Genomic DNA, 53,316 nt, shown 5'->3' on the forward strand with positions numbered 1-53,316 from the left:
TCACCCCGGCAGGCTCGCCACGTGAGCTTGCTGAACATTGTGGCTAATCAAGTCTGGTTTTGCTGACCTCGCTTGCCCAAACCGGCGTCGCGCAGCAGGCACCGGTTCTAACGGTACCCGCGAACTGATCGGGCCGGGAGGCTCGCTCGCAGCGTCGGTGAGCCGATGCCCCCGGCAGCCGGGCGAGGAGCCGTCGCCGACCGGTTCGTCAATACACCTCCGGCACGTGCTTCAGCGGCAGGTGGGGTTCGCGGTAGTCGCCGGGCTTCTGTCGTTTGGGCAGCGTGATTTTCGGCTGCTTGACGACCTCGTAGGGAATCGAGTTCAGGATGTGCCGGATGATGTTCAGGCGCACCCGCTTCTTGTCGTTCGAATTGGCGACGAACCACGGGGCCCACTCGGTGTCGGTTTCGCGCAACATGTCGTCGCGCGCGCGCGAGTAGTCGTACCAGCGCTTGTACGACTCGAGGTCCATCGGCGAGAGCTTCCACTGCTTGCGCGGGTCGGTAATCCGCTGTTCGAGGCGGCGCGTCTGCTCGTCCATGTCGACCTCGAGCCAGAACTTGAGCAGGATGATCTTGTTGTGCACCATCATCTTCTCGAACCAGGGAGCGATCCTGAGGAAGCCTTCAACCTGCTCTTCGGTCGCGAAGCCCATCACGCGTTCGACACCGGCTCGGTTGTACCAGCTGCGGTCGAAGATCACCACCTCGCCGGCAGCCGGGAAGTGGGGCAGGTAACGCTGGACGTACATCTGCGATTTTTCGCGGTCGGACGGAGCGGGCAGCGCGACGACACGGAAGACGCGCGGACTGACGCGCCCGGTGATCGCCTTGATCGTCCCGCCCTTGCCGGCCGCGTCACGACCTTCGAAGACGATGATCACCTTGAGCCCTTGCGCGATCACCCAGGACTGCAGGTGGACGATCTCGGCCTCGAGCTTCTCGAGTTCCTTGAGATAGTCGCGGCTGGACATCTTCTTCGGCGGCTTGGCCTCGACCTTGGCCGATGCCTCGGCGCTGCTCCCGGCTTCGCCCTCCTGGGGCTCCTCGACGGCGGTCGTTGCGAACGCCAGGTCGGGGTTGATGATCGCTTGCGCCTTTGCTTTCTTGCCTGCCTTGCCCTTCTTGGCCATGGTTCACTCCTTCATCAGATGTTACCGGTGCGCCGGCATTTCGCCCCGGCCGACGCGGGGGCTGGGTGCGCGTCTTCCCGCCGCGCTCGGCGGCAGATTCCCCGCGGTGAGCGTGCTTACTCGCCGCGGCTCGCGGTGGTCAATCGGTCGGCTTCGACGACCCAGCCGCCGCCGATCGCCTTGTACAGGTTGACCATCGCCTGGAACTGGATGCCCTGCGTCTGGGCGTATTGCAGCTGGGCGTTGAACAGGCTGCGCTCGGCGTCGAGCACTTCGATGAAGCTGGTGTAGCCGTTGTCGTAGCGCAGCCGTGCGGTCGCCGCGTACTCCTCGAGTGCGGTTACCTGGCGCTTCTGCGCGCGCAACTGCTCACGAGTCTGAGCCTGGTCGACGAGCGCGTCGTTGACCTCCCGGAAGCCCTGCTGGATCGCCTTCTGGTAGGCGAACAGCGCCTGCTGCTGGCCGGCTTCGGCGGCCTGGACCTGGCCGGCGATCGCCCCGCCGGTGAAGATCGGCATGGTGATCGGCGCGGCGTACTGCCAGACCTTCGACTGGCTGTCGAACAGGTTGCCCAGGCTCGTGCTGCTGAAGCCGAAAAGCCCGGTCAGCGAAATCGTCGGGAAATACTGCGCCTTGGCGGCGCCGATCAGCGCGTTGGCGGCGATCAGCTTCTGCTCCGCCTCGAGGATGTCCGGCCTCCGTTCGAGGAGATCCGACGGCAATCCTTGGGGGATTCCCGGGAGGATCAGCTCGTCGATCGTCTTGCCGCGCGGGATCGCTTCGGGATTGCGTCCGAGCAGCACCGACAGGCCGTTCTCCTGCTGGGCGATGGCCTTCTCCAGCGCCGGGATCGTCGCCAGCGCTTCCTCGTACTGCGACCGGTTCTGGCTCAGTTCGAGGAGCGAGATGATTCCGCCTTCGAAGCGCAGCTTGAAGATCTCGTACGATTCGCCGCGTGCCTTCGCCGTCGCCTGGGCGATTTCGAGCTGGCGGTCGAGGTCGCGCAGGTTGATGTACGCGCCGGAGACGCTGCCGACGAGGGTCAGGATCACTGCCCGGCGCGCCTCGTCGCTGCCCAGAAGTTGCGCGCGGGCGGCCTCGGTCTGCCGGCGAATCCGGCCCCAGAGGTCGATCTCCCAGCTCGCGTTGAGCACCGCCGTATAGCTGTTGTAGACCTTCGCAGCGCCGGCGCCGACGACCACCGCCGAGACGTCGCGCTGGCGGCTGGCATCGTAGCGGGCGCCGACCTGCGGGAAGAGATCCGAGCGCACGAAGCCGTAGCGCCCGGCGAACTCGTCGACCCGCGCGCTGGCGATCAGCAGGTCACGGTTCTCGCGCAAGGCGGTGCCGATCAGCTCGTTGAGCACCGGGTCGCCGAACTGCTCCCACCATGCGGTATTGGCGAGATCGCGAGCAGCCGGTTCGCTGAGCCGCCAGCCGGCCGGAGTGTCGACGGTCGGGCGCACGTAGTCCGGGCCGACCATGCAGCCACTGGCGAGCAGGGCGAGCAGGGCGATTGCGCTTGGCTTATGCATGGTCGTCTCCCTGCTTGCCGTCGCTCGATGCCTCGTCAGCCGCGTGCCTCTCTGAGACGTCGGTCCGGCCGCGGTGGCTGAGCCGCTCGACGACGTAGAAGGTCACCGGAATCAGGAAGATGGCCAAGCCGGTTGCGGCGAGCATGCCGCCGATGACGGCGCCACCCATCACCTGCCGGGAGATGGCGCCGGAACCGCTGGCGAGCGCCAATGGAACGCAGCCGAGGATGAAGGCGAACGAAGTCATCAGGATCGGCCGCAGGCGCAGCTGCGCCCCCTTGAGCGTCGCGTCCGCCAGGGACAGCTCGCCCTTTTCGTATTCCATCTTGGCGAATTCGACGATCAGGATGGCGTTCTTGGCGGCGAGGCCGATCAGCATCACCAGCCCGATCTGCGCGTAAACATTGAGTTCCTGCCCGCGCAAGAGCAGCGCCGCGAACGCGCCGGCGACGGCGATCGGAGTCCCGAGCAGCACCGAGAACGGCAGCGACCAGCTTTCGTACTGGGCGGCGAGGATCAGGAAGACGCAGAGCAGCGAGAAGGCGAAGATGGCGATCGGCGAGACGCCTTGAGCGGCTTTCTGCTCCTGGAAGGACATGCCCGAGTAGTCGAAGCCCATTTCACCGGGCATGGTCTCGTGGAAGACCTCTTCCAGCGCGCGCATGACCTGTGCCGAGCTGTAGCCGGGCGCTGCCGAGGCGTTGATCTGCGCGCTGCGATACAGGTTGAAGCGCATCGTGAACTCGGGCCCGGCGATGCTGCGGATCGACGTCAGCGCCGCCAGCGGGACCGGCTGGCCATCCTTGTTGCGGACATAGAACTGCCCGACATTGCCGATGTCGTTGCGGAACTCGCCCTCGGACTGGATGTAGACCTGCCACTGGCGGCCGAAGCGGTTGAAATAGTTGATGAAGCCGCTGCCGAGGAAGGACTGCAGTGTCTGGTAAACGTCCTTGATGTTGACCCCCTGCTTGAGCACCTTGTCGCGGTCGACGTCGATGAACAGCTGTGGCACCACCGGGCGGAATGTCGACGTCACGCTGGACAGTTCGGGACGCTTGCGCGCCGCTTCGAGGAACCTGGTCGTCTGTTCGGAGAGGAAAGCGATGTCCTTGCCGGCGCGGTCCTGCAGGATGAACGTGGCGCCGCCCGAGACACCGACCCCCTGGATGGCCGGTGGCGGAAAGGCGAAGCCGATGGCCCCGCTGATCCCGCCCAGCCGCTTCGAGAGTTCGGCCTTGATCGCCCCGTACTGTTCCTCCGGCTTCTTGCGCTTCGACCATTCCTCGAAGGTGATGAAGAAGAAGGCGCTATACGTGTTCTGCACCTGGCTCAGCATGCTGTAGCCGACGACCGTCGTCACGTACCTGACGCCCGGGACTTCCCTGATCAGGTCTTCGGCCTGGCGGGCGATCTCCGAGGTGCGTTGCAGCGACCCCGCATCCGGAAGCTGCACACCGGCGAAGACGTAGCCCTGGTCCTCGTCGGGCAGGAATCCGGCCGGCAGCGTCTTGCCGAACAGTCCGGCGAGGGCGGCGACGCCGACGAGGAAGATCAGGCTGAGGACGCTCTTGCGGATGGCCAGGCGGCAGACGCCGACATAACCGCCGGTGACCCGGCCGAAAACCTCGTTGAAGCGGTCGTAGAACTTCTGCAGGAGCCCGGTTCCCTTGACCTTGGGGCGGAGCAGGAGGGCGCACAGTGCCGGGCTCAGGGTCAGCGCATTGAACGCCGAGATGATCACGGAAATCGCGATGGTCACCGCGAACTGCTGGTAGAGCTGGCCGGTGATCCCGGGGATGAAGGCGGTCGGGACGAAGACGGCGGCAAGGATGATGGCGATGGCGATCACCGGGCCGGTCACCTCGCTCATCGCCTTGAGGGTCGCGTCCTTCGGCGACAGCCCGTGCTCGATGTGGTGCTCGACCGCCTCGACGACGACGATCGCGTCGTCGACGACGAGGCCGATCGCCAGGACCAGGCCGAACAACGACAGCGTGTTGATCGAGAAACCGAACAGCGGGAAGAGCATGAAGGTGCCGACCAGCGACACCGGCACGGCGAGCAGCGGGATCAGCGTCGCCCGCCAGCCCTGCAGGAAGATGAACACGACGATGATCACCAGCACCAGCGCCTCGAACAGCGTGTGCTCGATTTCCTTGATTCCCTCGGTGACCGAGAGGGTCGTGTCCAGTGCGATGACGTAGTCGAGGTCGGGCGGGAAGCCCTGCTTGATCTTCTCCATCAGCGCCTTGGCGCCGTTCGCGGCATCGAGGGCGTTGGCTCCGGGGATCTGGTAGAGGGCGATCAGTGCCGCCGGCTTGCCGTTCAGCCGCCCTTCCATGTTGTAGGTCTGGGCGCCGAGTTCGATCCGGGCGACGTCCGAAACGCGGACGATCGAGCCGTCCGGGTTGGCGCGCAGGACGACCTTTCCGAAGTCTTCCTCGGTGACCAGCCGGCCCTGCGCGCGCACCGCGTAGGTGAATTCCTGGCCGCGCGGCACCGGCTCGGCGCCGACCTGGCCCGCCGGGTTGACGGTGTTCTGGTTCTGGATGGCGTTGATGATCTCGGGAACCGTGATGTTCAGCTTGGCCAGCACGTCGGGCCGCACCCACAGGCGCATCGCGTATTGTCCGGCACCGAAGACGGTGACGCTGGCGATCCCCTTGACCCGCGTCATCTGGTCGTTGATGTTGATGTACGAGTAGTTGGCGAGAAAGATGTTGTCGTAGGTGCCGTTCGGCGAGTAGAGCGCGAACATGATCAGCGGCGACGAGGTCGACTTCTGGACCGTCACGCCGTAGTTGCGCACGTCCGAGGGCAGTTGTGACTCGGCCTGTCCCTCGCGCATCTGCGCGAGAAGCTGGTCGGTGTTGGCGTCGGTGCCCAGCGCGAAGTTGACGTACAGCGTCGATTGGCCGTTGTTGGCGTTGATCGAGTACATGTAGTCCATGTTATCGACGCCGGACATCTGCTGCTCGATCGGGGTGGCTACGGCCTGTTCGACAGTCAGGGCGTCGGCGCCGGTGTAGGTGCTGTTGACCTGGATCTGTGGCGGCACGATGTTCGGGAACTGCGCGATCGGCAGCCCGGACATCGCGACGAGGCCGACGATGGTCATCAGGATCGAGATGACCATGGCGACGATCGGCCGGTTGATGAAGAACCTGGACATGGCGGCCTATTCCTTCGCGGCGGGTGCGGCCGGTCCGGACGCGGGCTTGCCTGGGGTGCCCGCCGCCGGGGCAGCCAAGACGAACGGCTTCGTCTCGACGGTCATCCCCGGCCTGACTTTCTGCGTGCCCTCGGCGATCACCTTCTCGCCGGGCTTGAGGCCCTCGCTGATCAGCCAGTCGCTGCCGATCCGTTCTCCGGCAATGACCGTCCGGATGTCGACCTTGTTGTCGGGCCCGACGACGGCGACGAGATACTTGCCCTGCATTTCCGTCACTGCGCGCTGCGGGATGAGCAGCGCACCCCTGGCCACCGCCATCGTCGCACGCACCTTGCCGTACTGGCCCGGACGCAACAGGTTGTCGGGGTTCGGGAAAAGCGCCGCGATCTTGAACGTCCCGGTCATCGGATCGACCTGCCGGTTGAATACGGCGACCTTGCCCTGGTGTGGATAAACCGAGCCGTCGACAAGGATCAGTTCCAGCGGCACGTTGTCCGGCCTGTTGCCCGACACGGCCGCTTCGCCGGCCAGCTTGAGGTATTCGCGCTCGCTGAGGTTGAAGTACACCTTGATCGGGTCGACCGACGAGACTGTGGTCAGTTCGGTCGGCATGCTCGGACTGAGCAGGTCACCGATCTGCGCCTTGGCGATTCCAGCGATGCCGGTGATCGGAGAAGTGATCCTGGTGAAGCCGAGATTCAGCTTCGCCGTCTTGAGGTTTGCGTCGGCGGCCTCGAGTTCGGCCTTGGCCGACTGGTAGGCGCCGGTCGAATCGTCGAGGTCTTTCTGGCTGACCGCGTTCTTCGCCGCCAGCGGCTTGATCCGGGCCAGGTTGGCCGCGGTCGTCTCGAGCCGTGCGGCCTTTTGCGCACGCACTCCCTTGGCCTCGTCGAGCGCCGCCTCGAAGGTGCGCGGGTCGATCTCGAAGAGCAACTGACCCTTCTGGATCAGGTCACCCTCGCGGTAGTTCTGCTTGATCAGGTAGCCGGTCACCTGCGGACGGATCACCGCGTTGACGTTGCCGTCCATCGCGCCCACCCACTCCATGTAGATCGGCACGTCGCGCTGCGTCGCCTCGACGACCTCGACGACCGGTGTCGGCGGCGCCGCCGCCTTTTGCCGGTCGCAGGCAGCGGTCGATACGAGAGCGACAGCGGCCAGTACGACCGCTGTACGATGCAGGCTGCTTCGTGCAGCCAGGATTCGCGCGAACTTGGGGATCATGACGGGCTCCTGCTAGAGCTGGGGTCGGCGCAGGCTTCTGCGCAGCTTCTACCGGCTGCCTGCGCCAGCACGGACGTCGGAGACGACCCGCTTGCGCTGCGCCCGACGAAATGGACGTGCGGCACCGGCTCAGCCAACGGCTGTCCAGAGAAAAATGCGCGGATTATCGGTCAAAGCGATCGGTCGGTCCAGCGGCGAGACGCATCGCCGGCAGCCCGCCCGGTTCCGCGGCAGGCTGCCGGCCGGGGCTTCGCGGCAGGGGCCGATCACTTCTGGATGCGGGTGATCTTGTTGCCCTGGATGCCGAGGCCGGCCATCGCGCCGTGCTGGTCGAAGATGAACGCGTAGATCTGGTCCTGCATCGTCGTCGTAGTCACCGACCTGGCAAAACCCTCGTCGGCGACGACCACCGAAGGTCCGACACCGACTTCGAATCCGTCGCTGGCGTCGAGATAGCGCAGCGTTTCCTCGCTGAGGAAGAACAGCGCGTAGCCGTAATGCTGGGCGCCGGCCTGGAGGCCGAACGACGCGCCCGCGGTGTTGTAATAAGCGACGGCCTTGCCCGACCGGAAGAGAACACCTTCGCCGAACTGGCCACCGACGACGAGTCCGGCCTTGGTGATCGACGGGAAGACGAGGATCGCCACGGCCTGCTTCTGCAGCGCGCGGGCGCCGGGGGTCTTCGCGTAGAGACGCTGCAGTGCGGACTGGGCATCACGGCGAAGTTCCGCTGCACTGGCTGCCGAAGCGGCCTGCGGCAGTAGGCCAGCGGTGATCACGATGAGCGCAGCGACGGTGGCGAGGATGTGCCTGCGAAATTGACGGACGGCGACGGTCATCGGTATTCCTCCTGGAAAAGGGCATGTCACGGCTGTTCGCGCAAGCCTCGAATCGGCATTGTACGTCACCCGACACCGCGCCTCAGGGGATTCAGCGCTCCCCGCCGAAGCGGTCAGTCGTCCTTCAGCACTTGTCCGGCTCGTTCTGTTCGTCGCCAGAGACCGAGCAGCATCAATCCGGCACCGAGCAGGGCGAGCGTTTTCGGGACCGGAACCGGCCGTCCGTCACACACCGATGCGGGGTCGCGCAGGCAGACGTTGTCCAGGCGAGAGTCGTCGTTCGCGCTCTCGTCGCCCGTCTTCCAGTCGGCGTTGATCCAGATCCCGTCGACGTCGGCAAGGACGGTGCGGATGTACGTGTCCGAGGCACGGCCGAGGAAGGTGGTCAGCCAGCCTGCCGACGAGTCGAGCGCAAAGTCGTAGTGCGTGAAACCAGTCGTGTTCGGTGCCGTGGTCGGGATGAAGATCATGTCGCCACTTCGCGCCAGGATGGCGATGTTCGGGTACGGCATTCCCGGGTCGTTGGCGGCGTCACTCAGATCGTAGCTGATCGATCCGCCGAAGAATGCACTCCTGTTCCCGCCGTACGCGGGCGACGAGCGGAACGTGGTCCATGGGAAGACGTCGTAGGTCTGGATGAGTTGGCGGGCCGGGTCGTAATTGACCGGGCTGGCGACTGCCGGATCAATCGCAAACCACAGGCCCGTGCGCGTGATGCTGCCGGTGGTCCAGCCCTCGCCTCCGGTGTCGAAACGCGATTCGATCACCGCTGCAGAGGCCCCGGACATGGCGACGATCAGGCAGGCGCCGGGAAGCAACGCGCGAGCGGTCTGGTTCATGTGGTGGCTCCTTTCGCTCAAGGGTGCGCCTCGATAAGGCGCGAAGGCGAAGCCGGCCGGCTCGACCGACTGACGTCGACCGCGACATCACCGACCCGCGGACACCGCAGATGCGCACCCGTTTTCGGAAATGTAGAATGTTTTCATACGCCTGACAAGCGGGCCGTGAAGTGCCACCGGACGCGGTTCGCGGGCTGAGCCGATTGACGGCAGCCGCCGGCTTCGCGATACTCAGGCGTCCTGGCTGATTTAATGGTCGATTCGCGTTTTTGACGGGTTTCTCCACTGCAGCTTGCCGGCGGGTTGCCTGCCGTGATCCTGCAAGGCAGATGCTCATCGCTTCAGGAAGGCTGGAATGCGTGTTCTGCTCGTCGAGGACGATCCGATGATCGGCAAGGCCGTTCAGCAGGGTCTGCGCCAGGACGGTTACGCGGTCGACTGGCTGAGCGATGGCGACGCGGCCGGGACGGCTCTGGCGACGACTCCCTACGACCTGCTGCTGCTCGACATCGGCCTGCCGGGAAGATCGGGGCTCGATCTGCTCGCCGGCCTGCGCCGGTCGTCGAGTCGCCTGCCGGTTCTGCTGATCACCGCCCGCGACGCGGTCGCCGACCGGATCAGGGGGCTCGACGGCGGGGCCGACGACTACGTCGTCAAACCCTTCGACCTCGACGAACTCTCCGCGCGCATCCGCGCCGTGCTCAGGCGCCACTCCGGGCGCGCCGGCGGCGAGATCGTCGTCGGCGACCTGTGCATGAACCCGGCCACCCACGAGCTGACGCAGGACGGCCGGCCCGTCGCGCTGTCGGCGCGCGAGTTCGCCCTGTTGCGCGTGCTGCTCGAGAATCCCGGGAAGCCGCTCTCCCGTGCCAGGCTCGAGGAGAGTCTCTATGGGTGGGGAGAGGAGATCGAGAGCAACGCCGTCGAGGTGCATATCCATTCGCTGCGCCGCAAGCTGGGCGCCGAACGAATCCGCAACATCCGCGGCGTCGGTTATCTCGTCCCGGGCAGTCGATGAGATCGATCCGCCACCAGCTGCTGTTCGCCCTCCTCACGGCGATCACGCTGACCCTTCTGCTCGGCGGGCTGGTCACTTATCGTACGGCGCGCGACGAAGCCAACGAGATGTCCGACTATCACTTGCGGCAGCTCGCGCTGTCGCTGCGCGACCAGGCGATGAGCCAAATGCCGCGCAGGGAGTTCGGGATCGACGAGGACGTGCAGCATTTCTCGGTACAGATCTGGAGTCCCGATGGAACGCGGATCTACTTCTCTCATCCGCGTCAGGAACTGCCGCGCCAGGCCCCGATCGGTTTCGCGACGATCGACACCGGGCGCGGAAAATGGCGCGTCTTCGGGCTGCAGCAGGGGGGGCAGCTGATCCAGGTCGCGCAGCCGATGCAGCTTCGCGACCAGCTGGCGTTGGCCGCAGCCTGGCGGACCGTCGCGCCGTTCCTGATGATGTTGCCGGTACTCGGGGTGATGATCTGGATCATCGTCGGCCGTGGGTTGCGGCCACTCGCGTCGGTCACGCGGGCGGTCACCGCGCGCAGCGCGCTGGCGCTCGATCCTCTGCCGGAGACCGGAACTCCGCACGAGGTCAGGCCGCTGGTCCGCGCGCTCAACGACCTGCTTGCCCGGCTGCAGCGAGCGCTCGACGCGCAGCGGGAGTTCATCGCCGACGCGGCGCACGAGCTGCGCACGCCGCTCGCCGCGCTGACGCTGCAGGTGCAACTGGCCGAGCGTGCCGGCGACGAGGCGTCGCGGGCCGAGGGTTTCAGCGAACTGCGCGGTGGACTCGAACGCGTCACGCACTCGGTCGAGCAGCTCCTGACGCTGGCTCGCCAGGAGCCCGGCGGAGCCGATCTGCCGTTCGCTCCGGTCGACCTCGCCGAACTTGCCGGCGAGGTGATCAGCGAGTACCAGCAGCTGGCCGAGTCGCGCAGGATCGACCTCGGTGCGATTCCCGGCGCTGGGCAGACCGTCGTAGACGGTGATCGGGAAGCGCTGCGCGTCCTGCTCGGCAATCTGATCGGCAACGCCGTGCGCTACACGCCTCGCGGAGGACGCGTCGACGTCGCAACGGGCTCAGCGGCCGGCGGCCCGTTCGTCGAGGTCTGCGACTCGGGACCCGGGATTCCGGCCGAGGAACGCGAGCGCGTCTTCGACCGCTTCTATCGCCGTGCGCATGGGGAGACGACGGGCAGCGGTCTCGGCCTGGCAATCGTCAGGACGGTCGCCCGGCGTCATCGGGCAGAGGTCGTCCTCGGCGATTCGCCGCTCGGCGGGTTGCGGGTGCGAGTCGACTTCGCCGCCGGGCCCGGGTCTTAAGCATTTCTTAAGTCGACGTCCCCTATCCTTGGCGAATGGCCGGTGGGGTGCTTCCCGCTGGCGAATCGAACAGGAGATACCCATGCCAGGAACCACCCTCAAACGCAGTCTGCTTGCCGTTGCCCTGTTCACCGCCCTCGGTGCCGGCTACGCCAAGTACGGCGGCCAGCTTCCTGGCCCCGGCGAGGCGATCGCCGCGCCGCCGGCCAGTGCCGTGGCAGCGCCGGCGGCAACGGTACGGACCGTGGCACTGCCCGACTTCGCGGCGATCGTCGAGCACGCCGGGCCAGCCGTGGTCAACATCAGCGTTAGCGGAACCCGCAAGACGGCCGCGCGGATCGACGCGCCTGACCCGATGTTCGAGCTGTTCCGCCGTTTCGGCGTGCCGATGCCCCAGGAACGCGGACCGGTGCACGGCCTGGGCTCGGGCTTCATCGTCAGTTCCGACGGACTGATCCTGACCAACGCCCACGTCGTCGCCGAGGCCGACGAGGTCACCGTCAAGCTGACCGACAAGCGCGAGTTCAAGGCCGGCGTCGTCGGCATCGACCAGCTGACCGACGTTGCCGTGCTGCGCATCGACGCCCGCAATCTGCCGACCGTACGCCTCGGCGATCCGGCGCAGTCGCGGGTCGGCGACTGGGTCGTGGCGATCGGCTCACCGTTCGGTTTCGAGAACACGGTCACCGCCGGGATCATTTCGGCGAAATCGCGTTCGCTGGCCAGCGACAGCTACGTGCCGTTCATCCAGACCGACGTGGCGATCAATCCGGGCAACTCGGGCGGCCCGCTGCTCAACCTGGCCGGCGAGGTGATCGCCATCAATTCACAGATCTACAGCCGTAGCGGCGGTTACCAAGGGTTGGCCTTCGCCATCCCGATCGACGTCGTCATGAACATCCAGGAGCAACTGGTCAGGTACGGCAAGGTCAGTCACGGTCGCCTCGGCGTGACGATCCAGGAGGTGTCACAGTCGCTCGCCGAGTCTTTCGGCCTGAAGAGCACGGCCGGGGCCTTGATCAGCTCGGTCGAACCGGGTAGCCCGGCGGCTGCGGCCGGCCTCGAAGCCGGAGACATCATCCTGCGCGTCAATGGTACGGCGATCGACCGCTCGAGCGAACTGCCGCCGCTGATTGCCGCGACCAGGCCGGGGACGAGGGTCGCGCTCGGCGTCTGGCGCAAGGGTGCGAGCCGGGAGATCGCCGTCGCGGTTGGCGAGATTCCGACGGCCAAGATCGCTTCGGGCCGGAGCAGCGAGGCGGACGGGTCTCGTCTCGGCCTTGCGCTGCGGCCGCTGACCCCGGACGAGAAGCGCCAGGCCGGCAACGCGGAAGGGCTCGTCGTCGAGAACGTCAGCGGGCCAGCGGCACGCGCGGGGATTCGTCCCGGCGACATCGTGTTGTCGCTCAACGGGCAGTCGGTTCGCGATGTGCCACAACTGCGCAGTCTGCTCGAGCGGGCCGGCAAGACCGTCGCGCTGCTCATCGAGCGCGACAACGCGAAACTCTTCGTGCCGGTCGAACTCGGCTGATCATCGATCTGCTGCTCCGGTCGGCGAGCGGCTCGGCGTCGGCCGCTGGCCGGGCGCTGCCGCCGCCTGCACCTGGAGCACCGGCTGTGCGGACCACGGCCACGCAATCGGCGCGATCCTTGCCCGTACCAGTGGAGGGTTGCCGATGATCGACGCACTCTTCGATCTTCTTGGCACGTTCTATCGGAACGGTGACCTCGTCCTCGCGGAATGCCTGGCGCGCAGCATTCTCGCGGCGATTCCCGACGACCCCGTCTCGTTGCAACTGCTCGGGCTGGTTTACTACCGGACGCGTCGTCGGCGCCAGGCGGTCGAAGCCTTTGCCGCCGCCGACCTCGACGACCGGCTCTTCGGGCAGACCGTCGGTACCCCGGCGGGCGGCCTGCCGCAAGCCTCGTCGCAGTGTCTGGCGGCAGCCAGCACGCGCGGCTCGCCGCTGGCGGTCGCCTGGTACGACCTCGGACTGGTCCTCTTCCGTGAGCGCCGCTACACGCAGGCGCTCGCTTCGCTCCGCGCGGCGCTGGCCGCAGAGCCAGAGTGGAGCCGGGCACGCCGGGCGATCGCGCGCATCGAGCGTTTTTCGCGCAAGAGCCGTTCGCAGCAGCCTGCCGAGCGTCGGACGGTTGCGCCACGGTCGGCTGCGAGTTCAGGTGAGGTCTGAACGGGCGCGCTCCTCCCGGTTGCTTCGGTGGTCAGGCGCGTGTTTCAGGTACTGCCGCCAGCGTCCTCCTCGGCGCGCAGTCGGCTGCGCATCCGGTGGATGCCGAGGACCGACGCGCCAGCGATCAGCGGAATCGAGACCGCCGTGGTCAGTTCCGGTGATAGCCAGGGCAGGATCGTGCTCGCGCCCTTGGCAAGGTAGTGAACGAGCTGAGAGGCGTAGTAGGTGATGGCCACGACCGACAGTCCTTCGACGGTCTCCTGGAGGCGGAGCTGGAGTCGGGCACGGCGGTTCATCTGCGCGAGCTGCTCCTGATTCTGGCGCTCGAGCTCGACCTCGACGCGGGTCCTGAGCAGCTGACCGGTTCGCGCGAGGCGGCCGGAAAGCTCTTCCTGGCGGGCAGCCATGGCGATGCAGGTCTGCATCGCGGGTAGCAGACGGCGCTGCATGATCTCGTGGAAGGTCGGGCAGCCGGTCACGCGCTGCTCACGCAACTCGCCGATACGTTGCATGACCAGAGCGTGGTAGGCGCGCGCGGCGCCGAAGCGAAAGGTCGTCCGGGCGATCGAGTGTTCGACCTTTGCCGCCAGCCGGGTCAGCTCGGCGAGCACCTCGCGTTCGTCCGTCGGCGATTGTGCCTGGCCGATGCGGTCGACGAGTTCGGCCAGCTGCTCCTCGGCATGCCCGAGCCAGCCGCCGATTTCCCGGGCCACGGGCAGTGCGAGCAGCGCGAGCAGCCGGTAAGTTTCGATGTCGAGCAGCCGCTGAACGGTGCGTGCGGCCTGTCGCGGCGTCAGCGAGTCGTCGATGATCAGGAAATCCGAGAACGTGTCGTCAACGGTGAAATCGGTGAACACCCAGGCGGCGCGGTCGGCCACCCGGGCGCCGACCATCTGCCGGCCGGTCGGCGAGAGACCGGCGGTCACCGATTCGGGCGAGATCCGTTGGCTGGCCAGAAGCTTCACCCGCGTGGCGACGATCAGTTCGCCAGGCACGCCGGACAGCCAGGCGGGGAGCAGAGTCTGCGGCTTGTCCTGGCCGGTACAGGCGGCGACGTCGGCGGCGAGCGCGCGAAAGAGGGTGTAGCTCGAGAACTCGGTGTGCTTTTCCCAGCACAGGCGGCAGTCCGGGGACTCGACGATCAGGTGCGTTTCGGATTGCGCGATCACCTGCCCCGATCCGGCCTCGGCGAGTTTGCGCAACCTCTGCCGTTCGGCGGCGGCAGCACCGGCTTCCTGGATCAACGCAAAGTGGCTGACGACGACCGGGCTGCTCAGCGGCATCGCCGGCCGCGCGTGGAATTCCTCGTTCAGCCGATCGCGCAGCGGGTGCGTGCGAAGGTCCGGGAGCGGGGTTGCGCTGATCACGGGGACTGGAGCAAAAAAGGCCGCGACAGCCTTGCTCGGTGTCGCGGCTCGATGATGCGGGTCAGCGGACGGTCTGTTTGAGCTCGCCGCTGCTGTAACGTGCGGCCATCTTGTCGAGCGGAATCACCTTGATCCTGCTCGCCTGGCCGGCCGCGCCGAAGGACTCGTAGCGCGCCTTGCAGATCAACTTGGCGGCCTCGCGGGCTGGTTTGAGGTAATCCCGCGGATCGAACTTCGACGGATTCTCGGCGAAGTAACGGCGGATCGCCCCGGTCATCGCCAGGCGAATGTCGGTGTCGATATTCACCTTGCGCACGCCGTGCTTGATGCCGGTGACGATTTCTTCGACTGGTACGCCATAGGTCTCCTTCATGTCACCGCCGAACTGGCGGATTTCTTCGAGCAGTTCCTGCGGAACCGACGACGAGCCGTGCATGACCAGGTGACAGTTGGGAATTCGCTGGTGGATTTCCTTGATTCGGTCGATCGCCAGGATGTCTCCGGTCGGCTTCTTGGTGAACTTGTAGGCGCCGTGCGAGGTGCCAATGGCGATCGCCAGCGCGTCGCACTGGGTCTTGCCGACGAAATCGGCGGCCTGCTCGACGTCGGTCAGCAACTGTTCGCGGGTCATCGTCCCTTCCGCACCATGTCCGTCTTCCTTGTCGCCGCGCATCGTCTCGAGCGAGCCGAGCACGCCCAGTTCGCCTTCGACCGAGACGCCGATCGCGTGTGCGAACTCGACGACCTTGCTGGTCACCTCGACGTTGTATTCATAAGTGGCCACCGACTTGCCGTCGGCCATCAGCGAGCCGTCCATCATCACCGAAGAGAAGCCGGAACGGATCGCGGCCATGCACACCGCCGGCGACTGGCCGTGGTCCTGGTGCATGACGATCGGGATCTGCGGGTAGGCTTCGAGAGCGGCGAGAATCTGATGGCGCAGGAAGGGTTCGCCCGCATACTTGCGAGCACCCGCCGAGGCCTGCATGATCACCGGCGCGTCGACTTCGGCGGCGGCTTCCATGATCGCCCAGACCTGCTCCATGTTGTTGACGTTGAACGCAGGCAGACCGTAGCCGTTCTCGGCAGCGTGGTCCAGCAATTGACGCATCGATACGATTGGCATGATTGTGATCTCCAGTAATGACCCGGTTGCCCGGGCACAGAAACCGGCTGGTGCCGGCTCCGACGAAAAACCGCTACGCGGTCACGACCCGATGGCCGGCGCGTCTTGTTCCTTGCGCGGGAAGCAGCAACTCGCTTCTTCCTGCGTTGCAGCAGTTGCCGTGTTTGTGTCTCGAAGGGAACGGCATGCCCGTCGTCGATCGATCCGCTGTGCGACGCCCCAACCGCATCGCCGAGTCTGTTGTCTTTCCCTCAGACCTGATACGGCTGCTGGTCGCCGACGCGCACGATCTTCAGCGTATTCGTGCCCCCGCTGGTGCCCATCGGGTCGCCCGCGGTGAGGACGATGAAGTCCCCCTTCCTGACGATCCCGGCGTCGGTGAGCAACTGTTCGGCGTCCTTGAGCAGTTCGTCGCGGGTCGTCGGTCGCTGGCTCATGAACAGCGGAAATACCGCGCGGTAGAGGCTCATCTTGGTCAGCGCGTCGGGCTGCGGGGTCAGCGCGTAGACCGGAACCCCGCAGCTCAGCCGGCTCATCCATAGCGCCGTGGCTCCGGACTCGGTGAGTGCGGCGATCGCCTTGACCTTCAGGTGATACGCCGTCCAGATCGCAGCCAGCGAGATCGTCTGGTCGATGCGTGTGAACACCTGATCGAGGAACTCGCGGTCGAGGGTCACTTCGGCCGACTCCTCGGCAGCCTGACAGATCCGCGCCATCGCCTCGACGGTCTCGACCGGATATCGGCCGGAAGCGGTCTCTGCCGAGAGCATGACCGCGTCGGTGCCGTCGAGGACCGCGTTGGCGACGTCGGAAACCTCGGCGCGAGTCGGGGCAGGGGCGAGGATCATCGATTCCATCATCTGCGTCGCGGTGATCGCCAGCCTGTTCTTCTCGCGCGCCAGCCGGATCATGCGTTTCTGGAGCGCAGGGACCGCCGCGTCGCCGACCTCGACGGCGAGGTCGCCGCGGGCGACCATGATCCCGTCGGATGCGGCGATGATCTCTTCGAGTGCGGCCACGGCCTCGACCCGCTCGATCTTGGCGATCGTGTGCGCCTGTCCGCCGGCAGCGTGGATCAGCTGCTTGGCCATGTACATGTCGGCCGCGCTCTTCGGGAACGAGACGGCGACGAAATCGACACCCATGCCGGCGGCGGTGCGGATGTCCTCCATGTCCTTGGCGGTCAGAGCGGGGGCCGAGAGACCTCCCCCCTGACGGTTGATCCCCTTGTTGTCCGAGAGCTCGCCACCGTGCCGGACGATCGTGAAGATCTCCGATCCGACGACCCGCTCGACGTCGAGGACTATCCGGCCGTCGTCGAGCAGGAGCACGCTCCCCGCCGAAACGTCGCGGGTCAGAGCCTTGTAGTCGAGGCCGACGCGCTCACCGTTGCCGAGATCGCAGTTGGCGTCGAGGATGAAACGCTGGCCCTTCTCGAGCCAGATCCGCCCGTCGGCGAAGCGCCCGACGCGGATCTTCGGTCCCTGGAGGTCGGCGAGGATGCCGACCGGTCTGCCCACACGTGCAGCCACTTCGCGGACGAGCCGCCCGCGCGCGACGTGATCCTCGGGCTTGCCGTGTGAGAAATTGAGGCGCACGACATCGACGCCGGCGCGGATCATGCGCTCGAGCGTGTCCGCGTCGGATGAAGCCGGGCCGAGGGTGGCGACGATCTTGGTATCTCGTGACATGGAGCTCCTATTGTTCTTGGATGGGGTTCACGGAATGCACGGTTGCCAAGCTTGGGCAGGACGAAAGGAAAGGGCGCCCGAAGGCGCCCCTGTGCGATGTCTAGCGGGACATCACGCGGACCATTTCGAGAACCTTGCACGAGTAGCCCCACTCGTTGTCGTACCACGAGACGATCTTGACGAAGGTGTTGTCGAGCGCCATTCCGGCTTCGGCGTCGAACACCGACGTGCAGCTTTCGCCGCGGAAGTCGGTGGCCACGACCTTCTCGTTCGTGTAGCCGAGGATGCCCTTCATCGAGGTTTCCGAGGCGGCCTTCATCGCCGCGCAGATTTCCTCGTAGGTCGCCGGGCTGTTCAGTTCGCAGGTCAGGTCGACGACCGAGACGTCCGATGTCGGCACGCGGAAGGCCATGCCGGTGAGCTTCTTGTTCAGTTCGGGAATGACCTTGCCGACTGCCTTGGCCGCACCGGTCGAGGACGGGATGATGTTCTCGAGGATGCCGCGGCCGCCGCGCCAGTCCTTGTTCGACGGGCCATCGACGGTTTTCTGTGTGGCCGTCGCGGCATGCACCGTGGTCATCAGGCCGCGCTTGATTCCCCAGTTGTCGTTGAGCACCTTGGCCACCGGGGCGAGGCAGTTGGTCGTGCAGGATGCATTCGAGATGATCGTCTGGCCGGCGTAGGTCCGGTCATTGACGCCGAAAACGAACATCGGCGTGTCGTCCTTGCTCGGTGCGCTCTGGATGACCTTCCGGGCGCCGGCAGCGATGTGCTTCTGGCAGGTGTCCAGGGTCAGGAAGAGGCCCGTCGACTCGACGACGACGTCGGCACCGACCTCACCCCACTTCAGCTCGGCCGGATCCTTGATGGCCGTCAGACGGATTTGCTTGCCGTTGACCACCAGCGTGTTGCCCTCGACGGCGATATCGCCCTTGAAGCGCCCGTGGACCGAGTCGTACTTCAGCATGTAGGCCAGGTAGTCCGGCTCGAGCAGGTCGTTGATACCGACGATTTCGATGTCCGGAAAGTTCTTGACGGCGGCGCGAAAAACCATCCGCCCGATGCGGCCGAAGCCATTGATTCCCACTTTGATAGTCATGAACGCTCTCCTTGAGAAATTGCAGCAGGGATTTCTACAACAGCGATTTCACGGTCTGGACGACGTGCGCCACCGTGAAACCGAACAAGTCAAACAGGCGGCCAGCGGGAGCCGACTCGCCAAAACGATCGATGCCGACGACGGCACCGTCGAGTCCGACATGGCGATACCAGAAGCCACTCACCCCGGCCTCGATCGCCAGGCGCGGCACGCCGCGTGGCAGCACGGCTTCACGGTAGCTGCGGTCCTGGTTTTCGAAGACTTCCACACAGGGCATCGACACGACACGCGCAGCGATTCCCTGGTCAGCCAGCGCCTGCGCGGCGTCGAGCGCCAGCCGGACTTCCGATCCGGTGGCGATGAGCACGACCCGGGGCGCTGGCGCGTCGGCGAGCACGTAGCCGCCGCGGCGCATCAGCTCGGGCGCGATGCCGTTGGTCACCGTCGGCAGGTTCTGGCGCGACAGCGCGAGGATCGTCGGGCCGTCCCGACGCTCGATGCCCGCCACCCAGGCGACTGCCGTCTCCGTCGCATCGGCCGGGCGCCACAGTTCGACGTTGGGGATCAGGCGCAGGCAGGCCAGGTGTTCGATCGGCTGATGCGTCGGGCCATCCTCGCCAAGGCCGATCGAATCGTGCGTATAGACCATGATCTGCCGCTGCTTCATCAGCGCGGCCATGCGGATCGCGTTGCGCGCGTAGTCCGAGAACACCAGGAAAGTCGCCGTGTACGGAATCAGGCCGCCGTGCAGCGCCAGGCCGTTGGCGATCGCCGTCATGGCGAATTCGCGAACGCCGTAGTAGAGGTAGCTTCCGCCGCTCGTGCGCGTGACCGCCTTCGCTCCAGACCACAGGGTCAGGTTCGAACCGGCGAGGTCGGCCGAACCGCCGACGAGCTCGGGAAGGTGCGCAGCCAGCGCGGCGATCGCGTTCTGCGATGCCTTGCGCGTGGCGATGTTCTCGGCCCGCCCGGCGACGCCGGCCAGCGTTCCGGCGACAAACGTCGGCCAGTCAGCCGGGAGATCGCCGCGCATGCGGCGCTGGAACTCGGCGGCGAGCTCGGGATACGCGCCAGCGTAGGCGTCGAACCGCTGTTGCCAGTTGCTCTCGAAAAAGCGGCCGCGTGCCCGGCCGTCCCACTGGTCGTAGAGTTCGGCGGGAATCTCGAACGGCGCGTGCGGCCAGTCGATGTGCCGGCGCGTGGCGGCGACTTCGGCTGCGCCGAGGGGTGCACCGTGCACGTCGTGCGTTCCGGCCTTGTTCGGCGAGCCGAGACCGATCTGCGTTCGGCAGCAGACCAGCGTCGGCCGGCCATTCTCGCTGCGCGCTACGAGCAGGGCCCTGTCGATCGCCTCGCTGTCGTGCCCGTCGACATCGGCGATGACGTGCCAGCCATAGGCCGCGAAACGCGCGGGCGTGTCGTCGGTGAACCAGCCCTCGACGTGCCCGTCGATCGATATGCCGTTGTCGTCGTACAGGACGATCAGCTTGCCCAGACCGAGCGTTCCGGCCAGCGAGCAGGCCTCGTGTGAGACACCTTCCATCAGGCAGCCATCGCCGACGAAGACGTAGGTCGCGTGGTCGACGATCTCATGGCCGGGCCGGTTGAACTCGTCCGCGAGGATCTTCTCGGCGATGGCCATGCCGACGGCGTTGGCCAGGCCCTGGCCGAGCGGACCGGTGGTCGTCTCGACCCCCGGCGTGTGTCCGACTTCGGGATGCCCAGGGGTGAGAGAGCCGAGCTGCCGGAAGTTCTTCAGGTCGTCGATCGACAACGGATAGCCGCTGAGATGCAGCAGCGCGTAGAGGAGCATCGAGCCGTGTCCGTTCGACAGGACGAAACGGTCGCGGTCCGGCCACTGCGGATTGGCCGGATTGTGGCGCAGATGACGGCGCCAGAGAACTGCTGCGATTTCAGCCATGCCCATCGGCATGCCCGGGTGGCCTGAGTTGGCCTGCTGGACCGCGTCCATGGCGAGGGCGCGGATGACACTGGTCAGGGGAGCAAAAGCAGTGGCCACGATGGATCGCCGATCACCGAAACGAGACGCTCACGCGTAGTTGGATTATCCGCCAAAACAGAATCATTTGCCACTCCTCCGGCCAGCAGCTCGGGGCGGGCCGCGGCGCTCACCCTGAACGGCTCCCGATTACCCGCCGTGAAGCATAGCAGGCTCCTTTGGAAAACAAAAGCTAAATAAGACGAGCAGAAAGTTTAACTTTTAATAATGATTGGCAGGGCCTACACTGCAACGCATTCACACCCGAACCGCTGGAGGAAAGCATGGCCGTCAAGACCTACAACGCTGGCGTCAAAGAGTATCGCCAGACCTACTGGGAACCGAAGTACGCGGTCAAGGAGACCGACATCCTCGCCGTCTTCAAGATCACCCCGCAGCCCGGCGTAGATCGCGAGGAGGCGGCCGCCGCCGTTGCCGCCGAATCGTCGACCGGGACCTGGACGACCGTGTGGACCGACCTGCTGACCGACCTCGACTACTACAAGGGGCGAGCCTATCGGATCGAGGACGTTCCCGGCGACGACAGCTGCTTCTACGCGTTCATCGCCTACCCGATCGACCTTTTCGAGGAGGGGTCGGTGGTCAACGTGTTCACCTCGCTGGTGGGCAACGTCTTCGGCTTCAAGGCGGTGCGTGCGCTGCGTCTCGAGGACGTGCGTTTTCCGATCGCTTACGTGAAGACCTGCGGTGGCCCACCACACGGCATCCAGGTCGAGCGCGACATCATGAACAAATACGGTCGCCCGCTGCTCGGCTGCACGATCAAGCCGAAGCTGGGGCTGTCGGCGAAGAACTACGGTCGTGCGGTCTACGAGTGTCTGCGCGGCGGCCTCGACTTCACCAAGGACGACGAGAACGTCAACAGCCAGCCGTTCATGCGCTGGCGGCAGCGTTTCGACTTCGTGATGGAGGCGATCCACAAGGCCGAACGCGAGACCGGCGAGCGCAAGGGCCACTACCTGAACGTGACCGCGCCGACACCCGAGGAGATGTACCGGCGTGCCGAGTACGCGAAGGAGATCGGCGCCCCGATCATCATGCACGACTTCATCACCGGTGGTTTCTGCGCCAATACCGGGCTGGCCAACTGGTGTCGCAGCAACGGAATCCTGCTGCACATCCATCGGGCGATGCACGCGGTGTTCGACCGCAACCCGCACCATGGCATCCACTTCCGCGTGCTGACCAAGATTCTCCGCCTGTCGGGTGGTGACCACCTGCACACCGGAACGGTCGTCGGCAAGCTCGAAGGCGACCGCCAGTCGACGCTCGGCTGGATCGACCTGCTGCGCGAGCGCATCATCCGCGAAGACCGCAGTCGCGGGATCTTCTTCGACCAGGACTGGGGTTCGATGCCCGGCGCCTTCGCCGTCGCGTCGGGCGGGATCCACGTCTGGCACATGCCGGCGCTGGTCAATATCTTCGGTGACGACGCCGTGCTCCAGTTCGGCGGTGGAACGCTCGGCCACCCCTGGGGAAATGCCGCCGGAGCAGCGGCCAACCGGGTCGCCCTCGAAGCCTGCGTCGAAGCTCGCAACCAGGGCGTGCCGATCGAACGCGAAGGCAAGGAGGTGCTCACCCGCGCCGCGGCGCACAGCCCCGAACTGAAGATCGCCATGGAAACCTGGAAGGAGATCAAGTTCGAATTCGACACCGTCGACAAACTCGACGTCGCCCATCGCTGAGCGCGCCGCGCTGTCGGTTACCCCGCCGGCGCTGCGACGACGCCCGAATCATCCCACCGCATCGAAAGGAAAACCGCACGTGAGCATGCAGGATTACGCCTCCCGTCTCAGTGATCCGGCCAGCCGGAAGTTCGAGACCTTCTCCTATCTGCCGCCGATGGACACTGCCGGGATTCGCAAGCAGGTCGAGTACATCGTCAACAAGGGCTGGAACCCGGCGATCGAGCACACCGAGCCCGAATACCTGATGGACACCTACTGGTACATGTGGAAGCTGCCGATGTTCGGCGAGACCGATGTCGAGAAGATCCTCGCCGAGGCCGAGGCCTGTCACAAGGCCAATCCGGGCAACCACGTGCGCCTGGTCGGCTACGACAACTTCAAGCAGTCGCTGGGCGCCGCGATGGTCGTCTATCGCGGCAGGACCGTCTGACCGGACACCGGCCAGGCTGCCAAGCACTCGCGGCGGGCGGTGCCGCCTTTCCGGCGCTGCGGTCCGTCCGCTGCCCGATCCGCGCCAACCCTGGAGGATGGAGATGAACCCGATCGTCGACCAGTACCGGATCGCCCGCGAGCCGTATTACCGTCCTGTTGCCGACGAGGTCGAGCTGTTCGCCGCGGCGTATTCCACGCGCATGCCGATGATGCTCAAGGGGCCGACCGGCTGCGGCAAGACGCGCTTCGTCGAGTACATGGCCTTCCGGCTCGGCCGGCCGCTGATCACCGTCGCCTGCAACGAGGACATGACCGCCTCGGACCTCGTCGGGCGATTCCTGCTCTCGGCCTCCGGAACCGAGTGGCACGACGGTCCGCTGGCCATCGCTGCGCGCCACGGGGCGATCTGCTACCTCGACGAAATCGTCGAGGGGCGGCAGGACACGACCGTGGTCATCCACCCGCTGACCGACAGTCGCCGCGTTCTGCCGCTCGAGAAGAAGGGCGAACTGCTCCGGGCGCATCCCGACTTCCAGATCGTCATTTCCTACAACCCGGGCTACCAGAGCCTGATGAAGGACCTCAAGCAGTCGACCAAACAGCGCTTCGGCGGACTCGACTTCAGCTATCCGGAGCACGGCGTCGAAGCCGAGATCGTCGCCCACGAGTCGGGGGTCTCCCCAGATGTCGCCGGCCGGCTCGTGTCGATCGCCGAGCGCTCGCGCAACCTCAAGGGTCACGGTCTCGACGAGGGGTTATCGACGCGCATGCTGATCCACGCCGGCAGCCTGATCAGCCGCGGCGTCCGGCCGCTGGCCGCGTGCCGCGTGGCGCTCGTGCGGCCGATCACCGACGATCCGGACATGCGCGACGCGCTCGATGCGGCGGTCAGCACCTTCTTCCAGGCGCAGGCGGGAGCGGCCGGCGCCGACCCTTCTCGAACCCCCAGCGGGGTAGCCGATGTCGATCGATCTGGCTGACTATCGCCAACTGCTCGACGGCCTCTCGCTGGCGAGCCGGGCGGCGCTGCAGGCGCACTGGCACGAGGCGACGCGCGTCCTTTCGCCGCGGGGTCTCGACAACTATCTGAGAGCCGCGGCAGCGATCGGCGATCTCGGTCGCGGCGATTCGCTGGTCGACGCCTGGCTCGGCGAAGCGCCGGTCGTCGCCCGGGAAATCGGCGAGGACGTCGTCGGCGATCTGGCTGCCGCCGCACTGTCGCTCGCCTCGCGGACCTCGGGGGCGGTGATCGAGCTGCTGCTTGCCACCGCCGCCACCGCCGCTCGTCGTCTCGCCGACGCCGAACTCTTCCGGAACTACCTGCAGTTCATCAACCTGCTCGTCGCCCAGGCGCCGCGCGGCGTGCGGCCGATGCTCGACAAGCTCGAGGTGCTCTTCGCGCAGCTCACCCTCGGCGGGCTGCGCCGCTGGGCGCTCTGGGGGGCGCACGCGTACCGGACCGACTATCCGGAGCAGATCAGGTACTTCGGTCTCGATAGCCGCGAATCGCTGGCCGTCCTGCAGAACGAGCGCAAGGGGACGCTGCTCGTCGACGTCCAACGCAGGATCAACATGTACCTGCGCGCCCTCTGGGGCGCGACTTCTTCATGCGCCCGACTTCCGGAGACTTCGAGTCGCGTGAGGGCCATCGCCCGTACATCGCGGACTACCTGCTGCACCTGCCCGACGCGGTCGACGATGCTGCCGGCGTGCCCGGCCTCGAGATCTACCGGGCGATCGCCGCCCACTGTGCGGCGCACGTCGTCGAGACGCGCCGGCCGATCTGCGCCGACGCGCTCGACCCGCTGCAGGTCGCGCTCGTCTCGCTGATCGAGGACGCGCGCGTCGAGGCGCTGGCGATTCGCCGTTTCCCCGGGCTGCAGCTGTTGTGGAGCCGCTTGCACTTTGCGACGCCGCAGATGTCGACGAGCATCGGCGGCCATCTCGACCGCCTGGCGCGCTCGCTGCTCGACCCAGCGTATCGCGACGACGACCCGTGGATCGGCGAAGGCCGCGCGCTGTTCGGCGCCGCTGCCGAGCGGCTCGACGACAACCGGATCTCCCGGGAAATCGGTGTCGCGCTCGCCCAGCGCCTGGCGCAGAAGAAGATCCCGTTCGACCCGCGCTGCGACCTGCAGAGCGCCCCGTATCGCGACGACAACCGCTACTTCTGGCAATTTCGCGAGTTCGATCCGGTGCGCGCGGCTGCCGCCGGCTATGCAACGCTCAGGCAGGTGCGCCGCACCGTCAACGTGATGGAAATGGTCAACGAGGTCGACGTCGAGACCGCCGGCGACGACGCCCAGGAGGTCTGGGTCCTGGCCAGCGAGCTCTTCCCGTACGAAGACCGGGGCACGAGCTACAACGAACTCGAGGGCCAGGAGCCGCTCCCCGATCCGTACCACTATGCCGAGTGGGACTATCAGATCCAGCTCGAACGACCGCTGTGGACGACGGTCGTCGAGAAGCGCGCACGGCCTGGCGACCTGCAGGTCGTCGCCGACATCGCCGCGCGCTACCGCCGCGAAATTCAGCGCATGCGCTTCGTCCTCGACGCGCTGCAGCCGCAGGGGGTCCAGCGCATCCGCAAGCTCGAGGACGGCGACGAGATCGACCTCGACGCGTCGATCGCCGGTCTCACCGACATTCGCCTCGGCCATCAGCCCGACCCGCGGATCATGATGCGCAGCGTGCGCAGGACGCGCGACCTCTCGATCCTCGTCCTGCTCGACCTCTCCGAGTCGACGAACGAACGCGTGCATGCCCAGAAGTGCTCGGTGCTCGACCTGACCCGACGCGCCTGCGTGCTTCTCGCCGATGCGATCAACAAGGTCGGCGACCCGTTCGCGATCCACGGCTTCTGCTCCGACGGCCGGCACGAAGTCGCCTACTACCGCTTCAAGGACTTCGCCGAGAGCTGGGACGACCAGCCGAAAGCTCGGCTCGCGGGCATGATCGGGCAGCTGTCGACGCGCATGGGCGCGGCGATCCGCCATGCCGGCCATCACCTCGGCCGACAGCGTTCGGCGAAGCGGCTGCTGCTGGTGATCACCGACGGCGAGCCGGCCGACGTCGACGTCCGCGATCCGCAGTATCTGCGCCAGGACGCGAAGAAGGCGGTCGAGGAGGTTGCCCGGGCCGGAGTCACCGCCTTCTGCCTGAGCCTCGATCCGCGCGCCGACGCGTACGTGTCGAGGATTTTCGGGCAAAGGAACTACCTCGTCGTCGACCAGGTCGAGCGCCTGCCCGAACGGCTGCCGCAGCTCTACGCGGGGCTGACGCGATGAGAAGTCGGGCGAATGGCGAGATCCTCTCCGGCCGGGCTCGGATTGAAACGAGCGGCCCTCGCTTGGGCGTGGATCTCGCGAGGGATCTCCCGGCTGATCGGTGGTGTGAAGAGGATCGGAAAGCCGTGTGCGGAAAGAGCGAATGCACGGCTTGATGAGGGAGTGCGGGCGAAAGCCGGTCGTGTACTCTACCCCTTCTTGAGCGCTTTCTAGTCGGGGCCGGCGACGATTCCCTGGTCGTGCAGGCGGCCGACTTCGGCTTCGCTGAGGCCGAGGATGTCGAGGAGGATTTCGTCGGTGTGCTCGCCGAGCCGTGGTGCGGGCATGGCCGGCAGGCGGGCGCTGCGCGAGAAGTCGAGCGGCGTCGCAGGCATCAGGTACGAGCCGATCCCCGCCTGCTCGACGACGCGGAACATCGGATTGGCCGGCGAGCAGTCGGGATCGCCGGCAATCGTCTCGCGCACGCTGCGATACGGGCCCCAGGTCGCGCGATGGGCATCGAGCACCGCTGCCGCTTCGGCGAGCGTTCGGGCGTGGAACCACGGTTCGAGCAGGGCGGCGATCTGCTGGCGGGCGCGGTAGCGATTGCCCTCGTCGTCGAGGTCGAGGCCGAGGCGAGCGCCGAGTTCGGCCATTACCTGCCGCGACCCGGTGGCCCTGAGCAGCGTGTGCCACTGCCGGCGGGTCAGGCCGACGACCATCAGCCGTTTTCCGTCGAGTGTCGCGAAGTCACGACCGAAGGCACCGTACAGATAGTTGCCCTGGCGCGGGCGGTCGCTGTCGTTGACCATCACTTCGGCGAGCATGCCGAAGTGCCCGAGCATCGCCAGCGCGACGTCCTTGAGCGCCAGGCGGACGAATTGCCCTTCGCCGGTCAGCCGTCGGTGCCTTTCCGCGGCGAGCAGGCCGACGGCGATCATCTGGCCGGCGATGAAGTCCCACGCCGGGAAGACGTGGTTGACCATTTCCGGCGAAGTCGTCGGTCCGGTCATCATCGGCAGGCCGACCTGCGGGGTCAGCGTGTAGTCGACCTCCGAACTGCCGTCGCGGCGACCGGTCAGGTTGACCATCACCAGATCCGTACGGCGTTTGCGCAGGGCTTGATAGTCGAGCCAGCCGGTCGCCGGGAAGTTGGTGCTGAACAGGCCGGCGTGCTCGCCCGGCGCGCAGATCAGCGCGGTGAGCAACTCCTGTCCGCGGGGCACGCGGAAATCGACGGCGATCGACCGTTTCCCCTTGTTGAGACCAGCCCAGAAGAGGCTGTGCTTGCCGTCACGGGTGACTGGCCAGCGCTGGTGATCGAGGCCGCCGCCGATCGGGTCGAAACGGATCACTTCGGCGCCGAGTTGCGCGAGGGTCATTCCGCCCAGGGGAGCGGCGACGAAGGCCGATCCCTCGACCACCCGCAGACCCTTGAGAATTCCCTGCCCAGGGGCGCCGGATTGTGCTTCCCCGGCCGGCTTGACGTTGTCGGTCGCTGCGTTCTGGTCGTCGATCACTGTCGTCCTCCTGGCTGCCGGGCCACCGGCGTCCGGACGCTGCTGCGCGCGGCCCGTGCCGACGGCGCGGACCCGCCGCAGGCGTCTGCACGCCGTGGTGGCAAGTCGACAAAATGTCAACTATATTACTTTCCAGTGTTAGAGGAACGGTCAGCGTGCCGCGTCCGGAATCTGGGGGAACGATGAACACTGTGGCGAGACGGCGGAAGCCCGGTTGGCCAGCGACGGCGAGCCGGCCGTCGCTGGCCATCCCGCTGAAGGCGACGATCCGCGAGTCGCCCCCGTCGCTGCCTGCCGTCTCCGAGCTTTCCCGACTGCCCACGGCTTCTGTCGCCGGCAGTGTGTCGGGCGTCACCGAAGACCCGCGGCGCCCGATCGGTAGCCCAGCGCCCGGGCGCCCGTCTCCAGTCATGCACCATCGGTTCCCGCGCGTCGAACCTGCGCGAAGAGCGTTCCCGCGCCAATCACCCGTTCGTATCCGTAACCGCTTTCCGAGCAACATTGATGGAGGAAAGACATGAAGCTCACGTTGACCCCTGACGATCTGGCCGCCTGCTACAACGAACTCCACGAGGCCAATGCGGCGTTCAAGGAGCACTACCCGGGCGATTCTTCGGACCGGCAGCAGGTGCACACGGTCTATGGTGGTGCCAACCTGTTCAAGGCCGGCTTCGCCGCCAAGCTCGGCGAAGTCGCGCTCAGGACGCTCGAAACCTACGCTCCCAATTACCACGTCTTCGCGCGCGTGCTCGGCTTGCCCGGCGCCGAAACGCTGCCCACCAACCCGCTCGAGATCCTCAGCCTGACGCGGGCACTCGAGACCAATCCCGAACAGGTCCGGGAGGTGAAGCAGGCCGCCTGGCTGGCGTTCACGGTTTACAAGCGGGTGCTCAGGAAGCTCCAGTCCGAGCCGATCGAGGACAACCGCATCGACTTCGAGGACGGCTACGGCAACCGTCCGGACGACGAGGAAGACGGTCACGCCGTCGCGGCGGCCGACGAGGTCGCCAAGGGAATGCGCGATGGACTGCTCTCTCCGTTCATCGGCATCCGCGTCAAGACCTTCTCCGACGAATGCAAGGTGCGTTCGATCCGCACGCTGGACATTTTCCTGACCCGTCTGGCCGAGCAGACCGGCAGCAGACTGCCGGAGAACTTCGTCGTGACGCTGCCCAAGGTGACGACGCCGACCCAGGTGTCCACCTTCGTCAGGATCCTCGATACGCTCGAAGCGAGGCTGGGCTATCCGAAGGACTCGCTGAAGATGGAGATCATGATCGAGACCACCCAGTCGATCATCAATCACAAGGGCGAGAACACGGTGCCGTTGCTGGTCGCCGCCGCCGGTGGCCGCTGCCGCTCGGCGATCTTCGGGACCTACGATTACACGGCGTCGTGCAACATCACCGCGGCGTTCCAGAGCCACACCCATCCGGCCTGCGATTTCGCTCGCCACGTGCTGCAGGTCAGCCTCGCCGGCACCGGCATCACGATCAGCGACGGCGCGACGACGACCATGCCGATCGGGCCGCACAAGGCCGCTGCGGGCGGCGCGCTGACGCCGCAGCAGATGGATGAAAACCGCGCCGTGGTGCACGCCGCGTGGAAGCTGCACTACGACAACATCATGCATTCGCTGAGTCACGGCTACTACCAGGGATGGGATCTGAACCCTGGTCAGCTGCCGGTGCGCTATGCGGCGGTCGATACCTTCTTCCTCAGCGGCCTGCAGGACGCCTCGGCACGGCTCAACGCGTTCCTCAACAAGGCCGCCCAGGCGACGCTGGTCGGCAATACCTTCGACGATGCGGCGACCGGGCAGGGGCTGCTGAACTTCTTCCTGCGCGGGATGGCCTGCGGGGCGATCACTGAGCAGGAAGTCCTGGCCACCGGCATCACGCTCGACGAACTGCGTTCGCGCTCGTTCGTGCGCATCGTCAACAACCGCGCCAGGCTATAGGCCCGGGCGGCTCGCCAACACGGCCAGCGAAGAGTAGCGCCAACTCGCCAGAAGGAAAGGAACAAGTCATGACCGAGGTCAATCGCGGGATCCAGGAAGCGTGGCCGCATCTCGAATCTGCCGACGCAGCGATCAGGAAGTCGCTGCGCTGGCTCAAGCAGCAATGCACAGGTGCCAGGGGGGTGTCGAGCGAGAAGCTCGACGAGCATCAGATGACCAGTTTCGACCTGGCCTGGTGCGCGGCCGAATCGACCGCTGCCCGCTTTGCGGCGGAGTACGCCGCCAGGGTCGCGGCCGTCGGTAGGTCGGGCGGCGCGGGCGTGAGCATCGAGGAGCGAATGGCGCTCGCCTTCTGCGCCGAGGCCCTGCAGAACATCCACAACCGTCTGTGGGCGAGACCGCAAAGCTTCGGCCTCGACGAAGCCGACGTGGCGGCTCTCGCTTCGTCGGGTCTGAGTCATTTTTGCCAGGAGCAGCTCGACGCGCACCATCTCGAAGCGCTCGGCAAGGACGTGATCGCGCTCAACGGCACGAGCGGGGCGTACCTGCTGAGCGACGACGCGACGATGATGCAGGATTCGTTCCGCAAGCTGGCGACGAACGTGGTGATGCCTCTGGCCGAGGAGATCCATCGCCACGACCGGATCATCCCGCAGGAAATCCTCGAACCGCTGACCGAAATGGGTTGCTTCGGTCTGTCGATTCCCGAGCGCTACGGTGGTATCCAGAGCGATGCGCATGAAGACAACATGGGCATGATCGTGGTCACCGAGGAACTCTCGCGCGGCTCTCTTGGCGGTGCGGGCAGCCTGATCACCCGTCCCGAGATCCTCAGCCGGGCCTTGCTCAAGGGGGGCACCGAGGAACAGAGGGAGAAGTGGCTGCCGAGGGTCGCGATGGGCGATCCGCTGTGCGCGATCGCCGTGACCGAGCCGGACGCCGGCTCGGACGTCGCCGCGATGCGCCTCAAGGCGACGAAGTGCGACGGCGGCTGGATTCTCGACGGCGTCAAGACCTGGTGCACGATGGCCGGCAAGGCCGGCGTTCTGCTCGTCCTGGCGCGGAGCAACCCGGATCGCTCGCTCGGCCACCGGGGTCTGAGCATGTTCCTCGTCGAAAAGGACGCCTACGAAGGGCACGACTTCGAGTACCGGCAGGCGCAGGGCGGCATGATCACCGGTCGCGCGATCGCGACGATCGGCTATCGCGGGATGCATTCGTACGAGGTGTTCTTCGACCATGTCTTCGTTCCCGACGAGAACCTGGTCGGCGGCCCGGATGGCGAAGGCAAGGGTTTCTACATCGCGATGGCCGGCTTCGCCGGCGGCCGGATCCAGACCGCAGCGCGTGCGATCGGCGTCATGCAGGCGGCTTTCGAGCGGGCGGTTTCGTATTCGCAGGAGCGCAAGGCGTTCGGCAAGCCGATCGGCGAGTTCCAGCTGACGCGCGTCAAGCTCGCGCGGATGGCCACGCTGCTGACCGTTTCAAGGCAGTTTACCTACGCCGTCGGGCGGCTGATGGACCAGGGTCTCGGCCAGATGGAGGCGAGCATGGTCAAGCTGTTCACCTGCCGGACGGCCGAGTGGCTGACCCGCGAAGCGATGCAGATCCACGGCGGCATGGGCTACGCCGAGGAAACGCCGGTCAGCCGTTATTTCGTCGACGCGCGCGTCCTGTCGATCTTCGAGGGAGCCGAGGAGACGCTGGCCCTCAAGGTCATTACCCGTTCCCTGATCGACGCGCTCTAGGTCGGGCCGCAGGCCGACCACGCGTCTCGCGAAAAGGAGGATCCGATGTCGCAGGCCATTCGTTTCCGGCCGCAGGTCGAACTTGCCGGGAAGGTCGCGGTGGACGTCCAGAACGTCCGCTACCCGCACTACGGACGTTATCTCGAAGAGTTCTCGCCAGGGCAGGTCTTCGTCCACCCGCGCGGCTTCACCTTCCTGCGCGCGCAGATGGAGGCCTTTGCCCGGACCTACATGCAGTGCAATCCGCTCTACCTCAACGACCAGTATGCCAGGGCTTGCGGTTTCTCGGGGCTGGTCGCTTCGCCGCAGATGGTCTTCAACGTCGTCCTCTCGCTCGGCGTGCAGAACGACTCGGAGAAGGCGATGGCCAACCTCGGCTACTACGATGCGCAGTACCTGCGGCCGGTGTACGAAATGGACACGATCCGCTCGCTGACCAAGGTCGTCGATCGCAAGGAGCGGGGCCCGGGCAAACCGGGGATCGTGACGATCCGCACGCTCGGTATCAACCAGAACGGTGAGGTGGTGCTGCAGTATCAGAGGAAGATCATGGTCGCCGGGCAGGGCGAGCGTCCGCCAACGACGCCGTTGCCCGCGCCGGTCGACGGTCGCATGCCGGCCTTCCCGTGGGTGGAAGACGGCGCAGTCGTGCTGCCCGATTTCCCGGCGCGGCTGCCGCTCGGGCTCACCGGACCCGGATCGTTCTTCGAGGACTTCTCGGTCGGCGAGATCATCGTCCATGCCAACGGCCGGACGATCACCGACGAGCACCTCGCGCTGACCTACGCGGTCGGCAACACGCATCCGCTGCACTTCGACCGGGTTTTCAGCTCGGGTCTGTCCGGCAAGATGAGCGGCGACCCGATCGTCTATGGCGGGCTGGCCTTTGCCTGGCTCGAAGGACTCGCCAGCCGCGACGTCAGCGACAACAGCGTCTGGGAACTCGGCTTCACCGAGGGCTACCACACGCAGCCGTCGATTGCCGGCGATACGGTCGCCGTGCTGTCGCGCGTGCTGGCCAAGGAAGAAGCGCCGGGTACGCTGGCCGATCGGTTCGGTATCGTCAGCTTCCAGCTCGTCGGGGTCAAGAACGTCAGCGCGGCGGCCGCGCTGGCCAGGCACGGCGGGGACCTGTTCGTCAAGGAGAACGACAAGAAGGATCTCGGCAAGGACAAGATCGACGAGAAGATCTTCGAAATCGAAAGACGTCTGCTGATCAGGAAGAGGAGCTAATCATGGTTGCCGCCTCGCGGAAGAGGGACCAGCCCTGGCTGATAAGGACCTACAGCGGTCATAGCTCGGCCAGGGCGTCCAACGAGCTGTATCGCAGCAATCTGGCCAAGGGCCAGACCGGTCTGTCGGTAGCCTTCGACCTGCCGACGCAGACCGGTTACGACGCCGACAGTCCGCTCGCGCGCGGTGAGGTGGGCAAGGTCGGTGTGCCGATCTCGAGCATCGAGGACATGGATCAGCTGTTCGACCAGATCCCCCTCGACCAGATGAACACGTCAATGACCATCAACGCCACCGCGGCCTGGTTGCTCGCGCTGTACATCGCTCTGGCGCAGCGGCGCGGAATCGATCCGAGAAAGCTCAGCGGCACGACCCAGAACGACATCATCAAGGAGTATCTCTCGCGCGGTACGTACATTTATCCGCCGGGTCCGTCGATGCGCCTGATCGCCGACACGATCAACTACACGGTCAGGCACGTCCCGAGGTGGAACCCGACCAACGTCTGCAGCTATCACCTGCAGGAGGCGGGCGCGACACCGGTGCAGGAACTCGCCTACGCGCTGTGCACGGCGATGGCCGTGCTCGACCGCGTCAAGGCTTCGGGCGAGATCGCTGCCGAGGATTTTCCGCAGGTCGTCGAGCGGATCTCGTTCTTCGTCAATGCCGGTATCCGCTTCGTCGAGGAGTGCTGCAAGCTGCGCGCATTCGGCGAGATGTGGGACGAGCTGACGCGCACCCGCTACCAGGTGGACGATGCGAAGATGCGGCGCTTCCGCTACGGCGTCCAGGTCAACTCGCTGGGTTTGACCGAGGCGCAGCCGGAGAACAACGTGCAGCGGATCGTTCTCGAGATGCTCTCGGTGGTCCTCTCGAAGCGCGCCAGGGCGCGCGCGATCCAGCTTCCGGCGTGGAACGAGGCGATGGGCCTGCCGCGACCCTGGGATCAGCAGTGGGCGCTGCGCATCCAGCAGGTGATGGCCTTCGAAACCGACCTGCTCGAGTACGGCGACATCCTCGACGGTTCGCCGGTGATCGCCGCCAAGGTCGCCGAGCTGATCGCCGGCGCCCGGCAGGAGATCGAGAACGTCGACGCGCAGGGCGGGATCATTGCCGCGATCGAGTCCGGTTACGTCAAGCGCGAACTGGTGGCCAGCCACATGAACCGTCTGCGCGCGATCGAGTCGGGCGAGCTGAAGATCATCGGCGTCAACTGCTTCGAGGAAACGGCCGAGTCGCCGCTGACTGCCGGTAGCGACGCAGCGATCATGAAACCCGACCCGGAAGCCGAGCGCCGGCAGATCGAACGGCTGCAGGCGCATCGCCGGCAGCGCAACGGCAGCGACGTGCAGGCCGCGCTGCAGGCACTCGCCGACGCCGCGCAGAGTGGCGAGAACATCATGCCGAGTTCGATTCGCTGCGCGCTCGCGGGGGTCAGTACCGGCGAATGGGGAAACGCGCTGCGTGCCGTCTTCGGCGAGTTCCGACCACCGACCGGAATCGACATCGCGATCGACAGCCGCGAGGTTCTCGGTCAGAAGGATCGGGTCAGCGACCTGCGCGACAGGGTGGCCAGTACGGGCAATGCCCTGGGTCGTCCGTTGAAGCTGCTGGTCGGCAAACCCGGCCTCGACGGCCATTCGAACGGCGCCGAACAGGTCGCCGTCAAGGCCAGGGACGTCGGTTTCGAAGTGGTGTACGACGGAATCCGGCTGACTCCGCAGCAGATCGCGCAAGCGGCCGAGGAGGAAGGCGTGCATGTGGTCGGCCTGTCGATCCTCTCGGGCAGCCACATGGAACTCGTGGAGTCGGTGCTGCAGGAACTGCGCACCCGCGACCTCGGCGACCTGCCGGTGATCGTCGGCGGCATCGTTCCGCCCGAGGATGCCGATCGTCTGTTCGCGCTGGGCGTGCGCGGCGTCTATACGCCGAAGGACTTCGACCTGAACGCGATCATGGGCGACATCGTCGATGTCGTCCGTGAGTGCAACGGGCTCGAGCGGCTCGGCGCGTTGCATTGACGCCGCAAGTGGCGCACGCCAGCCTTCCCGATCCGGAGCTGCTCGCTTCCCGGATCCTGCGCCGCGAGCGGGCAGCCGTGGCCAGCGGCCTGAACCTGCTCGACAACAGGCTCGCCGAGGCGCGCATGCGGGCCGTGCGCCTGCTCGCCTGTCTCTCGGGTGAGCGCTGGCTGAACGAAGGCCATCTGATCGGGGTCACCGGTCCTCCCGGAGCGGGCAAGTCGTCGCTCGTCTCGGCGATGATCCGCGAGTGGCGAGCATCGGGGCGGACGGTCGGCGTGCTCGCCGTCGATCCGTCGAGTCGTCCCGAACTCGGCGGCGGCGCGCTGCTCGGCGACCGCATCCGGATCAAGACGCCGCTGAACGACGACGGCCTGTTCATCCGTTCGCTGGCCAATCGCAACCAGCTTGGCGGGGTGGCCAGCGAGGTCTGGCCGATGAGCTGGCTGATGCTCGTCTGTTTCGACGTGGTGGTGATCGAGACCGTCGGCGTCGGACAGACCGAGATCGACATTGCCGAGATCGGCGATACGGTGTGTTACGTCGCCCAGCCGGCTTCGGGCGACACGATTCAGTATCTGAAGTCGGGAATCATCGAAATTCCCGACATCTTCGCGGTCAACAAGGCTGACCTCGGAGCCCCCGCGCGCAAGACGGCGAGCGAGATCGCGCGCAGCGCGCGGCGTCAGGATCGTCGCGACGACTGGGATTACCCGGTTTGTCTGGTCAGCGCGACGATGACCACCGGCATCAGGTCCTTTCACGACCATTTCGACCGGCACCGCCGGTATCTGGTCGATTCCGGCCTGCTCGGCAGACTGCGCTTGCGCCATCAGAGCGCCTGGGTGGTGCGTCTGATCAGGGAGGAATTCGGTACTTTCGGCCTCGATCTGGCGGGTGGTCGTGCCGCCGTCGAACGACGTCTGAGCGAGAGCCGATGCAATCAGTTCGAGGAGTACGAGCGTATGCGGACGCATATGCTGTCCCGCTTGCTGTCGGTCAACCAAACGACCCTTTAACCAAGAAGGAGCTTCCAGATGACGAAACAACTGTACGCACTGGGTGAATTGCCTCCGCTGGGCACGGTCCCGGAAAAGATGCACGCCTGGCTGATTCGCCCCGAACGCTTTGGCAAGCCTACGGTCGCGTTCCAGCAGGAGGTGGTCAATACGCCGGCCATCGGCGACGATGAAGTCCTGGTTCTGGTGATGGCCGCCGGAATCAACTACAACAACGTCTGGGCGGCGCTGGGCATTCCGGTCAATGTGATCGCCGCGCGCAACAAGGCCGGCGAACCCGAAGACTTCCACATCGGTGGCAGCGACGCCTCCGGCATCGTCTACAAGGTCGGCAAGGACGTCAGGAACGTCAAGGTCGGCGACGAAGTGGTCATGCATTGCGGTCAATGGAGTCGCAACTGCGAGTGGGTCAAGGGCGGTGGCGATCCGATGTATTCGCCGAGCTTCCGCATCTGGGGCTACGAGACCAACCACGGCAGCTTTGCCCAGTTCACCAAGGTCCAGGACCATCAGTGCATGCCCAAGCCCAAGCACATGACCTGGGAAGAGTCGGCCGCCTATACGCTGGTGGCGGCGACGGCGTGGCGGATGCTGCACGGCTGGGGCGCCAACTCGATCAAGAAGGGCGACGTCGCCCTGATCTGGGGCGGTGCAGGCGGCCTCGGTTCGATGGCCATCCAGATCGCCAAGGCCGTCGGCGCGACGTCGGTCGCGGTGGTCTCGGGCGAGGACAAGTTCGACTACTGCATGAAGCTCGGCGCGAAAGGGTGCATCAACCGCAACGAGTTCGACCACTGGGGAATGCTGCCGCACTGGAAGGACAACGCGGGCTACGCGAAATGGCTGAAGGGCGTGCGGGCCTTCGGCTCGAAGATCTGGGACATCCTGGGTGAGCGGCGCGCTCCGAATCTCGTCTTCGAGCATCCCGGCGAAACGACGATCCCGACCTCGATTTTCGTCTGCGAGACCGGCGGGATGGTGGTCGTCTGTGCGGGCACCACCGGTTACAATGCGACGGTCGATCTGCGCTACCTCTGGATGCGCCAGAAGCGCCTGCAGGGATCGCATTTCGCCAACGCCAAGCAGTCGAACGACATGAACCAGCTGGCGCTGCAGGGCCAGCTCGACCCGTGCATGTCGCGCGCCTTCACCTACGATGATCTGCCACTTGCCCATCAACTCATGCACGACAACAAACACCCGCACGGCAACATGTCGGTCCTCGTTTCCGCGACCCAGTTCGGTCTCGGAGTCAGCGGCAAGGCTGCGGTGACGATCGTCCATCCGACGCTGCCCAAGGACGACGTCCATACGACGCCGGCACCGTACCCGATGTCCGTTCCGCTGCCGAGCATCGCCGAGGGCGAACCGATCACCATCGCCGACGACGGCAGCAAGGTTCGCGATCTGATGCACCGCGGAATCATCTCCTGCACTCCGGACGACACCGTTGGCGTGGTCGCCAAACTGATGGTCGAGAAGGAAATACACGCGGTGGTGGTGATGGATTCCGAGGGCAAGGCGGTCGGCGTCGTCTCGCAGACCGACATGGTGCTCGCGCGCCAGGGCCGGACATCCGGGGAGGCGCGCGCGATGCTCGCCCGCGAGGTGATGACCCCCGGTTGCGCCACCTGCGACGCGGACATGTTGCTCAGCGACGCGGTCAGTCTGCTGACGGCTCGCCGGATGCATCGGCTGGTGGTCACCGAGAACGACCAGCCGGTCGGCGTGATCTCGATGACCGACGTGGTGCGCAAGATCATCGGCGACTAGGCCCCGCGCGCCGGTTGCGTCATCGCCGGCATGCGTTCCTCGCGTTCGCGCGAGGAACGCATCCGCCACACTATGGTTGCGCCTTGAAACGGGAAGACGCTTCCCGAGCTTTGGGGGTTGTCCAGGATGCGAGCCGTTGTCTGCGATACTCTTGCCGGACCCGAAGCGCTGCGTCTCGACGATCTTCCGGAGCCGCAGCCCGCTCCGGGTCAGCTGCGCATTCTCGTCCGCGCCTGCGGGGTCAACTTCGCGGACAGCCTGATCACTCGCGGCGAGTACCAGACGCAGCCGGATCTGCCGTTCACCCCTGGTTTCGAGGTCTCCGGCGAGGTGCTCGAGCTGGGCGCCGGGGCCACGGGCGCCGCAGTTGGCGACCGGGTGATCGCCGTCGTCCCCTGTGGGGGCTATGCGGAGCAGGTCGTCGTCGACCAGAGCCGCTGCGTATCGATCCCGGCGCAACTGCCGTGGGAGGAAGCGGCCGCGTTCCCGGTCGTCTTCGGCACCTCGCACGTCGCCCTTGCGCACCGCGCGCGGCTCCGCGCGGGCGAGACGCTGGTCGTGCACGGCGCTGCGGGTGGCGTCGGGCTGACTGCCGTGGCGATCGGCAAGCGGCTCGGGGCGACGGTGATCGCCACCGCCGGCGGGCCGGAGAAGCTCGCCGTGGCGCGTGAACACGGTGCCGACCAGCTGATCGATTCTCGCCGCGAAGACGTGCGCGCGAGGATCAGGGATCTGACCGGCGGGCAAGGCGCCGACGTCGTCTATGATCCGGTCGGCGGGGACCTGTTCGCCGCCTCGCTGCGCAGCATCGCCTTCGAGGGGCGAATCGTCGTCGTCGGCTTTGCGGCGGGCAGTGTGCCGCAGATTCCGGCCAACCACCTGCTCGTCAAGAACGTGGACGTGATCGGCCTGAACTGGCCGGCGTACGCCGAGTTGAACCCCGGGGTGATGCGCGAGAGCCTCCGGACGCTGCTCGGCTGGCTCGCCGATGGCCTGATCCGGCCGCATGTCTCGGCGGTCTACCCGCTGGAGCGTGTGGTCGAGGCGATCGACCAGGTGGTCAGCCGCCGATCGACCGGGAAGGTGGTCGTGACCACCGCACAATGATCTCCGGTCATGGCAGGAGGCCGACGCGGCTGGCCGATCGCCAAAGACGCCTGAATCTGACCGGCGCTGGCAGCGACCAGCGCCATCTTCCGAAGGCGCGGCCGGGGCCGCGCCACTGACTGTTGAGAAAGGACTTCCATGAATCCTCAGAATGGCTACGATATCGAAGACCTGTCGGTCGGCATGAGCGCAGAGATCGCCAAGACGATCACCGACGCCGACCTCGTCCTTTTCGCCGGTGTGTCGACCGACGTCAACGCCGTCCACATGGATGAAGAGTTTGGCCGGACGACGATGTTCGGCGGCCGCATCGCGCACGGGATGCTCACTGCCAGCCTGATTTCGGCCGTGCTCGGCAATCGCCTGCCCGGCCCGGGGACGATCTACATGAATCAGTCGCTGCGCTTCCGCGCGCCGGTGCGTCCCGGCGAGACGGTCCATGCGAAAGTGACGGTCAAGGAAGTGATCGTCGAGAAGTCGCGGGTCGTGCTCGATACGGTGTGCACCGTCGGCGACAAGGTGGTCATCGACGGCGAGGCGACGCTGATGGCCACTTCGCGCAGGAAGCGCGAGGCCGCCGGCAAGTAGGCAGGGACTGCCCGACGCGAGCGGCGTCGGGCGGTCTGACGTCCAGAAAGCGGCGATCGTCAGCGAGCTTCGGCGCGGTGTTCGCCCACGGATCGGGCGCCATCCTGCTGCTCGTCAGCTTGGTGGAGGGGGCGAAGTGAGCCCCCGGCGGCAATCGGGCAGGCCGGTAAGTCGCAACCTTGGTTCGCTTCGATCGCCTGCGTTCTGCTCGACGGCCTGTGCCGCATCGGATGGCATGGCACCAAAGCAGGGCAGGCGGTCAGCCGGCCGGTGCAGCGGGGAGTCACCGGTATGGCGCAGAGATCGGAAGCCCGTCGGGCCGGGGATCGACCGGCAGCACGCGAATCGCATGCCGTCCGGGGGTACCCGTCTTCTCTCGAGCGAGTCTGCAGGGCTTCAGGCGATGCGGATCCGGCAGGCGCGCTGTCCAATTTTCTGCAGTGAGGCGAAGTGGTCGAGAACCTCGGGCCAGGGTCCGAAGCCCGAGGCCACGTTGATGTGTCCGGCGGCGCCGATCGTCCTGTACTGACTCCCCCAGACTCTGGCCCAGCGCTGCGCAGCGTCGGCGGAGAGCCAGGGATCACTCGTGCTGGCGATCAGCAGGCTAGGAAACGACAGGCGGCCGTCGATCAGTGACGCGGCACTTCCGAAGCGGGCAGGGTCGGCAGGTGCGACGAGCAAGGCGCCGAGGATGCGCTCACCATCGCTGAGTCCGGCGGCGACGGTGGCGAGGCAGCCGAAGCTGTGCGCGAGGATCCACACCGGGCCGCTCTGCCGGTCGATGTCTCTGAGCAGTGCGCCGGCCCAAGTGGGGAGGTGCGGCCGTTCCCAGTCGCTCTGGCGGACCTTGTGTGTCTCCGGCAAGACGCTCTCCAGCCAGCTCTGCCAGTGGCCGGGACCGCTGTCGTGAAGACCGGGAACGATCAGGATTCGACCAGTCATCGCTTGCGTGGTCAGGAGAGTACGTCCTTCCAGATCGCCGTCGCCCAGGCGCGGGTGTACTGTCCCTCTTCGACCGACGGCTCCAGCGAGACGCCGCCCGAGCCCTCGACAACCAGCGGCAGGCGCTTTTCGGGGTCGTAGCGATGAACCGAATCGACGTGGATGGCGCGCCTGTCATCGACCAGCGAATAGCAGGTGTTGGCGAGGAGAGTCGGCTGCGGGTCTCGGCCGGAGAGAATCTCGACGATGGCTGAGGCCGCGGCCTTGCCGTGCTGATTGGCCATGTGCCCGGACTTGGGCATCAAGGGTGCGGCCTGCAGAGCGTCACCGAGGACGTGTATGTTGCCGACGGCGGTCGACTCCAACGTGATCCAGTTGACCTCCGCCCAGCGGTCGTTGACGTTGACCACTCCGGTGGAGCGCGCGATATCCGCGGCTCGCTGCGGCGGCAGCAGATTGAGGATCTCGCCGCGTTCCTTGTCGCCAAGCTCACTGGTGACGATCTGCGTGGTCGCGTCGACCTCGACGACGTTCCAGCCCGGCCGGTATTCGATGAGGCCCTTGTACTCGCTTTCCCAGACGCCGAGAAAGAGCTTTTCCTTCGAGATCACCTTGTCGTTGGCGTCGAGGACGATGACCTTCGAACGCGGCTTGTGGGTCTTGAAGTACCAGGCGACCTGGCTGGCGCGTTCGTAGGGGCCCGGCGGGCACCGGTAGGGCGCCTTCGGGATTGAGAGCACGTAGGTGCCGCCGTCCGGAAGATCGACGAGTTGCTGGCGCAAGGCCAGGGTTTGTGGACCCGCCTTCCAGGCGTGGAGGATGGTCTCGCGTGCTGTGGCGTCGTAACCTTCGATGGCCCCGAAGATGAAGTCGAACCCTGGGGCGAGCACCAGCCGGTCGTACGCGAGTTCTCCTGCAGAATCGGTGCGCACGCGGCGGGAGTCGGCATCCACGCCCACGACCGTCGCGCGTACCACCCGGACCCCCCAGTTCCTGCGCAGGTTGTCGTAGCTGTGGACCAACGTCTCGTAGGGACGGTTGCCCGCGAGAACTTCGTTGGAAGCAGGGCAGGAGATGAACCGGCTGTTGCGTTCGATCAGCGTCACGTCGATCGCTCCGCCGCTCCACTTGCGCAGGTACTTGGCCGCGGTCGCGCCACCGAAGCCGGCACCGATGACGATGACCTTGCCGAGCTTCCGCCGGTTGTCACCGGCGCCGATGGCATTTCGGGAGAATGTGGCAAGAGTGGCGCAGGCCCCGAGTCCCTGGAGGACGCGACGGCGGTCGGGGTTGAAACGGGACATGAGGGTATCTCCCTATTTCTGCTTCGAGAAGTAGTCGGCAAGGATGGCGATCTCGTCGTCGGTGTAGCCTTTGGCCAGCTGTTGCATGATCGTCGCTGGCCGCTCGCCGCGTTTGTAGGCTTTCATCGTCTCTTCGATGTACTCCCTGTCGCGCCCGGCCAACGAAGGCATCGCCGTGGTGCTCTTGCCGTCCGTGCCATGACAGTTGAAGCAATTGGCGACGAAATACGGAAAGCGCGGCGCCTGGGTCGTGCTTGCCGCCGGCTTTGTCTCGGCGGCAAGCAGAGGGGTGGCGAGGGAGCCGGCGAGGACGAGGGCACAGAGAGATCGGTTCATCAGGACTCCTTGATACGGGAAGGAACGCGGGGGACGGGTCGGGCTCGGGGGGCTCTGGGTGGTCATCGTCGTCGAGGGGCTACCCGGCAGTCGCTTCGGCACTCTGTCGGTTGCCGCGGTTGTCCGACCAGCTCACGCGAACCGTGTCACCAGCCCGCACCCCGGCCACCCGCCAGCTGAATCTTGGATCGGCGGAGATGCCGGGTCCAGTGAAGACGGTTGCCACGAGTTCACCGTTGACCTGCAATTCGACCTCGGTGATGAAATGCGCAGGGAGCACCTCGCCGTCCGGTCCCTTGTTGGAACCGCTTTCCATCGGGTGTCGGAAGAATGCCCGGATCAGGGTAGCGCGCTCTTCGACAGTCACGCGCAGGCGTATCGGCGGCTGGTTCATCGCCCGGTCTTCATCATCCCGGGCACCCGCCGACGATGACACGGATCGGCCGCGCTGCAGAGTACAGGCGACCTCCGGCTTCGGCGATGACCAGCAGGCGGGAGTTCTCGGAGAGTCTGACTCTGGTTGCGAACCACGAAAGGCTGCGTTCGCCGCGCCGGAAGTCGGCCAGCAGGGGACGGCGATTTCCTTCGCCGATCAGCAGAACGCGCTCCACATCGTCGATGCCGATGGTCACCTCGACGGGAACCTGAGCACCATTCTCGGCAACGTCCGGTGCAGCGATGGCGATCGCCCGGCTTTCGATCGGTGCAGGCAGAGAAAGGGCGGCGAAGATCGACTCCAGGCTGCTCGCGCCGAAGGCTTCCGCGTTTCGCGGCGATCCCCACGCCTGGACGGGAGCAACGAGAAGTCGTGCGAGCAGCGCGACGCCCGCAATACTCAGGAAGTGGCGTCGGTCGGACATCCTTCGGGTCCACGGAATGGCGGTTGAACGGGCAAGCGGGCGAGTTGGACCGGAGAGTGCGGCCGCCTTGCTCCCCGGTCTGGCCTGTGGCCGTCCATGAGATGCGCGATCGGTCCGGGTTCGTGACGGCACATGGCTTCGGGCCAATCACCGGGCGTGGCTCGGGAATCCATCAGACGCCGGGTGGCTACGCGCCGGGCAGCCCGAAGCAGATTCCGGACTGGGGGGGCAACTCGATGGGTTGGTGACTCATGGGCGATCTCGTCTGGCCTTCGACATTGGGGAGCGACGTCGACTGCGGGCCATCCTACCCAGGCTCCGGGGCTCGCGGAACGAAGTATTCCTGCTAAGCAAATTCCTCGGCTGCGGCGCGAGAGAGCCCCTCCTGGAGGCCGTTGGTCGGACTCCCGGGGCGGAATATGGATATCAGAAATGCTTCCTTTGCCCGCCGTCGGGATCCGCCTATTCTCGACGCTGGATGGGGCCAGTGGCACTGTGCCGATCCCGACCACGAGTTGCCTGTGGCAGTGGCGACCATCCGCGGTGTCGCCGGGAAGCGATTCCGAACGGGTTCCAGGGCGTCCATCAGGTCAGCCGGAGACGGCAAGGTCAGCCGGTTTCGTCTGGCGATGGCCGAACGGACCTCCAACGCGGCGGCCAGCGGATGCGCGAACGCGTGTATCAGGTGGTGAACCATGTCCCGCTGCGCGACTCGGCGGGCGGAACAGACGGACATGCCGATCAGGACTGTTGACATCAGACGGACCAGCAGCGAAGGCAGTAGCCGCGAAGCGCCTGGCGGAGAGCCTTCGCGTGGGGGAGCGCCGAGCGCACCCCACCTGGCCTTGCCGACGATGCAGCTCAACGCGCTGAGAAGGCTTTTCAACCGCCCACAATTCGCGCCCCATGAAGTGGCCAGACTTGGCTGGCGTCGCCTCGAAAAGGCTGACGGCATCGGTCAGAAGGGGATGGCGACGATTGTCAAGTGGCTCCGGGAACAAGGCTACGAACTGGCTGACGCGGAGCAGGCAGCGGAGTCGCGCGGCACCCATCACGCACCAGATGCCAGGAAGGTGGAAAGGGCGATCCGTATCCTCAAGACTCAGGGCTATGCGGTCCTGCTGGCCAGCACACCGGAGGCACTCGACGAGGATGCGTGATCGCGGCGGAGGTCGTCAGGGACGCCGGAATGCCCGGGGCGCAGCGGCTCGATCCCTGGACGTATCTGGTCGACGTCCTGTGGCGGGCGTCAAGATCCGGCCGCCGCAATCGCGGAGCTCAAGCCGCAGTCATGGCAGGAGCCATGCGCGCGGAATCGATTGCACTCGTCGCCGCCTGCCCTGCGATCGGCCCTGGTGGGCAAGGACGCCGCGCATCCAACGGTTGCCCAGCTATAAGCAAACAAGAAATCGATAGTTCTCCCCGTAGCCGCGGGTTGCGACAATCGCCCGGTCATCGTCGCATACCCTGGGAGCACAGAATGAAATCCTCTCTTCCCCTGCGTGCCTTGCTGGCAGGTCTGGCTCTGGCCGGGCTGCTCAGTCAGGCTTTCGCCGAGTCGCTGAAAGTGGGTTACCTCCCCGTGACCGGCCACGGCAAGTTCTTCGTCGCCAAGGAACAGGGGTTTTTTGCGAAGGAAGGCCTTGACGTCGAACTGATCGAGTTCCAGAACTCCGCCGATGGCCTGAACGCCATTCTGGCCGGCAAGCTGGATACCGGTGCCTTCGGCACCACTGCCCCGGTGGCTCATCTCTCCAAGGGCGCCAGCATCAAGATCATCGGCGGGATCATGGGCGGTGACGCGGCGGTCATCACCACGGCCACCAATGCGTCCAGGATCAGGACCGTCGCCGACCTCAAGGGCCAGAAGATCGCCACCGTTCGCATGGCCTCGGGAGACGCGGTGCTGCGCGGCGCCCTGAAGTCGGCCGGCATCAACTGGAAGACGGATGTCAAGATCTTCGAACTGAAGAATCCGCCGGCCGTGATCGAGTCCGTGAAGTCCGGCCAGGTGGACGCGGGTGTGGTCTGGGGACCCCATGACTTGCGCGCAGAGGACCAGGGCCTCAAGGTCGTCATCCATTCCACCGACCTGCAGCCAGGCCATCCCTGCTGCCGTCTGGTGGTGACCGACGCCCGCCTGAAGGATGAAGCCACTTGGGAGAAATTCCTGCGCGCCATCCTGCTGGCGGAAAAGTTCGCTCAGGAAAACAAGAAGGAGACCATCGACGCGATTGCCAGGTACGTGAAGATCGACCGGCAACTTCTGTGGCGCGGTTACTACTCACCCTATCTGGACCAATCCAGTGACCCGAACTTGAAAGGGGTGCAGCACTTCGCCGACGTGATGGTGAACAGCGAGTTCATCACTACCAGGCCGGACATCGCGGGTGCCATCGACACACGTCTGTATAGCAAGGCGCTCAGCCAGCTCGCCAGGGAGAACCCGAGAGACCCCTACTGGAAGAAACTTCAGAAGGAATTCGAGCAGAAGGATTCGTGATGGCCGGCGGAGGACTCCAAATCACTGGTGTGCGCTTCGCCTACGATGGCAGCGGCGTGATTCTGCAAGGCATCAGCCTGGACATTCCCGCCGGGCAGTTCGTCAGTCTGCTGGGGGCCAGCGGCAGCGGCAAGTCCACGCTGCTGCGACTGATTGCCGGCCTGCAGTTGCCACAACAGGGAAGCCTCCTCTGGAATGGCACGCCGGTCCTGGCCCCCGGCCTGGAGCGGGGTGTGGTCTTCCAGGATTACGCCCTCTTTCCCTGGATGACAGTGGCAGACAACATCGCCGTCGCCATCGGCAAGGCCCGTCCGGCCTCCACCAAGGCCGAGTGTCGGGAGGAAGCCGAAGGACACCTGCGCAAGGTCGGGCTCGACTCGGCACGTCGCAAGTATCCCTTCGAGTTGTCCGGCGGCATGCGCCAAAGGGGCGCCATTGCCCGTACGCTGGCGGTGGGTTCGCCCCTGCTGCTGATGGATGAGCCTTTCGGGGCTGTCGACCCGGTGAACCGGGCCAGGCTGCAGGACCTGTTGCTGGAAATCTGGGAAACCTCGGTCCCGCGAAAGACCATCGTCTTCGTCACCCACGACGTGGACGAGGCCCTCTATGTGGGCCAGCGGGTGGTGATCCTCGGATCTGTACCGGGTCGTGTCATCGCCGACTTGCCGGTGAGCCTTGCCGGTGCCCGGGAGCGCCGCAGTCTGATCGAGAGCGAAGCGTTCCGTACGCTGCGGGAGAGTATCGCCGAAGTCCTCGCCGAAGACACCCTGGCACAACTCGCCGTCAGCTAGAAAGGTGAAACCCGTGTCCAAACTTGCCATCATCGAAATCCCGGAACCGTCGGGTGGCCCGCTCGCGCTGGGTGTCGGCACTCCGACCGACAGCCAGCGCGTCCCGGTCTGGCTGCGACGCGGGCTGGAAGCCTCGCTGGTATGGGTTGCCCTGCTGGTTGCCTGGTTCCTGGCCGCGGCGTACCTGCCCCTGGGCAAGAATCCCCTGATTCCGGCGCCACCGGTGGTGCTCGAGGCGCTTGCGGATTCCCTGCCCGAATTATGGGAAGGCACCCTGTCGTCGTTCACCATCCTGTTGCCCGGCTTTGGTCTGGCCACCGTGCTGGGCATTCTGTCCGGTCTGGCGGTGGGCACCTCCGGTCGCCTGCAGGACGCCTTCCTGCCCTTTGCCCGAGTGGCGGCTCCCGTGCCGCCCACGGTGTACATCCCCTACGCGATCGCGGTGTTGCCCACATTCAAGCTGTCGGCCATCTTCGTCGTCTTCATCGGCGCCTTCTGGCCCATCTTCCAGAACGCCGTGGCCGGTGCCCACAGCCTGGAGCAGCGTTACCGCGACAACGCCCGGATTCTCGGATTCACGGGATTCGAATACTACCGCCGTGTGGTCTTCCCCGCGGCCCTGCCGCACATTTTCTCCGGCATGGCGGTCGGGCTGGGTTTCTCCTTCATCCTGCTGACCGTGGCGGAGCTGTTCGGCGCCAACGCAGGCTTGGGGCGCTTCGTCCAGTACTATGCCGACTTCGGCGACTACCCGCGCATGGTCGCGGGAATCCTGTACACCGGTGCGGTCACCTTTCTCGCCATGACGCTTCTGGAAGCGGCGCGCACGCGTGCCCTGTTCTGGGTGAAATAGGAGTCCAGCCATGCAACGGCTTGCCGCACTGATCCTGGGGACCGGACTGATGGTGCTTGTCTCGCCGCTCCGGGCGGAACTGTTCCAGCCGGCACCAGGGGACCTGGCGGTAGCCGTTGCGGCTGCCTCCAGGCAGGGCAGGGTGCTGGCCGTCCTCTTCGAACAAGAGGATTGTGACAACTGCCGGAAACTGCGCCAGGGGGTCTTCCCCGGCCCGTTCACCGAGAAGGCCTTCGCCCGGCGCTATGCCACCCTGGCGGTGAACCTCAGCACCAACGGCGAACTGGTACTGCCGGATGGGAAGGCCGCGTCGGCCCGCGCCTGGGCGGAGAGCCTGCGGGTGGTGGGCACTCCGGCCTTCGCCTTCTTCGACCGGAGGGGTCGCTTGCTCTATCGTTACACGGGTGTCCTGAAGGACAGTGAGGAACTGCTGCTCCTGGGCAGGTACGTGGCTGTCGCCGAGTACGAGCGACGGCCTTTTGACGACTACGTGCGCGGCCACAAGTCGGGCCCGAGGACGTTCGTGCCCGATGCGATGCTTCAGAGTCAGGTATGTCGTACTCGAAGCTGATTTCCCTTGCCGAAGCCGTCCGCCGCCATACTCGCGACGGCCAGCAGTACGCCAGCGGTGCGGCTTTGCCGGTGGGCTCGGACGCCGTCGTTTTCGGTCGGGAACTGCTGCGCCAGGGGCGCCGGGATCTGCACGCCATCTTCCACTGCAGCACTCAGCAACTCAATCTGCTTGCGGCGGCCGGCGCCGTAGCGAGGGTCGAATGCGGCTTCAGCGGACTGGAGGTCTTCGGCTTCGCCAACGGCCTGCGTCGGGCGGTGGAGGAAGGCCGGACGGTCCTCGAAGACTATTCCAACCTCTCCATGGCGCTGCGCCTCCTCGGTGGCGCCATGAACTGGCCCTTCGTGCCGGCGACGGTCAACATTGGTTCCGACCTCCAGTACCGCAGCGCCTTCGCACCGGACGAGCATCCGGCCCGGCACAAGATTCCGGCGGTCGCCGATCCCTTCTCGGGCCGCGAGATTGGCGCCTTGAGTCCCCTGCGGCCAGCATTGGCGGGCATCCACGTGAGCTTGGCGGATCCCCTGGGGAATGCAATCATGCTGGGCACGGAATGGAGCCGCTTCGAGCTCTCACGTGCCGCCCAGAAGGTCATCCTGGTGGCCGACGCCATCGTGGATACGGCGTGCATGCGCCAGTTTCCCAACCTGGTCCGCATCCCGGACGTGGTCGTGGAGGCAGTCGTCTGGTGGCCCTTCGGCGCCTGGCCCCAGGCTTCGCCAGGCTTGTACGACGCGGATGAAGAGCACATGAAGAGTATGAACCAGGCCCTCGCAACAGAGGAGGGCACGGCAGCTTACCTCAAGCGATTCGTCGAGGGGTACTCGGACGTGCCGAGCTATCTGGATCTCATCGGACGTGACAGGGTCAGACAGCTCGCTCAGACCAGCACTGCCTTCCTGATCGATCCCTTTCGTCGATGGCTGCAAACGCCAGCCGAGATCACCGCCCTCAGCGCAAGTTGCAGCCCGGCCGGCGAGGTCTACCGATGATCGCGGAGTACACGCGGCAGGAGATGATGGCCATCGCCACCGGGCGGGAGATACGGGACGGCGAACTGGCCATCTTTGGCGTCGGGCTTTCCATGCTGGCCGGTTTCTTCGCCCAGGCCCATCATGCCCCGCGGGTGCGGGCGATGACCGAGGGCGGCATCTACGGTGCCACTCCCTTGGGCGGGCTGCCCTGGGGGATCGAATGCAACCGCATCTCGTCCAACGCCACCAGTTTCACCAGTGCCCTGGATGCCCTGGGCTGCCTGGTGGCCTCGGGCCGTTGCGACGTGGGCATCATCGGCGCAGCCCAGGTCGACAGATTCGGCAACGTGAACACGACCGGCATCTGGGTTGGCGGGATCGGCGACGCTTACCGGCCGCCGAACACCCGCCTCACCGGAGCAGGTGGTGCCAATGACATCGCTTGCGGGGCGAAGCGCTTCCTCATCATGGTCGGCCACGAGCCCAAGCGCTTCGTCGAGAAGGTGAGCTACATCAGTTCGCCGGGCTATCTGGACGGCGACGATGCCCGTCAGCGCCACGGCTTCGTCGGTGGCGGACCTTCCGCGATCATCACGACCCTGGGAATCCTCCGTCCCCATCCGGAAACGAAGGAATTCCACCTGGACGGCTGGTTCGGTTTCTCCAGCCCGGATCAGATCCGCCACGCCACGGCCTGGGACCTGAAGGTCTTGCCCGGTGCGCGTCCGGTCCCCGAACCCAGCAAGGCGGAACTCGCGGCCCTGCGAAAGGTGGATGTAACCGGTGCGCTGCGCAAGGGATAGGCCGTCGTTTGCAGAGCCCCGAGAGGAAGTTCCCGCGATGACGGCTCGTGCCAGGTTCGTCAGTGCCGCCCTCTGCGTATTCCTGGCCGCGCTGGGCCCTGGCCACGCGCAGGACGAGGGCGTCGGGCAGAAGGTCGTCGATCAGGTCGACGCGGCCGAGCGCGTGCCCTTCGCACCAGGGAGCATCGAGAACCCCGTCCATGGGGGGTGGGACGCCCGGACTACCTGGACATCGTTCTGGTGGCCCACGGGCAAGCCTTGGAGGCCTTCGACACGAAGCACGCGCCTGCCGCCTCGTTCGAAGGTGTCTGCGTTCTGCGTCGTCATGCGGTCGATTGCGCTGCCTGCGGCAACACCCTGCGCAAGAGCAGGACGGACATCACGGATCTGGTCGACGGCTTCGTTCGCGTCGCCCAGGGCAGGGTTGTACGCTTCGCAGAGCTGCAGCAAGAGGGATACATCCGTATCCGGCCCTGATCCGCCGAAGAGAGGAAGTGTGCCATGACCTGCATCAGCTGCCCCCGCCCCAGCAGCGACCGCTATTGGGATGAAAGGCTCGAGACCCAGTCACGCACCGACTGGCAGGCGCTGCAGCTGCGGCTGCTGAGGGAGCACCTGCTCCACGCCTACCTGAATTCGCCCTACTACGGGGCCAGTTTCGATCGGGCTGGAGTGCATCCGGACCAACTGCGGAGCCTGGACGACGTTCGTCGTTTCCCGTTCATCAGCAAGCAGGAACTGCGCGAGAGGCAACTGGCTGTGCCGCCCTTCGGAGACCTGGTGGCCGTGCCGGAGCGGGAGATCGTATACATTTCAGCCTCCAGCGGCTCCACCGGCGTGCCCACCGCCTCGCCCTTCACCGGCCAGGATTTCGAGGACTGGATCGATTACCAGGCGCGACAGTTCTGGTCCTCGGGCCTGCGCCCTGAGGACCGCTACGCCCATTCACTCAACTTCTCCCTGTTCGTCGGCGGTCCCTGCGTTCTCGGAGCCCAGAAGCTTGGCGCCCTTTCGATGCACGTGGGCACCGTGCCCGCAGAGCGCCTTCTCGCCATCCTGAAGCAGTTCCAGGCCACCGTCATCTGGACCACCCCTTCTTATGCCTGGTACCTTGGCGAGACGGCACTCAAGGAAGGCATCGACCCCAGGCAGGACTTGAACGTGCGGCGCATCCTCGTCGCCGGTGAGCCCGGCGGTTCCATCCCGGAAACCCGGGAACGCATCGAGGGCCTGTGGGGCGCCAGCGTGTATGACTATTACGGCCTCTCCGACATCTTCGGTGCCTGCGCCGGCATGTGCGAAGTGAAGCACGGTCTGCACTGGGCGGAGGACCACATCCTGGTCGAAGTTCTGGACCCGGATGGCGGTGACCCGGTGCCGGAGGGTGGTCGGGGCGAGCTGGTGCTGACCACCCTCAGGAAGGCGGCCCGCCCGATGATCCGCTTTCGCACCGGCGACATCGTCTCCTTCACCTCCGAACCCTGCTCCTGCGGGCGGACCTCGGTTCGCCTGCTCGGCGTACACGGACGGCTGGACGACATGCTGATCATCAAGGGTGTGAACCTGTTTCCCAGTGACGTGGAAGCGATCGCCAGGAAGGACCGCGACTTCGGCGGCGAATACCGCCTCGTCGTGGACAGGGAAGACCACCTGGACCGCCTCACGGTCGAGGTCGAGCGCTCATCGGCCTATCGTGGCTCGATCGAGGAACTGGCCTCCCGCTTCAAGCGCCAGCTCCAGTCCGTCACGGGTGTCAGTGCCGCGGTCACCATTCTCTCGCCGGAGACACTCCCGCGCGCAACCCACAAGGCCAAGCGGGTCGACGACCGCCGCGGAGGGGTGTGGGGCTGAGGCGTGCCGGATGAGCGCGCTCGGCGATCGGAAGCGGCACGTAGTGGTGGGAATGGATGCTCAGGAACCGGAAGCCCGGAGACAATGCCTCAGCCGGTCACGCCGTTCGTGAAGCCGTGGTCTCGCTTGTCTGGAAGCCCGGTCGCGAGGGCATGAAATCGACGATCGGAGGAGGCCCGTCGACGCCAGTGGGGGCCGGATCGATGGATTCGGACAGGCAGCGAGCCGTATCCGGCGGTCGATGCATGTCGGCCGTGTTGCACGGCGGTCAGTCCTTCGAGAAGCTCCTTCAGTCGATCCATGTGCGGGTGAAGGGTGCCGAAATGCCGGGCGAAACGCTTGTGCTCGCCGAGCGTGACGTGCTGGTTGCGGAAGACCGGAACGAGGTTGTCGGCTGGTCAGGTGACTTTCGGCCGGTTGCTCGGGCGTCACGTCGTGTCTGAGGTCGGTCCTTGCGCCTCGGCACCGAGGGCGGGGGAAAGCGGCATGACCCGGATGTGACGATACTCGGGTCACGGCCGGCTCTTCCAGCGCGCCAAGGCGAGCTTGTCGTCCCAGCCCCTGAAGAGCTGATCAGGCTTCCTTGTCCGGCAATAACGGACCGCGTGGATCGAACCGCCATCCGACCGGAAACGCGGCTCACTTCATTCGGATCGTGGCGTCTCTGACGTCGATTGCACTGGGGATCTGCTGCAACAGGTGGAAGGGGTTCAGCCCGGCTGTTGCTGCGCCTCGCTCACGGAGGCGCTGATTGGCTTGACGACGTTGCTGTGCTTGCGGACGGTCTGCTCAACGACGGCCGGTTCGAGGGGCTGACGTGGCGCGATGCGCGCCGCAGCGGCTTTCGGGTCCCGCTTCATCGCTGGCCGGTCTGCTGCAGAACGTCGAAGAGATCCGTGATTACCTCGGGGCGTTGGCTGGCGAGATTGCGCTTGCCGAGAAAGAACGCGTCGTTGTTCACCATTCCGGTCCGGTCGGCGATGCCGCGCGCGCCAGTCTCTTGCTGCGCGGCTGCCGTGAAAGGATCCCAGATCACGCAGGCATCGACGCTTCCGCGTTCGAAGGCAGGGCGCGCTTCGGCCGGTGGAACGAAGACCGGCTGGACGTCGGAATGGCTGAGCCCGTGCTTGCCGATCAGCCTGACCATGAGATCGTGGACGTTGGAACCCCTCTTCAAAGCCACCTTCTTGTCCTTCGGGTCGGCGACCGCCCCGATTGGCGGGTTGCCGGGGACGATGAGCGCCTGGGCGCGTGGCGCCGGTTCGCCGTGGCCGAGGTGAGCGAAGTTTGCGCCGGTCGCCTGAGCGAAGATCGGTGGTAACTGTCCGACATGTCTGAAGTCGATCGCGCCGACGTTCAGCCGTTCGAGCAACCGTGGTCCGGCCAGTCTCGCCAAACGCTCATTGCGCGCGGTGGAGCGGCGCCACCCCGGATGATGAAAGAGAATGCGGGTGGGCGGAAACGGGAGAGGTCGAGCAATGATGTGGTGGTGACACCCCGATCCCAAACGTGACCCGCTGAACCGACTCGTACCCCGGATTGCCTCTTGTAGAGCGCACGGCAAAAAAGGCCGCAGGGGCAACCCTGCAGGGTGTTTCGGTCAAGCCCCATGTTCCACCCGCTCGTGACTTTACGGGAAGGGAGTGACGGATGGAACTGGCGACGCTGTGTAAGCGGGTAGTCGGGTTGGATGTGCATCAGGCGAAGATCACGGCCTGTGCGATTACGGAAGACGAGGCGGGCCAGACCAGCATCAGCCTGGCGAAGTTCGGCGGATTCAAGCGTGACCGCCAGTCGATGGCGCAGTGGGTGGCGGTCCACGCGGCGCCGGCCATCCTGGGTGATGCCGACGGCGACCAGTACCGCGCAATCGAGCAATTGCCCGGCCTCGCGCACGCGCTCGTAGCGGGCATCGAGGAACAGGTAAGGGGTTTCGTCGAGCGGCCGCTCGCGCCAGGCGGCGAGCCCGGCGTCGAGCTTCTCGGCGGCACGACTGACCTGGGTCGAGGAGATCGACACCTCCGGCCCGAGGAGCTTGACCAGGATGTCGCACACCTTGCGGGTGGAGACCCCCTGGACGTACATCTCGGCCAGGGCGAGGTTGAGCGCCTGTTCGGTGCGCGAGCCTTTCTCCAGGGCAGAGGGATAAAAGCCGCCGCCGCGCACCTGGGGGATATCAAAGGTCTGTTCTCCCAGGCGGGTCATGACGGTCTTGGGCTTGAAGCCGTTGGCATGGTCAGATCGCTCCGGGGTTCGCTCATAGGGTCTGGCGTTGAGAAAGTGCGCGCGCTCGATCTTGCTCGCTTCATTGACCAGAATGCGCAGCGCCTCGCCGGCGCCGTCCAGGCCGTTGGCCAGCAAGGCCGCAAACGCTGCGTCCAAGGGATGATGTTCTACGCGTTGGGCCATCGTGTCGACTCCTTCGTGGGTGGGTGCGAGAATGCCCCGGAGAAATCGCCTGCGGGTAGAGCCTTCCGGGGTCGCGCCGCGGTGCTTTGCCGTCCTCCGCTCTTCGGGCGCTACGCGCCCTCATCGCTGCGGCCGGCAAAGCACCGCAAATCCAGCAGGCTACGAATTTACAGAAGAGATGTTGCACTAAC

General features: G+C 65.8%; 44 protein-coding genes and 4 pseudogenes. 28 read left to right on the plus strand and 20 right to left on the minus strand.

From position 1 onward, the window contains the following. Positions 1-208: 208 nt before the first annotated feature. From ppk2 to NFW05_RS00030, 6 genes are all read right to left on the minus strand, one after another. Entirely contained in the window at positions 209-976 is a 768-nt protein-coding gene (gene ppk2 / locus NFW05_RS00005; RefSeq protein WP_295301717.1) for a polyphosphate kinase 2, read from the minus strand. A 275-nt stretch (positions 977-1,251) separates the two neighbouring features. Further along, positions 1,252-2,670, minus strand: a complete 1,419-nt coding sequence (locus tag NFW05_RS00010; RefSeq protein ID WP_295301618.1) for an efflux transporter outer membrane subunit — start codon at positions 2,668-2,670, stop codon at positions 1,252-1,254. Continuing rightward, a complete protein-coding gene (locus NFW05_RS00015; RefSeq protein WP_295301620.1) occupies positions 2,663-5,845 on the minus strand; it encodes a multidrug efflux RND transporter permease subunit in 3,183 nt (1,060 codons plus the stop codon). Before NFW05_RS00015 ends, NFW05_RS00010 begins: the two co-directional genes overlap by 8 nt. Before the next feature lie 6 nt (positions 5,846-5,851). Next, the gene (locus NFW05_RS00020; RefSeq protein WP_295301623.1) at positions 5,852-7,069 is read right to left on the minus strand and encodes an efflux RND transporter periplasmic adaptor subunit; all 1,218 of its coding nucleotides are present in this window, start codon (positions 7,067-7,069) and stop codon (positions 5,852-5,854) included. 266 nt (positions 7,070-7,335) lie between these two features. Next, complete coding sequence (locus NFW05_RS00025) at positions 7,336-7,908, minus strand: lipid-binding SYLF domain-containing protein (protein ID WP_295301625.1); 573 nt, start codon at positions 7,906-7,908, stop codon at positions 7,336-7,338. 113 nt (positions 7,909-8,021) lie between these two features. Beyond that, complete coding sequence (locus NFW05_RS00030) at positions 8,022-8,747, minus strand: hypothetical protein (RefSeq protein ID WP_295301627.1); 726 nt, start codon at positions 8,745-8,747, stop codon at positions 8,022-8,024. A 355-nt stretch (positions 8,748-9,102) separates the two neighbouring features. Here NFW05_RS00030 and NFW05_RS00035 point away from each other — a divergent pair, with 355 nt between their 5' ends. The 4 genes from NFW05_RS00035 (at position 9,103) to NFW05_RS00050 (ending at position 13,270) form a co-directional block, all read left to right on the plus strand. Next, on the plus strand, positions 9,103-9,765 hold the full coding sequence (locus NFW05_RS00035) for a response regulator transcription factor (RefSeq protein WP_295301629.1): 663 nt from the start codon (positions 9,103-9,105) through the stop codon (positions 9,763-9,765). Further along, a complete protein-coding gene (locus tag NFW05_RS00040) occupies positions 9,762-11,078 on the plus strand; it encodes an ATP-binding protein (RefSeq protein ID WP_295301632.1) in 1,317 nt (438 codons plus the stop codon). The genes NFW05_RS00035 and NFW05_RS00040 overlap by 4 nt, the downstream gene beginning before the upstream one ends. Before the next feature lie 82 nt (positions 11,079-11,160). Then, positions 11,161-12,609, plus strand: coding sequence for a DegQ family serine endoprotease (locus NFW05_RS00045; protein WP_295301637.1), 1,449 nt, complete (start codon positions 11,161-11,163; stop codon positions 12,607-12,609). Between the two features lie 145 nt (positions 12,610-12,754). Further along, a complete protein-coding gene (locus tag NFW05_RS00050) occupies positions 12,755-13,270 on the plus strand; it encodes a tetratricopeptide repeat protein (RefSeq protein WP_295301640.1) in 516 nt (171 codons plus the stop codon). A 44-nt stretch (positions 13,271-13,314) separates the two neighbouring features. Here NFW05_RS00050 and NFW05_RS00055 read toward each other — a convergent pair whose 3' ends face one another. From NFW05_RS00055 to tkt, 5 genes are all read right to left on the minus strand, one after another. Then, positions 13,315-14,637 (minus strand): DUF3422 family protein, encoded by a 1,323-nt coding sequence (locus tag NFW05_RS00055; RefSeq protein ID WP_295301643.1) that lies wholly within the window; start codon positions 14,635-14,637, stop codon positions 13,315-13,317. Positions 14,638-14,698: 61 nt separating this feature from the next. Further along, entirely contained in the window at positions 14,699-15,763 is a 1,065-nt protein-coding gene (fba, locus tag NFW05_RS00060; RefSeq protein ID WP_295301646.1) for a class II fructose-bisphosphate aldolase, read from the minus strand. A gap of 251 nt (positions 15,764-16,014) precedes the next feature. After that, positions 16,015-17,454 (minus strand): pyruvate kinase, encoded by a 1,440-nt coding sequence (pyk, locus tag NFW05_RS00065; RefSeq protein ID WP_295301649.1) that lies wholly within the window; start codon positions 17,452-17,454, stop codon positions 16,015-16,017. Between the two features lie 100 nt (positions 17,455-17,554). Then, positions 17,555-18,553 carry a type I glyceraldehyde-3-phosphate dehydrogenase gene (gene gap / locus NFW05_RS00070; protein WP_295301650.1) on the minus strand — a complete coding sequence of 333 codons (999 nt, stop codon included), beginning with the start codon at positions 18,551-18,553 and terminating at the stop codon, positions 17,555-17,557. A gap of 34 nt (positions 18,554-18,587) precedes the next feature. After that, positions 18,588-20,573 (minus strand): transketolase, encoded by a 1,986-nt coding sequence (gene tkt / locus NFW05_RS00075; protein WP_295301652.1) that lies wholly within the window; start codon positions 20,571-20,573, stop codon positions 18,588-18,590. A 263-nt stretch (positions 20,574-20,836) separates the two neighbouring features. Between tkt and NFW05_RS00080 the strand changes: the two genes are divergently transcribed. From NFW05_RS00080 to NFW05_RS00095, 4 genes and pseudogenes are all read left to right on the plus strand, one after another. Further along, a complete protein-coding gene (locus NFW05_RS00080) occupies positions 20,837-22,258 on the plus strand; it encodes a form I ribulose bisphosphate carboxylase large subunit (protein WP_295301655.1) in 1,422 nt (473 codons plus the stop codon). Between the two features lie 85 nt (positions 22,259-22,343). Then, positions 22,344-22,691 carry a ribulose bisphosphate carboxylase small subunit gene (locus NFW05_RS00085; protein WP_295301719.1) on the plus strand — a complete coding sequence of 116 codons (348 nt, stop codon included), beginning with the start codon at positions 22,344-22,346 and terminating at the stop codon, positions 22,689-22,691. 103 nt (positions 22,692-22,794) lie between these two features. Further along, a pseudogene (locus NFW05_RS00090) lies at positions 22,795-23,595 on the plus strand (CbbQ/NirQ/NorQ/GpvN family protein); the annotation flags it as partial. A gap of 58 nt (positions 23,596-23,653) precedes the next feature. Further along, positions 23,654-25,980: pseudogene (locus NFW05_RS00095) on the plus strand (nitric oxide reductase activation protein NorD). A gap of 209 nt (positions 25,981-26,189) precedes the next feature. Here NFW05_RS00095 and NFW05_RS00100 read toward each other — a convergent pair. Further along, on the minus strand, positions 26,190-27,401 hold the full coding sequence (locus tag NFW05_RS00100) for a 2-methylfumaryl-CoA isomerase (protein WP_295301720.1): 1,212 nt from the start codon (positions 27,399-27,401) through the stop codon (positions 26,190-26,192). Positions 27,402-27,996: 595 nt separating this feature from the next. Between NFW05_RS00100 and NFW05_RS00105 the strand changes: the two genes are divergently transcribed. The 9 genes and pseudogenes from NFW05_RS00105 to NFW05_RS00145 all read left to right on the plus strand — a co-directional run bounded on the left by NFW05_RS00105 (position 27,997) and on the right by NFW05_RS00145 (position 38,928). Then, entirely contained in the window at positions 27,997-29,439 is a 1,443-nt protein-coding gene (locus NFW05_RS00105) for a phosphoenolpyruvate kinase (protein ID WP_295301662.1), read from the plus strand. 68 nt (positions 29,440-29,507) lie between these two features. Next, positions 29,508-31,187, plus strand: coding sequence for an acyl-CoA dehydrogenase family protein (locus NFW05_RS00110; RefSeq protein WP_295301663.1), 1,680 nt, complete (start codon positions 29,508-29,510; stop codon positions 31,185-31,187). A gap of 45 nt (positions 31,188-31,232) precedes the next feature. After that, positions 31,233-32,420 carry a MaoC family dehydratase gene (locus NFW05_RS00115; RefSeq protein WP_295301666.1) on the plus strand — a complete coding sequence of 396 codons (1,188 nt, stop codon included), beginning with the start codon at positions 31,233-31,235 and terminating at the stop codon, positions 32,418-32,420. 2 nt (positions 32,421-32,422) lie between these two features. Beyond that, positions 32,423-34,441: a protein meaA gene (locus NFW05_RS00120; protein ID WP_295301669.1), complete on the plus strand. Its 2,019-nt coding sequence runs from the start codon at positions 32,423-32,425 to the stop codon at positions 34,439-34,441. Between the two features lie 8 nt (positions 34,442-34,449). After that, positions 34,450-35,460 carry a methylmalonyl Co-A mutase-associated GTPase MeaB gene (locus tag NFW05_RS00125; RefSeq protein WP_295301672.1) on the plus strand — a complete coding sequence of 337 codons (1,011 nt, stop codon included), beginning with the start codon at positions 34,450-34,452 and terminating at the stop codon, positions 35,458-35,460. A gap of 18 nt (positions 35,461-35,478) precedes the next feature. Next, positions 35,479-36,711 (plus strand): annotated as a pseudogene (gene ccrA, locus NFW05_RS00130) (crotonyl-CoA carboxylase/reductase); the annotation flags it as partial. Between the two features lie 159 nt (positions 36,712-36,870). After that, positions 36,871-37,233: a CBS domain-containing protein gene (locus tag NFW05_RS00135; protein WP_295301721.1), complete on the plus strand. Its 363-nt coding sequence runs from the start codon at positions 36,871-36,873 to the stop codon at positions 37,231-37,233. A gap of 126 nt (positions 37,234-37,359) precedes the next feature. Continuing rightward, positions 37,360-38,340: an NADPH:quinone oxidoreductase family protein gene (locus tag NFW05_RS00140; protein WP_295301673.1), complete on the plus strand. Its 981-nt coding sequence runs from the start codon at positions 37,360-37,362 to the stop codon at positions 38,338-38,340. Positions 38,341-38,478: 138 nt separating this feature from the next. Continuing rightward, the gene (locus NFW05_RS00145) at positions 38,479-38,928 is read left to right on the plus strand and encodes a MaoC family dehydratase (protein WP_295301674.1); all 450 of its coding nucleotides are present in this window, start codon (positions 38,479-38,481) and stop codon (positions 38,926-38,928) included. A gap of 396 nt (positions 38,929-39,324) precedes the next feature. On the opposite strand, the gene NFW05_RS00150 is transcribed toward NFW05_RS00145, so the two are convergent. From NFW05_RS00150 to NFW05_RS00170, 5 genes are all read right to left on the minus strand, one after another. Beyond that, the gene (locus NFW05_RS00150) at positions 39,325-39,870 is read right to left on the minus strand and encodes an alpha/beta hydrolase (protein WP_295301676.1); all 546 of its coding nucleotides are present in this window, start codon (positions 39,868-39,870) and stop codon (positions 39,325-39,327) included. A gap of 11 nt (positions 39,871-39,881) precedes the next feature. Further along, the gene (locus NFW05_RS00155) at positions 39,882-41,174 is read right to left on the minus strand and encodes an NAD(P)/FAD-dependent oxidoreductase (protein ID WP_295301678.1); all 1,293 of its coding nucleotides are present in this window, start codon (positions 41,172-41,174) and stop codon (positions 39,882-39,884) included. 12 nt (positions 41,175-41,186) lie between these two features. Then, positions 41,187-41,510, minus strand: coding sequence for a cytochrome c (locus NFW05_RS00160; RefSeq protein ID WP_295301679.1), 324 nt, complete (start codon positions 41,508-41,510; stop codon positions 41,187-41,189). A gap of 79 nt (positions 41,511-41,589) precedes the next feature. Then, positions 41,590-41,904: a thiosulfate oxidation carrier complex protein SoxZ gene (gene soxZ, locus NFW05_RS00165; RefSeq protein ID WP_295301682.1), complete on the minus strand. Its 315-nt coding sequence runs from the start codon at positions 41,902-41,904 to the stop codon at positions 41,590-41,592. Between the two features lie 13 nt (positions 41,905-41,917). Further along, positions 41,918-42,370, minus strand: coding sequence for a thiosulfate oxidation carrier protein SoxY (locus tag NFW05_RS00170; protein WP_295301685.1), 453 nt, complete (start codon positions 42,368-42,370; stop codon positions 41,918-41,920). 101 nt (positions 42,371-42,471) lie between these two features. Between NFW05_RS00170 and NFW05_RS00175 the strand changes: the two genes are divergently transcribed. The 11 genes from NFW05_RS00175 to NFW05_RS00225 all read left to right on the plus strand — a co-directional run bounded on the left by NFW05_RS00175 (position 42,472) and on the right by NFW05_RS00225 (position 51,159). Then, a complete protein-coding gene (locus tag NFW05_RS00175; RefSeq protein ID WP_295301688.1) occupies positions 42,472-42,618 on the plus strand; it encodes a hypothetical protein in 147 nt (48 codons plus the stop codon). Positions 42,619-43,224: 606 nt separating this feature from the next. After that, complete coding sequence (locus NFW05_RS00180) at positions 43,225-43,530, plus strand: hypothetical protein (protein ID WP_295301691.1); 306 nt, start codon at positions 43,225-43,227, stop codon at positions 43,528-43,530. A 320-nt stretch (positions 43,531-43,850) separates the two neighbouring features. Beyond that, the gene (locus tag NFW05_RS00185; RefSeq protein ID WP_295301692.1) at positions 43,851-44,873 is read left to right on the plus strand and encodes an ABC transporter substrate-binding protein; all 1,023 of its coding nucleotides are present in this window, start codon (positions 43,851-43,853) and stop codon (positions 44,871-44,873) included. Further along, complete coding sequence (locus tag NFW05_RS00190) at positions 44,873-45,664, plus strand: ABC transporter ATP-binding protein (protein WP_295301695.1); 792 nt, start codon at positions 44,873-44,875, stop codon at positions 45,662-45,664. The genes NFW05_RS00185 and NFW05_RS00190 overlap by 1 nt, the downstream gene beginning before the upstream one ends. Before the next feature lie 13 nt (positions 45,665-45,677). Further along, a complete protein-coding gene (locus NFW05_RS00195; RefSeq protein WP_295301698.1) occupies positions 45,678-46,517 on the plus strand; it encodes an ABC transporter permease in 840 nt (279 codons plus the stop codon). A gap of 10 nt (positions 46,518-46,527) precedes the next feature. Then, positions 46,528-47,088 carry a thioredoxin fold domain-containing protein gene (locus NFW05_RS00200; protein ID WP_295301700.1) on the plus strand — a complete coding sequence of 187 codons (561 nt, stop codon included), beginning with the start codon at positions 46,528-46,530 and terminating at the stop codon, positions 47,086-47,088. Continuing rightward, positions 47,070-48,080 (plus strand): CoA transferase, encoded by a 1,011-nt coding sequence (locus tag NFW05_RS00205; protein ID WP_295301702.1) that lies wholly within the window; start codon positions 47,070-47,072, stop codon positions 48,078-48,080. The genes NFW05_RS00200 and NFW05_RS00205 overlap by 19 nt, the downstream gene beginning before the upstream one ends. Further along, a complete protein-coding gene (locus NFW05_RS00210) occupies positions 48,077-48,865 on the plus strand; it encodes a CoA-transferase (RefSeq protein ID WP_295301704.1) in 789 nt (262 codons plus the stop codon). Before NFW05_RS00205 ends, NFW05_RS00210 begins: the two co-directional genes overlap by 4 nt. 207 nt (positions 48,866-49,072) lie before the next feature. After that, positions 49,073-49,342 carry a hypothetical protein gene (locus NFW05_RS00215; protein ID WP_295301706.1) on the plus strand — a complete coding sequence of 90 codons (270 nt, stop codon included), beginning with the start codon at positions 49,073-49,075 and terminating at the stop codon, positions 49,340-49,342. Positions 49,343-49,366: 24 nt separating this feature from the next. Then, complete coding sequence (locus tag NFW05_RS00220) at positions 49,367-50,716, plus strand: phenylacetate--CoA ligase family protein (RefSeq protein ID WP_295301707.1); 1,350 nt, start codon at positions 49,367-49,369, stop codon at positions 50,714-50,716. Between the two features lie 245 nt (positions 50,717-50,961). Beyond that, positions 50,962-51,159 (plus strand): hypothetical protein, encoded by a 198-nt coding sequence (locus NFW05_RS00225; protein WP_295301709.1) that lies wholly within the window; start codon positions 50,962-50,964, stop codon positions 51,157-51,159. 267 nt (positions 51,160-51,426) lie between these two features. Here NFW05_RS00225 and NFW05_RS00230 read toward each other — a convergent pair whose 3' ends face one another. The 3 genes and pseudogenes from NFW05_RS00230 to NFW05_RS00240 all read right to left on the minus strand — a co-directional run. Further along, positions 51,427-51,576 carry a hypothetical protein gene (locus NFW05_RS00230; protein WP_295301711.1) on the minus strand — a complete coding sequence of 50 codons (150 nt, stop codon included), beginning with the start codon at positions 51,574-51,576 and terminating at the stop codon, positions 51,427-51,429. Beyond that, positions 51,573-52,088 (minus strand): ABC transporter substrate-binding protein, encoded by a 516-nt coding sequence (locus tag NFW05_RS00235; RefSeq protein ID WP_295301714.1) that lies wholly within the window; start codon positions 52,086-52,088, stop codon positions 51,573-51,575. The genes NFW05_RS00230 and NFW05_RS00235 overlap by 4 nt, the downstream gene beginning before the upstream one ends. Positions 52,089-52,534: 446 nt before the next feature. Then, a pseudogene (locus tag NFW05_RS00240) lies at positions 52,535-53,125 on the minus strand (transposase); the annotation flags it as partial. Between the last annotated feature and the right edge of the window lie 191 nt (positions 53,126-53,316).

It is taken from the genome of Accumulibacter sp. (assembly GCF_023806625.1).
Lineage (GTDB): Bacteria > Pseudomonadota > Gammaproteobacteria > Burkholderiales > Rhodocyclaceae > Accumulibacter.

Bases quoted from the DNA above. Each gene is read 5' to 3' on its own strand.
- ppk2 (WP_295301717.1), bottom strand. From the start codon at position 976: ATGTCCAGCCGCGACTATCTCAAGGAACTCGAGAAGCTCGAGGCCGAG.
- NFW05_RS00010 (WP_295301618.1), bottom strand. From the start codon at position 2,670: ATGCATAAGCCAAGCGCAATCGCCCTGCTCGCCCTGCTCGCCAGTGGC.
- NFW05_RS00015 (WP_295301620.1), bottom strand. From the start codon at position 5,845: ATGTCCAGGTTCTTCATCAACCGGCCGATCGTCGCCATGGTCATCTCG.
- NFW05_RS00020 (WP_295301623.1), bottom strand. From the start codon at position 7,069: ATGATCCCCAAGTTCGCGCGAATCCTGGCTGCACGAAGCAGCCTGCAT.
- NFW05_RS00025 (WP_295301625.1), bottom strand. From the start codon at position 7,908: ATGACCGTCGCCGTCCGTCAATTTCGCAGGCACATCCTCGCCACCGTC.
- NFW05_RS00030 (WP_295301627.1), bottom strand. From the start codon at position 8,747: ATGAACCAGACCGCTCGCGCGTTGCTTCCCGGCGCCTGCCTGATCGTC.
- NFW05_RS00035 (WP_295301629.1), top strand. From the start codon at position 9,103: ATGCGTGTTCTGCTCGTCGAGGACGATCCGATGATCGGCAAGGCCGTT.
- NFW05_RS00040 (WP_295301632.1), top strand. From the start codon at position 9,762: ATGAGATCGATCCGCCACCAGCTGCTGTTCGCCCTCCTCACGGCGATC.
- NFW05_RS00045 (WP_295301637.1), top strand. From the start codon at position 11,161: ATGCCAGGAACCACCCTCAAACGCAGTCTGCTTGCCGTTGCCCTGTTC.
- NFW05_RS00050 (WP_295301640.1), top strand. From the start codon at position 12,755: ATGATCGACGCACTCTTCGATCTTCTTGGCACGTTCTATCGGAACGGT.
- fba (WP_295301646.1), bottom strand. From the start codon at position 15,763: ATGCCAATCGTATCGATGCGTCAATTGCTGGACCACGCTGCCGAGAAC.
- pyk (WP_295301649.1), bottom strand. From the start codon at position 17,454: ATGTCACGAGATACCAAGATCGTCGCCACCCTCGGCCCGGCTTCATCC.
- gap (WP_295301650.1), bottom strand. From the start codon at position 18,553: ATGACTATCAAAGTGGGAATCAATGGCTTCGGCCGCATCGGGCGGATG.
- NFW05_RS00080 (WP_295301655.1), top strand. From the start codon at position 20,837: ATGGCCGTCAAGACCTACAACGCTGGCGTCAAAGAGTATCGCCAGACC.
- NFW05_RS00085 (WP_295301719.1), top strand. From the start codon at position 22,344: ATGCAGGATTACGCCTCCCGTCTCAGTGATCCGGCCAGCCGGAAGTTC.
- NFW05_RS00105 (WP_295301662.1), top strand. From the start codon at position 27,997: ATGAAGCTCACGTTGACCCCTGACGATCTGGCCGCCTGCTACAACGAA.
- NFW05_RS00110 (WP_295301663.1), top strand. From the start codon at position 29,508: ATGACCGAGGTCAATCGCGGGATCCAGGAAGCGTGGCCGCATCTCGAA.
- NFW05_RS00115 (WP_295301666.1), top strand. From the start codon at position 31,233: ATGTCGCAGGCCATTCGTTTCCGGCCGCAGGTCGAACTTGCCGGGAAG.
- NFW05_RS00120 (WP_295301669.1), top strand. From the start codon at position 32,423: ATGGTTGCCGCCTCGCGGAAGAGGGACCAGCCCTGGCTGATAAGGACC.
- NFW05_RS00135 (WP_295301721.1), top strand. From the start codon at position 36,871: ATGCACCGCGGAATCATCTCCTGCACTCCGGACGACACCGTTGGCGTG.
- NFW05_RS00140 (WP_295301673.1), top strand. From the start codon at position 37,360: ATGCGAGCCGTTGTCTGCGATACTCTTGCCGGACCCGAAGCGCTGCGT.
- NFW05_RS00145 (WP_295301674.1), top strand. From the start codon at position 38,479: ATGAATCCTCAGAATGGCTACGATATCGAAGACCTGTCGGTCGGCATG.
- NFW05_RS00150 (WP_295301676.1), bottom strand. From the start codon at position 39,870: ATGACTGGTCGAATCCTGATCGTTCCCGGTCTTCACGACAGCGGTCCC.
- NFW05_RS00155 (WP_295301678.1), bottom strand. From the start codon at position 41,174: ATGTCCCGTTTCAACCCCGACCGCCGTCGCGTCCTCCAGGGACTCGGG.
- NFW05_RS00160 (WP_295301679.1), bottom strand. From the start codon at position 41,510: ATGAACCGATCTCTCTGTGCCCTCGTCCTCGCCGGCTCCCTCGCCACC.
- soxZ (WP_295301682.1), bottom strand. From the start codon at position 41,904: ATGAACCAGCCGCCGATACGCCTGCGCGTGACTGTCGAAGAGCGCGCT.
- NFW05_RS00170 (WP_295301685.1), bottom strand. From the start codon at position 42,370: ATGTCCGACCGACGCCACTTCCTGAGTATTGCGGGCGTCGCGCTGCTC.
- NFW05_RS00175 (WP_295301688.1), top strand. From the start codon at position 42,472: ATGCGCGATCGGTCCGGGTTCGTGACGGCACATGGCTTCGGGCCAATC.
- NFW05_RS00180 (WP_295301691.1), top strand. From the start codon at position 43,225: ATGCAGCTCAACGCGCTGAGAAGGCTTTTCAACCGCCCACAATTCGCG.
- NFW05_RS00185 (WP_295301692.1), top strand. From the start codon at position 43,851: ATGAAATCCTCTCTTCCCCTGCGTGCCTTGCTGGCAGGTCTGGCTCTG.
- NFW05_RS00190 (WP_295301695.1), top strand. From the start codon at position 44,873: ATGGCCGGCGGAGGACTCCAAATCACTGGTGTGCGCTTCGCCTACGAT.
- NFW05_RS00200 (WP_295301700.1), top strand. From the start codon at position 46,528: ATGCAACGGCTTGCCGCACTGATCCTGGGGACCGGACTGATGGTGCTT.
- NFW05_RS00205 (WP_295301702.1), top strand. From the start codon at position 47,070: ATGTCGTACTCGAAGCTGATTTCCCTTGCCGAAGCCGTCCGCCGCCAT.
- NFW05_RS00210 (WP_295301704.1), top strand. From the start codon at position 48,077: ATGATCGCGGAGTACACGCGGCAGGAGATGATGGCCATCGCCACCGGG.
- NFW05_RS00220 (WP_295301707.1), top strand. From the start codon at position 49,367: ATGACCTGCATCAGCTGCCCCCGCCCCAGCAGCGACCGCTATTGGGAT.
- NFW05_RS00225 (WP_295301709.1), top strand. From the start codon at position 50,962: ATGTCGGCCGTGTTGCACGGCGGTCAGTCCTTCGAGAAGCTCCTTCAG.
- NFW05_RS00230 (WP_295301711.1), bottom strand. From the start codon at position 51,576: ATGAAGCGGGACCCGAAAGCCGCTGCGGCGCGCATCGCGCCACGTCAG.